Below are 54495 nucleotides of genomic sequence, written 5' to 3'. Positions count from 1 at the left end.
ACCTCTTGTTTCTTAAGATTGTCTTGTATCCTTATTTCCAATTGTTTTAGATTCTCAAATTGGGCTAATTCTTCCTTACATTGATTGATAGCTACTGCAAGTTCTTCTAATCGAACCTTATCTTTTTCATGCTCTTGATATTCTGCTTGCTTCTTCTTCGCCTCTTCCGACACAACATTAAATCGATTCTTCTGCTCTATTATCTCTCTTGCTAGATTCTCAGTTTCAACTCTACTCTTGTGGTATGCATCTGCAACAGGCTTTACCTGATATAACGCTTTCTTTGCATTTTGTAAATTTATTTGGCTTAATTTAATCTGATCCGATTGTTTTCTTAATTCTACTAGGAGGAGCCTTCTTTGCTCTAATTCCTGCCTCTTTTTCTCTTGCTCCTCTACGAGAGTAATCTTGGTAGTAAGCTCAACAAGCTTACTTGATAACTCTTTATTCTCCACCTCTAAGGTTTCATATTGTATTTTGTCTTCCTCTAAGTCAAGTTCTAGTAACTCTAATAAGTCATTGATTCTATGAATATCCGGCTTACGCTTCCACTCTTCTAAAACTTCATTTTCCCTAGAGAGTAAAATTCCAGAAAGGTACTGAACCATACTTCGCTCCAGCTGGTCACATTCCCCTTTTAATTCGGAAGCCATGGATTTTAACTTCTTTTGCACCGCTTCATAATTCCCCGTTTGAAATACCTTACGGAAAATGACACCTCGTTCTTCACTGCTTGCCGTAAGAAGTTTCATAAACTCACCCTGTGCAATCATAGCAATCTGCTTAAACTGCTTATAATCAATGGATAAGATCTCCATGATTTCATTCGTAACTGGTTGATAGCCTGCTACCACGGAACCATCCCATTTTATCAGAGTTGCATTTGGCTTTTCCTCCGTAAATCCATCTCCACGTTTTTTCGCCCTTTGGTATAATGGATTTCTCTCAACCTCATATCGTCTACCTTTATGTGAAAACACTAGCTTAACATAGGTCTTATCATCACCAGTGGCATAATCACTGCGCATAGAATCGGTGGTCCGATTTTCTCCACTTGCACAGCCAAATAATGCAAATGCAATTGCATCAAATATTGTCGTTTTACCAGCTCCAGTATCACCACTGATTAAAAAAAGCCCTGACTCCCCAATCTTTTCAAATGGCACAATAACTTCACCCTTAAATGGCCCAAAGCCACTAATCGCTAACTCAAGCGGTTTCATAAATCACCCTCCTTTCCTTACGCCACACAAAATAATTTTTCTATATTCACTATTTCTAAGGCGACCTCTTTGTCGCCTTAGAAATTCTCTTAACACTACTCAAACAGTAGTCTTTTCATGATATCATTCTGTTCTTCGGACATAGGAACATTATTCTGATTCTTATAAAACTCTTCAAATAAGCTAAGAGGGTCTTTTCTAATAACATCCTCAGCTACCAATTTTGCTGTATCATTTGGCTTTGTCTTACTGTTATCAAAATCAATTCGCATTACATTTGGGTAAATGCTTCGAATCCGCCCGATTGCATCATAGATTTCCTCTTCATCAGTTAAGGTCGCATGAATATAGTCCATCGTATTACCATTTCGATAATTCTTGGGATTTAAAACTTCATCAATTGGCCCTTTTAACTGACGCATATCCCTTAATGGTAACAAAGGAATATACTCCTGTTTAATCTCCTCTTTGGAATTAATCGTTACCATTGTTAAAGATTTTTTCTGATTCGTTTCAGAAAAGGAGTATTTTAGAGGAGAACCAGCATAACGAACTGTATCTCTTCCAATTCGCTGTGGTCCATGAAGATGTCCTAGTGCAACATAGTCAAAATCATCAAATACACTAGCATCAACATTATCAAGTCCTCCAACTGATATGTTTTCAGAATCACAACATTCAGGCGAAGTATCTCCTGCTGTCACAAATTGATGTGCTACAAGAATATTTCTCTCTGCTTTATTAATCTTCGCTGCCCCTAGAATCGCCTTCACTGCATCATGATAAGACTCAATTCCCTCGTGATACACGGAAGCAATGGCTGGCTTTACAAATGGCAGCAGATAAATATTGACTGGACCATGTCCATCTTTTAATGTAAAGTGCGCTATCTCCCCTTGATAAGTACCCGCTATATAAACTTCATTATTTCTTAAAATACGGCTTGCAAAATTAAGTCGATCCGCAGAATCATGATTTCCACTAATCATAAATACTGGAATATTACGTTTATGTAAGCCTGATAAGAAATCATCCAACAAATTAACACCTTCAACCGTCGGTAGATTCTTATCGTAAACATCACCAGCAATTAGTAATGCATCTGGTTTTTCCTCATCTGCAAGCTCTAAAATCTTTTGTAAGATATAAGTCTGGTCTTCTATCATCGAAAACTCATTTACTCTTTTTCCAATATGCAAGTCCGATAAATGCATAAATTTCATACCGACACCTCCATTAATCTTTTCCACTCTATCATAACACAAAAGTACAGGGAATGATAAGAACAAATATTCTGGAAAGTGATGAATATGGTACAAGAATGAGAAAAGGCACCATGTATGAATCACTCCCTATCTACTTGAAAGAAAGCAGTTTCTACATTGTACCTTTATATACCTTACAGGATGAATAAAATCAGAAAAATCTAGGCCTTTAGCATGTAGCCTTCACTGCATCTGCTTATAATAAAAAATCGCTGCCTGCGTCCGATCTCTAACATCAAGCTTCAACAACAAATTACTTAAATAATTCCTGACCGTTCCCTCGCTTAAGAACATAGCATCTGAGATTTCTTTGTTACTAAGTCCTTCCGCGACCATAGTTAGGAGTTCATACTCCTTCTTTGTTAGCTGATACACCTCATAAGGAAATTCCTTTTTCTTTTGCATTAAGTCTGGTAACTTGGTTACAACATCTGAACCAAATACACTCTGTCCGATAGAAACCGCTTTTAACGCAGGTTGTATACTATCATAGTCTTGCTTTAACAAATATCCTTTTGCACCAATCTTTAATGCCTTTACGATATATTCATCATCTGAAAATGTTGTTAAAAATAATATTTTAGCATTTTTATGTTTCGCTAAAATTTTTTCTGCCGCCTCAATACCGCTCATTGTTGCCATACGAATATCCATTAAAAGTACATCAGGAATATATTTCTCATATAGAGTGATGGCTTCACTCCCATCATTACCGACGGCATCTACTTTAATCTCAGAATCCATTTCTAAGATAACCTTTAAAGAAGAACATACCAAACGGTCATCATCAACTATTACAATTCTCATTCTTAGCCTCCATGCTACGACTATCTTTTAGGAGCATCTAATGACTCAAGTTTGGCGTAGCACAAACTTGGTGAATGAAAGATTAAAATCTTTCACTCTTTCTCCTCGCACGTTTTTGGTATTATTACAAATATACGAAATCCTTTTTCTGAAGTAATCGTAATATTTCCTCCTAATGCATTCACTCTGTCTTTCATGTTCATTAATCCGATTCCTTCACCTGATATCTTTTTAATTCCAGTTCCATTGTCTTTTATCAGTAGCTGATACATCCCTGGATGCTCCCGTAGTACTACTTCCACTTTTGTGGCATTGCTATGCTTTATCATATTAGAAAATGCTTCTTTTAAAATCGTTAAGAAACAATACTTTACATTCCGATTTGCCACATTTCCCATATCATAATCTAATTCCACTTTACAAAAAGTAAAATCGTTCACCAACTGTTCTACACTCGTTTTCAAATCAATCGCACCATCGTGCAAATCATGAACACTTAGTCTTATGGAATTCATAGCATCCGATAATGTATCTTTTAATCCACAAAGTAACTCTTTACTTTCCTCATTTTTATTTACCGCAATGGCTGCACCTACCATTAGGATAGAACGAGATAACATATGACCGACATTATCATGTATTTCTCTAGCAATTCGATTTCTTTCTTTTAATGTAGCTAAATAGATCTCGGTATCCTGCTGACTTATAAGTTCTAGATTTCTGGCTTCTAACTCCATCTTAGATTCTTTGGTTGTGTCTTGTAGTTTAAATAATCGTTCCTTCAATTGGCTTTGCTTCATCGTTCGTACCGCAAATGTTACAGCAATAATATGTAACATGATAAAAAATAAACACTTAAAAATTGAATCAAACTGCGTGATTTGATATCCAGCAGTAATTATGACTGCGATACTTAGCGCCTTCTTACGAAACCAAACTGCTTCATATAATAGTAACGGTAAAAATGCGAAGAATTGCGGCATAAAAAGGCAGAGTAGAAAATAGCAAATATAACTAACATAAAACAAAAATTCTTTTTCCATTACATAATTAAATTCACTGATTGCCATTGCAACCAGTAAGGCTATCACTGCATACTTTATATTTGTATTTAAATCTAGAAAAAAGCTGCAACATATTAGTATAAGTAAACGATCATAGATGGAATTCAAACAGGTTCTCCCTTCATGGATCACAGCTATGGCCATGATTCCTTTCGTTTTAGAAACTCAAATCATAATTACCATGATTTTACCATATTCTTTACCTATTGTTAAACATTTTTCTTATTTTTCCCATTATTAAAAAGGCCGCCTGTCAAAAAAACATGCGACCTATTGTGATTTGGGACAAGTTTTTGTTATAATGTGAAGTAAAGATAATATATAAAGGAGCTGATATTATGTTATGTAAAATGGTGATTCTCTTAGATGTTTCGCTCTGCATGAAATCCGATGTTCGGACGAAGTTCACGCAGAGGAATCAATAGTTCGTCCGCATTGGGTTTCTGATTTAAGTTTATTAAAAATTTTAATTAAAAAAGGAGAAACCCATGAAATTTTATACTAACAATAGCTACTCGCAAATGCAGGCTTGCTCAGGCGGCCAGATAACACCAGAATATCCATATAAATTGTATCTTGACTTAACGCAGGATTGCAACCTAGCCTGTAAAATGTGTCGCGACAAGGTTCAAATCACAGGTAAAACAATGCCTTTTAACTTGTTTTGCAGACTTGTTGATGAAACCGCACCTTATGTAAGAAGCTATTCTTTATTTAACTGGGGTGAACCCCTCATTTTAAAGGACTTCCGCGAATATGTCCGTTATGCTTGTTCTAAGAAGAGGGCGGACTGCACAGTTGATATTTCAACAAACGGCATGCTTCTCACAGATAACATGATAAACTTCCTACGAGAAATGGAAGTCTCTGTAGTCGTTTCTTTTGACGGCGCGGATAAAAACACGTTTGAGAACATCAGGCGTGGGGCAAATTTTGAATTTGTTTGCGAGAAATTGAAAGCCCTTTCTGAGGCATATTCTAATATGCCTTTATTAAAATCCCCCGAAATTTATACGTCGGTTCAAAAAGACAATCAAAATCAGTTATTGGCGATAGCAGAGCTTGCGTATTCTTTGGGAATAAAGCGCATGGGATACGGTCTTGTAACCGCCCCCGCTGAATACGCAGCGGAAGCAAATGATGATTTACGGCGTGAAATTGAAAATACCGCCGATTTTATTGACAGCCACGGAATGCTTAATAGTCTATATCCAACAAAAGTCGGCGATTATTTATGGTGGGGGAATAAATATCTTCACAAGGATAATTTTCTTGTTGACACAAGTTGCAACGCGCCTTTTGTTAGCGCGTCTATAGCATATAACGGTGATGTGTACTTATGCTGCAACGGCGGCGATGTGACGGGGAATGTTTGCGATAAAAGCTTCAAGGAAGTATGGCAAAGTGCTAAATACAACGAATTGCGGGAAGCGGTTAATTCAAATTCCGATATGCCGAAAAGCTGTAGAACTTGTGCGTGGTTTAACAGGTAAGATGAAATCTTTGTACATAATAGGCATTATCGTCAATAAGTAATGAATTTTACGCTTCTTTTGAAACGGCGGCGCGTCATGGTGACGTGCCGCCGTTATAAAAAACGTTGCCATAATTTAATAATATCCATTACTATTTAAAGCCTTATTTCTTATATTAGATAAACGATCTAAAGCTCCTATTAATGTTTCATCTTTCTTTGCAAAGTGAAGTCTAATTAGATGATTCACTTCTTCTTTAAAAAAGCTGGAACCTGGCACTGCTCCCACACCTACTTCTCTAGCTAACCATTCGCAAAATCTTACGTCGTCTTTTACATTAAATTCAGAAACATCCACTAAAACATAGTAAGCACCTTGTGGATCTGTGTAGTTTAGTTTTAAATCTGCCAGTCCACCAACAAACAGTTCTTTTTTCTGTGCATAATGTTTTTGAAGCTCTTTATAATATTCTTCTCCAAAATTAAGCCCTACAACCGCTGCTTCCATTAACGGCGCTGCTGCTCCAACCGTTAAAAAGTCATGGACTTTTTTTACCCTTTCTATCACTACAGGATTTGCGATTACATATCCTAAACGCCATCCAGTAATCGAATATGTTTTGGATAGTGAACTACATATGATCGTTCTTTCCCTCATACCAGGCAAGGTTGCCATATAAATATGTTTATTTGGTTCGTATATGATATGCTCATATACTTCGTCTGTAATAACATAAGTATCATATTTTATTGCAAGGTCTGCGATAATTTTTAGTTCATCATAAGTAAATACCTTTCCACAAGGATTTGATGGATTACATAAAATTAACGCCTTAACACCCTTTTTAAATGCATCCTCTAACTCATTTGCATCGAAGGAAAATGTAGGAGGTTTTAGTGGTACATAGATAGGTTCAGCACCCGAAAGTATGACATCCGCACCGTAATTTTCATAAAAAGGTGAGAATATAATCACTTTATCCCCAGGATTTGTTACGGTCATCATCGCTGCCATCATCGCTTCTGTACTTCCGCAGGTAACAACAATCTCAGTATCTGGATTAATCTTCATTCCAGAAAATTGTTCCTGTTTCTTTGCAAGGGCATACCTAAAATTCTCAGCTCCCCAAGTAAGTGCATATTGATGAGGGCCTTCTCCTGCTAAGTTAGCAAGTCTATCTGTTATCTCTTTTGGTGGATTAAAATCTGGGAATCCCTGAGATAAGTTAATAGCATCGTATTGATTCGATACTCTAGTCATTCTACGGATTACGGAATCCGAGAAATTGGCAGTTCGTTCGCTTAATGGTTTCATTATTTACTCCTCCCATGCAGCTAAATAAGAGCCCTTATAGGTATCTGCATAAACTTCTTTTACTGCATCTGATTGATATGCTTTCACAACCTTTTTTAATACTTCATTATTTGCATCTTCACTTCTTGCTGCAATCAGGTTCACATAATTCTTCCCTACATAGATATTTGGACTATCTTGGAATATTGCTTCTTTTCCTGGATTTAACCCGTTATCTAAGGCATAATTACAATTAATAACAGCAATCGCAACGTCTGGTAGCAAAGCATATACATTTGCTGCATCTACTTCTACAAATTCAAACTTGAAAGGGTTTGCAATAATATCCTTTATTTCTGGACTGTCGCCTGCATCTTTGTTTAACTCGATAAGAGCTGCTGCTTCAAGAACTTTTAAAGCTCTTCCTTCGTTTGTTGCATCATTTGGAACTGCGATTTTATCCCCTTCTTTTACTTCACTTAGATTTGCAATCTTCTTGGAATAAATGTTCATAGCGGAGATAAATGTATCGCCGATTGCTTCAATCTTGTAGCTATTGTTAGCTATCTCCTTATCCAAGTAAGCATGATGTTGGAATGCATTTAAATCAATCTCACCACCATCTAGAGCAGCATTCGGAGTATTATAGTCCGAAAATGACACTAACTGAACCTCGATTCCCTCTTTCTTAAGTTCTTCAATGACAGGAACCCACATTTCATTCGACTCACCAACAACACCGACCTTAACTACTTTGTTGTCCTTAGTGGCATCCTTTTTTCCGCATCCAGTTACCGCAAAAGCCAAAGTAAATCCTAACACTAAAATACCTAATTTTTTTAATTTTCTCATAATTTTTCCCCTTTTCTATTCTTTTTTAAGTTCAAATAACTCTTTTACTTTTATTTAATTAAAATTTGCTACTTCTGTTATAGTTCATCCAATAACAACTATGTCCGTGTTAGAATAAATCCTTCCCATTTCAAAGAATGCTCTTAACTTCTCTTAATGTCCCTGATTAAATGGATACGCTAACATTCTTACACTCTCTATACTACAAGGTTTCTAAATAATCATATCGTAAAACTGCTTATAGCAAATTCTCATATTCTATCTTACTTACCATAAATGTGTCTTATCTTAAGATAGCGTCAGCGCATACTCATAATTTTCTTTCATCGTCCTACAAGAGGCATCGAATTTTTCCTTTTCCTTAGGTGTCAAATTTAATTCGATGATTCCTTCTACACCATGGATTCCAAGTACTGTAGGAACTGATGCATATACATCCTGCTGGCCGTACTCGCCATTTAAGAGAGTAGATACTGGTAATACCTTCTTCTCATCTGAGAAAATAGCTCTAGTGACCTCAGCCAGTGCTGCACCAATTCCAAATTCCGTTGAACCTTTTCCACTTAAGATATGCCATCCCCCTAACTTAGCTTCTTTAGAAAGCTTAGAAAGATCAATCTGTCCATATTTTTCAGGTTTCTCCTTGATTAGTTCCAAGATTGGTTTGCCCGCTATGGTTACCGATGACCATGCAACCATCTGGCTTTCCCCGTGTTCACCAAGAACGTATCCATAAATTGATTTTTGATCGATTCCAACAGCATCTGCAATCGCTCTTTTTAGTCTGGCAGAATCTAATACCGTACTTGTTGAGATAATTTTATTTGATGGATACTGAAGTAAATGCTGCAAATAATGTGCTATTACATCTGCAGGATTTGAAATACTAACGATGATACCATCAAAACCTGAATTCTTGATATGCCCAGCCACCTCTTTTATAATAGCTGCTGTATTTGTAAGGGTACTCATTCTTGTTTCGCCCTTACTTTTATCAGGGTTGGTCCCTACTGCAATTACCATGAGATCTGCATCTGTTGCATCACTATAGTCACCCGATTTCACCTTAACCCTGTGTGGCAGATATACTGTTGCATCATAGATATCCAGTGCTTGTGCATTTGCCTTCTCTTTATCAATATCAATAAAGACAATTTCTTCTGCAAGCCCTTGCTCTGCCAGTGCATACCCAGCATGAGACCCTACGTGTCCTGCACCGATAATAATGACTTTTCTTGGTTTTGCCATAACTTTTCTCTCCTAATGTGTACATTTTCTTGATACCACGTTACCAACGATCTGGATAATGCTTACAAGTAGAACTAAAACAACCACGGATGCATAAGTTACATCCGTTTGATTACGTTGATAACCAAATCTAATTGCAAAATCGCCAAGGCCCCCTGCGCCAATAGCGCCAGCCATTGCGGTTAAACTGATTAAGTTAATCGCAGTTATCGTAGTTGCTCTTACTAAGGAAGGAATACATTCCCTTAATAGTACTCGAAAAATGATTTCAATCGGACCACTTCCCATCGCTTGTGCAGCTTCAATCAGTCCTGGATTCATTTCTGCTAGAGCGGTTTCTACTTGCCTTGAGAAGAATGGTGCGGTACCAAAAACTAATGGAACGATTGCCCCTTTCACTCCAATTGCTGTTCCAGATATCAATCTAGTCAGTGGAATTAGACCTGCCAGTAAAATAATAAAAGGTATGGAGCGAAAGAAATTGACCAACTTATCAAGAACCTGATAAATTACTAGGTTTTCAAGTATTCCATTCTTTTTGGTTACAGTTAAGATAATTCCTAACAACAATCCAATGATAAAAATCATGATTCCTGCTTTTAAAACCATCTGTAACGTTTCGGCAATACTTTTATAAAAGTCAGGAAGCTTCGACATGACATTCGGTAGATATTTTTCAAGAAGCTCTTGCATCAAGTATCACCTCCACTCCAACATTTTTATCTTGTAAATACTTTATAGCACCATCAATATCTTCCTTCTTTCCACTTACGATAGAAACCAAACCACCGATTGGATTTTCACCGATTAACTCAATGTTTCCAAAAATGATATTAATGTTCAATGCAAATTCTCTTGATAACTGTGATACGAGAGCCTCTGATGTGCTTCTCTCTAAGTACTTAAATCGTAAAATACACTCCCCTTGTCTAAGTTCTGTAATCTTTGCTTTCTCATCTATGTAGTGATAGATTCTTGAAAGATTTGAAGTACTATCAACAAAATCCTTTGTTATCTTCTTTTGTGGGTTCGCAAATATCTCAAATACGTCCCCTTCTTCTACAACTTCGCCATTCTCCATTACAGCAACCCTATCACAGATTTCTTTTACCACCTGCATCTCATGGGTGATGATGACGATTGTGATACCGAGCTTTTGATTTACTTCTTTTAGCAGTTTTAGAATTGAAACTGTAGTTTGTGGATCTAGAGCACTGGTAGACTCATCACTCAGTAAAATATCCGGATCGTTCGCTAACGCTCTTGCTATCGCCACCCTCTGCTTTTGTCCACCAGAAAGTTTTGATGGATATTCTTTCGCTTTTTCCTCAAGACCAACTAGCTTTAATAGCTCATTGACTTTCTCTTCAATTTGTTTTTTTGATAATCCTTGATGCTTTAGAGAGTACGCAACATTCTCGAAAACTGTTCTGGATGCAAACAAATTAAAGTGTTGAAAGATCATTCCGATTTTTCTTCGCTGTTTTCTAAGTTCCTTACCTTTTAGTGCAGTGAGTTCGACATCACCGATGTAAACTTTACCTTCCGTTGGTTTCTCTAATAAATTGATACACCTTACTAGAGTAGACTTTCCTGCTCCAGAGAAACCAATGATGCCATAAACCTTACCATTTTCAATGGTTAAATTAACATTCTTAACAGCATCAACAAATCGATCACCAGAAGCAAATGTCTTACTAAGATTTTCAAATCGAATCATTTACAACCTCATTTCTGCGCTGCTCTTTGTTATGCATTCGGAAACAATGCTTAGTTTGTGAATGCAGCGCTGACACAAACTTTCTGATTGAAATACTATTCAATCTTTTAATCTTGAAAACATGCCTGCTTAGTAGGACGTGTTAACTCCTTTCCTACAAAAAAACAGGGTGCATTTGCTCATGCACCCTGTTTTCCTTGTTCTTTTATCAGATTTTGATAACACTAATCTTACAAAAAACCGGATTTTGAGCGCACTGAACTAGGCATGTAATTACACATACATCCACCATTGCAACACATCATCATATTCATAGTATTTATTGAATTTACAGTACGCATCGTATTTCTCCCTTCCGTTATTTTGTGTATCTTCCTTAGGTTATTTATTCTTTATTTTAATCTCATTACTTGATTACTAGCCTTTCCTTCTATGGCTTTCTTCCTTGGCCCTCATCTTGACCTTCTTCTTGGCTTCCTTCCTTTGCCCTCATCTTGACCTTCTTCTTGGCCTTCTTCTTTGTCTCTTCTTGACCTTTTTCCTGACCTTCTTCTTGGTCTTCTTCTTGACCTCTTCTTGGTCTTCTGGTCTTCTTCCATTTTACTTCAGCTATAAAAAACATTATTTAGATATTTAAAGATTACTACTTTATTACTTTTTATATTGCTCACTACTAATCTTAACAATCTACCTTCGTAAGTTTCTTTCCTGCTGTTGTTCTTATGTTGTTATTATAACAGTCAAAAAAAGAAAGTGTTAATACTCAAAACCAATAATCTGTTATAGGTTAAACCTATAACACCATGTCTTTATAATTAATTAATTCCTTGATATATAATTCGCCATTACTACTGATAATAGAGCCTTTTCGTTTAATATATCCAATTCTCATTGTTTCACTTTCAACTAAAGGAACAGCCTTATAATCATCCCCATTTAATTCCTCACAAATGATTCCGGAACATAAGGTATATCCATGTAAGCCTATCATTAAATTTAATATCGTAGCTCTATCATTTGCTTTAATAATACGTTTATAGTCATAAGTACTCTTAACCTCTTCTGCTAAATAGAAAGAGTTATTTTTACCTTGATCAAAAGCTAGACATGGGTACTCTTCTAATTCCTTCATGGAAATAATTTCTCTGTTTGCAAGCGGATGCCCTGACCAAAGATATACGTAAGTGTCACATTGAAATAGTTCTACAAATTCTAAACTATTCACTCTAAGAACCTTTGTCATCACCTGTTCATTAAAATCATTAAGATATAGAACTCCTAGTTCACTCTTAAAATTCTTTACATTTTCAATTACTTCATAGGTCTTCGTTTCATGAACTGCAAATTCATACTGTTCCATTCCCACCTTTTTTACCATCTCTACGAAAGCTTTCACTGCAAAGGTATAATGCTGCATAGATACACTGAATTTTTTCTTTGACTTTTTTTCAATGTACTTATCTTCCAATAACCGACATTGCTCTGACACTTGCTTTGCATAGGAAAGAAACTCCTCTCCTTCCGGAGTTATTACGATTCCTCGATTAGAACGAAGAAAAATATCAAATCCTATTTCTATTTCCAGTTCCTTTATCGTCCCCGAAAGGCTAGGTTGTGAGATGAAAAGCTTTTTTGCAGCTTCATTCATAGAACCGCAATCTGCTATCGTAATTACATATCTTAACTGCTGTAGTGTCATGTATCCTCCCAATAAGTTTTTTACTTTATTCTGCACTAATAATATATTATACCCTTTGAAGAGCTTATTTCAAACTATTTCCTTAGTTCATTTCTTTTTGACTCTAATCCATTTCCATTCTCAAATCCTAACTATCAAATGTGATAAATGTCACATGAATACTTGACGGAAAACACTACCAAATGCATTTGAATATTCCTATAATAATCTCATAACTAAAATAATTGGAGGATATTATATGATTGTTAAAGTTGAAAATCTCGTAAAAAGATATAAAGATCTCCTAGCTCTTGATCACTTGAACCTAAGTATAGAAAAAGGTGAAATCTTTGGACTACTAGGCCCGAATGGTTCTGGCAAATCAACTGCCATTGGATGTATCTTAGCTTTGTTAAACTTTGATAAAGGAAATATTGAGGTTTTTGGTAAACCTATGAGACCAGATAGCTACGATTTGAAACGTAAAATCGGGGTCGTTCTTCAAAATGTAGCTGTTTTTAACGAATTAACTGTCTATGACAATATCGATTACTTTTGTGGTTTATATATAAAAGATAAAAGCGAAAGAAAAAAACTTGTGAATGAAGCAATTGAATTTGTAGGTTTGGAGGATTTTACAAAGTTTTATCCTAAAAAATTATCTGGTGGTTTGTTACGTCGATTAAATATTGCTTGTGGCATAGCTCATAAGCCAGAGTTAATTATCTTGGATGAACCTACGGTAGCAGTAGACCCGCAGAGTAGAAACCGTATATTAGAGGGTATTGTGGATTTAAATAAGAAAGGTGCAACAATTATCTATACCACTCACTACATGGAGGAAGTCGAGCAAATCTGCAGTCGTGTTGCTATTATTGATAAAGGTAAAACGATAGCAATAGGTACGAAGGAGCAGCTAAAGGCTATGATAAAGACGGGAGAGACCATATGCATTGAGGTTTTAGAGTTAGATGAGAAGCATCTTGAGAATATTAAAGAGCTACCTCATGTTTATAAGGTTGATTATGACAGTCAACAACTATTAATCAGTTGTAGTGGAGGAAAGCATAACCTAATCCGAATTCTAAACTACCTACAATCGAATGAGGTAGCATTTGGCCGTGTCTATACAGAACTACCAACCCTAAATGACGTATTCCTTGAAATAACCGGCAAGGAACTTAGAGATTAAGGAGGCACCTATGTTTTTTCATCAGTATAAATACCGTATCAAATACTTTTTAAAGACTCCTACCATTCTTTTTTGGGCATTTTTCTTTCCTATTTTATTAGGAACATTATTTCGTGCTGCTTTTGGTGATATAATGTTAAATCTTGGTGTAATGGATAGTATCCCTGTCGCTGTTGTAATTGAAAAAGAGCTGCCACAAGAACATGCTCTCTTATCTGTGCTTCCAGCAGTCACCTATAAAGATGAAACTCCAATGTTTCAAGTTACAAAAACAACAAGGGAAGAAGCAGATCAAATGCTTAGGGAAGGAGCAGTAAATGGGATAATAAATCTATCTGATACTGTAGAATTATTTGTATCTGATAGTGAGTTACAAACCAACATTTTAAAACAATTTCTAGATCAATATAGTCGTATGAGTAAAGCAATAGAGGATATTGCAAGAAACGATCCACAATCTCTTCCGAAAGCAATATTACTATTACAATCCGATGCTCAAAATATTGTGAAAGTATCACTTAATGGAAAGAATACCAATGGCTTTATCCAATATTTTTATTCCTTAATTGCAATGTCATGTATGTTTGGAAGTTATTTAGGGCTGAGCAATAGTATGGATATTCAAGGTAACCAAAAACCAGTAGCTGCAAGAAGATGCATTACTCCAACCAATAAGCTAATATTAATCCTTGCAGACTCTTCCGCAGCAATAACCATTCACTTTCTAGAACTAACTGTTGTATGGATCTATCTTAGATTTGTTCTTGGTATACCGATTGGGGATCAGCCGTTCTTCTTTTTACTTACTGTATTTCTTGGTAGTGTAATTGGAATTGCTTACGGTCAATTTGTTGGATCTATTAGCAAAGGTCATGAGGCACTACGTGTTTCTATAGTTACCGGTATTGGCTTAATATTAAGTTTCCTCAGCGGTTTAATGGTTGATACTATAAAATATATCATAGAAGCAAATGTTCCGTTATTAAATCGTATCAATCCCGCTGCTTTGATAACAGACGCTTTTTATAGTCTTTCTGTATTTAGTGATTACTCTAGATTTACAAGTGATATAGTATCCTTACTAGTCATTGCAGCAATCTTTATTTTCGCAAGCTTTTTGTTACTTAGGAGGGAACGATATGATAGTATTTAAAACATTTTTTAAACTATTAGCTAAAAATAAATGGAGTTTTATTATCAATCTAGTAATCTTTTTAGGTCTTAGCTCTATTGCTGTACGAAATGGTTCTCCAGAGGAGCAGATTAAATTTAAAGACATTAAACTTAAACTTGCTGTCATTGACCGTGACCATTCAGCGACTAGTATAGAACTTAAGAAGTATATTGGTGAACTCCATATATTGACCGAATTAGAAGATGATCCTGAAGTTTTTCAAGATGAACTTTACTTTAATTCTGTTCATGAAATCATCATTATACCAGCTGGATTTGAAGAAAATCTTATTGCTGGGAAAGATATGCCACTAGAAACGTTAGAAGCACCTGATGCCAGTGTTACAGCTTTATCTAGCATACAACTCGACCAAATCATAAGATTTTTAAAGACCTATCTTGCCCTTGGCTATACACCATCGGACGCTATGATAAAAACGAAAGATATTATGCAGTCCAATGCGTCAGTTACTATGCAGTTGGATAAAAATAGTTTAGAGGAAGTCCCAAGATATAATTACTATTTTCAATATCTACCTTACCCCATGGTTGCAATCTTGATATCCTGCATTAGTTTAATTCTCATTCTCTTTAATGATAAAGATGTAAAAAACAGAACGATTTGTGCCTCTTTCTCTTTAAAAAAGCGTAATTTTGAATTATCTCTCGCTAACATCATTGTTTCTGTTATCATTTGGATTTTACTTATGTTGTTTCCTTTTATTCTAGTAGGAACTGACATGATACACTCTGGAGTATACAGATTTTATTTACTAAATAGCCTTTCCTTCCTCATCGTTAGTTTTAGCATATCCTATCTCATAGGTATATTTAGTAATTCCGTGGAAGCAATCTCTATCTTTAGTAACTCAGTATCTCTAGGACTCTGCTTTTTGGGTGGCGTATTTGTTCCTCAATCGGTTATGAGTAAACAAGTACTTTACATTTCAAAATTTTTACCTTCGTACTGGTACGTTGTAACGAATAAAATTATAGGAAAAAACACAAAACTTGTTGGAAGTGGATTAAAAGATGTTATGTTTGGTATTCTAATACAATTATGTTTTGCTATTACTATCTTTGGTATCTCGTTGGTAATTTCGAAGAGAAAGACACAAGCATGTTAGTAGGAATATTCAAACTAATATATTAGAAATAATAGCTTCTATAATGTTGGGGTATAAAAAACTTCACTACCTTAGCATTTATACCATGTCTTTTGGCTAGTGTATGTGTTGATTCTTTACCAGATAAATATTCTTCAGAAATTTGAGCTTTTAATTCAGGGCTATATTTTTGCCTAGACACAAAAATCCTCCTTAAGTAGATTTTGGTTATTTACCTTGTCTACTTAAGGAGGATCATATCATTCATTCACTAGGAGGTTCAAATATTAATTAATAATTATATCAAACACTTTTTTGTTTCTTTCCATAAAAAAACATTCCAATTGCTGTTGCACATACAATAAAGTAACCTAGAATACTAAATCTATCTGGTATCTGTCCAAATAAAATAAATCCTAAGATTGCAGAGAAGATTACCTGAGAATAATCATAAACAGAAATCTCCTTTGCAGGTGCATAAGAGTAAGCAGCTGTGATTGCAAACTGGCCTCCAGCTGCAGCTAACCCTGCTAATAATAATACACCGATTTGCCAAAGTTCCATAGGTGCATATTGAAAGATTAGAAATGGTAAGGTAACAAGACAAGAGAAGGCAGAAAAGACGAATACAATTAAGGACCCCTTTTCTCCACGCTGTCCGAGATAACGCACTGCAGTATAAGCAGCTCCTGCACCAAATCCACCTAGTAAACCGATTAAGGAAGGTACTAACTCCATGTTCGAAAATGTAGGTTTTATAATAAATAAACTTCCTACAAAGGCTGCCACCACCGCAAGCCCCTGAACTAGATTTACCTTTTCCTTTAAAAATATCATACTAAGTATGATAACAAAAAATGGAGACATCTTATTTAGCATAGATGCATCTGATAGTAATAAGTGATCTACTGCATAAAAATTACACAAAACTCCTATGGTTCCAAAAAAAGAACGTATCATCAGATATTTAAAATTCCCTTGTTTACATCTCAAACTTTCTTTATTCTTTTTTATAACAATATAAGCGAAAATTAACGCAACAACATTTCGAAAAAAACTTTTTTGAATGGAGGGTAAATCTCCTGATAGTCTTACAAATGTATTCATAAGGGCAAAGCAAAATGCTGAGCATAGAATACAAAGTATTCCTTTGTATTTTGTTTTCATGATTCCTCCATCTTTTAAAACTTCTAAGCAAAATTAAGATAATTGTTTTAACTCATCGATTTCTTTTAGTAACTCTTGCTTTGTATCAGAGAACAATAAGCTTTGATTATGCTTTACATAATGCTCACTTCCATGTTCACCGATGAAATTCATACTATAAAAATTACCTGTAAGCTCTGTTAAGAAAACGACTAATTCCTGGCTTTCTTCAAAGGTATCCTCTAAGAAAATAAAGGAATTCTCTAAAGAATTAGATGTTGTAGTAATTTTGTTTTGATAATCTTCCACCATCGTATCAAATTCCGTTTTGATATAGGAGAAGGCATGATCATTTTCTCTCAAACGATTTAATAGTATCTGCTCTTTGAAATAATATAATTTTAAAATTAACTTACTATAAGCCATACTTTGTGTGCGATCCAATAATCCTGCAGATTTTTTATCCGCAAGTTCCTTCTCTTTTTGAGTAATAATATCAGTCATGATAACTTCAGGTTCCATATAAGCATTGGAAAAATACTCCTTTGCTTCCTTTAGGGTAGCATGAAGTCTTTTTAGATATTCACCCATCTGATAGGTTTCATAAAAGTCACATGAAAGTCGGTCAAGTAATAACGAAAGAACACTTAATCTTTCATCAAAACCAGCGGTACGCAATTGTCTCTTTAAATGATTTTCTGCTTTACCCTCTAAGATATCTTGTACTTGATAATCTTTTTGATACTTCAAGTACAATTCATAATAGTTTGCAAAGTCTTTTGCAATCTTAGGATGCTGAAGATATCCTTTTACTACTTCTTCTGTAACAGGTAAATGAAGTTCTTCATAAGCATACAAAATTTGAGATAAATCCTCCCAGCCTCTTGCTGTCACAAACTGCTTTCCATCTACCGACATCTCAATGATATAAAAATTATTTTTCTTAATCTCTAAATAAGATAATATCGAGCCATGGAGTTTTTGTATATAAGCATACTCTTTCCAAACACCATAATCCTCTCTAAGCTCAATTCGTTTTACTCTATCAAGAGTTACAATATCAAATTCACGAACAGAGCGATTATATTCCGGTGGATTACCTGCTCCAACTACAATCCAGCCTTCTGGAATACTGTGATTTCCAAAGGTCTTATTCTGAAGAAATTGTAGCATCGTTGGTGCCAGCGTTTCTGATACACAATTGATCTCATCTAAGAATAAGATTCCTTCCTTAAGACCTGTATTTTCCATCTTTTCAAATACAGCAGCAATAATTTCGCTCATTGTATATTCTGTTACAGTATACTCAGTACCCTGAAAACTTCGCTGTTCAATCTTTGGAAGTCCGATTGCACTTTGTCTTGTGTGGTGAGTAATGGTATAAGAAACCAACCCTATCTCACATTCTCTTGCTATCTGCTCCATAATAGCTGTTTTACCAATCCCCGGAGGCCCCATAAGTAAAATGGGACGTTGATGTTTTACCGGTATCATATATGCCCCGAATTCATCTTTCTTTAAATACGCTTGTATTGTATTCCTAATTTCAATTTTGCATTCTTTTATATTCATCGTAACTAATCACCCATCTTTTCAATTTGTTCTTCTTCTAATACAACCTTCATTGCCCAAACAGGTACTTTGTCTTCCTCATACTGATTACGAACAAAAATAAAGGCAGTTTCGTATTCTGGTTGTTTGCTAGTAAAAGTACCATATCCATCTGTAAAATACAGTAGTCCTTTTAAACGTTTTAATTCCCCCATTTGTTTTAATTCTTTGATATATTCAAACACAGGTCTAAAATCTGTATTACCAAATCCTTTCACCTGAAAATGTTCCATATATTGATTTAATTCCATAAGATTCGTAAGAATCTTGTGTTCCCTAATTTCATCATCGCACTGAATCAAATGAATTCGAAATTTATCATGAAATGTCTCTGTGCTTTTAAGAATCTTTATTGTTTCTTTTAAAAAACGATAGATCAAATCACTAGCACATGATCCAGAAGTATCAATTGCTATTACAATCTCCTCAACACGCATTTCATCCTTATATTCTAATGGTTCAATGAAAGGAACATTCCCATAATGTTCTATACCATAAGTGTAAAAACCATAGTCAAATGAATCCTCATCTACTTGAAGACGCTCCTTATATACTGCAAATTTTCGAAGAAACGTCTGATAATCATAAATTTCACGATTCGCTGCACCAATCCCTTTTAATAAGCTTTCTGTTGACTTTGGATTATTTGCCTGATAAGTCTCAAGGTCTGTCTTAAGCTTTTCACTGATATCCTTCCAACGATTTTCCTGCGCTTTTCTATTGTTGGCTTCATGTTCATGATGAGCATTTTCATCCATGGAATCATCATATGACTTATATTCTTGATTTTTGTCTTCTTGGTTTATATCTTCTTGTGATTTATCTTCTTGAGTTTTATTTCCTTCTGTATTATCATCTTGAGTTCTATCTTCTTGACTATTTTCTTCTCCCGTCTTGTCTTCCCTAGTCTCGTTATTTCCCTCTTGATTATTCCCTTTATCCTTATTCCCTTTTTCTTTTTCTGTTTCTTGTTTATCTCTATCTTGTTTATCTCTATCTTGTTTTTCTTCCCCTGTTTGATTCTCTCTTGATTGTTCTTTTGAATTCTTCTCTTTGTCTGCTTGCTCATTTTTATTTGAAGGGTCATGTTTCTCTTCTTGATTAGAATCCTCACTATCCTTCACTTTATTTTTTGAGATACCAAAGTTCCAAAACTGATGGTCACATACTAAAAATTCAGCACTATATTGAACAAGCTCTCGCTCAGTTAACCAATTTATCTGAAGTAAATGATAGATACCTTCCGCTGTGAATACCTTAAGTTCCTTGGATAAACGTTCATAAAGTTCTTCTCGTCGGGATGAAACAAGCCGTTTCGTCGCCTTATTATCCAGGCCATCTATAATATATTCCACTGCGATATCACATGCTAAATTCCATTTTTCTTCGTCTCGTTCTTCTCTCAAATACATATGACGAAAAATACTATGAAGTAACATGTGAAGATAGGAACGGTTTACATATACACTATCATAAACGTATTTTTCTATTACAAATCTTGGATTATAATAAATAGTACTTCCATCCGTTCCCATATAAAAAGAGGACATCCGTAGCTCATAATTTAATTCACTGAGTGGAACATCTAAAAATCGCATTGATAAGTACAGCTCATTGGAACTATTTTTTAAGATTCTCTCTCCAAGCTGCCTTAGTCTTTGCTTAACCTCATGCTCCATTCTTACCTCCATTTCTTCCTGCCTATAAATCAAAGGTCATACTTTTTTTAAGGTAATTCCGTTGTTTATAGCTTAAAAAATAACTAACAAGTTCTAGTTTTTGTTGCCTTCTTGCATATTCCATTAAATTATCCAGTTGCTCTAAGGATATAATGTTTTCTTCTATTAAGCAAAGGATCTCATTACGCATTTCATCTTCAACTAATAGTTTCATCAATACATCAAAATGTTCTCTAATAAAGTTTCCGTAATTTTCTTTTGCAGTATTCGTCAGTTGATACGGGTACATGATTCGATAAAGTGCGATAAACAAAGTTGTATCTAACATATCAACCGCCATACCGACATGAAAAATTGAATCATATTTTTTGTAATCAATATCATGATCAGTCATACACTCACGGTAATGTACTCCAGAACCATAGGTTTCCTGGCGAATAATTCTTGCAGAGTTATTCTCAACATAGTCGTATAAAAACTTTGGGAAAATTATCTTCGCAGTTTTCCCTTTCTCATAAGCATTCTGCGCATAGTGAAGTGTAACTGTCAGCTCTGAACTAAATTCAGATAAAATATTTCTTACTACTGCAATCTTTCCATTTCTTAAGTTTATTTCGATCGATTTTAATAAGTAACAGTTCTTAAAAGCTCCATCACCAATGCTATTAATTGCATCAGAAGCAACCATGCTTTCTAGTTTTCTGCAATCATAGAAAGCATGGTTACCTATTGTTGTTATACTATCAGGTATTATTATCTTTTGTACACTTCTACAATTATGAAAAGCATAATCAGCAATTTCTGTAACTGGCAGTCCATCTATAGCACTTGGGATTTCAATCTTGCTCGATGTTCCATTATATTTTTGAACGATGATCTCGTTATTTTCTTTTCTATATTCAATATCTTGTCTCATATATTTTCCTTATCTATGCGCTATAATATGCGCTTATCAAGTTTATGTACACCCCCAGACACAAACTTGCTGAGTTTAAAAATTTATATATTATTTTCTTACTTAAAAGCCTGTATAGTAGGCTGAACTTTTATGCCGAGGATGGCGTAGGCATAATATTCATTTAGAAAAACTAATTATTATCTTTAACATTTCCCACTTGTTCCCTACAAAACAAATTTCTTAATGCCATCCATGTTACTAGTATAAATCTATTTACAAAAATCTGTTCTGTTACTTACGATTATAATGAAATAAGTCAGATATTTCAACACCAACCTATAGTAAATTCTATATATTTATCGAGCATAACTCGTTTGATTCAGTCGTATGCATAATGCATCTAATATATTTTAATCAATTAAAATTACATTGTGCGAATTTTTTCTAGTCATATATAAAAACAGGGCGATCACACAATACCAAGATTGTTGTGACCGCCCTATTATGTTGTAATCGTAAAAACGGATATTTGCCTATAGGCAAATTTTCCGCTTACGCTACTTACTCATGACCTCGTTGCCACTAAGTAGCATTTCAGGCAAGTTCCTTCCCTGATGAGGTCAAATTATGATTTTAAATCCCGAATTAATTATAAGTGTATCTTATCTAAATAAAATATTATTTACGATTGTTTCAAGAGCTTCCTGACGACCACTTTGCATTACTGGCTCGCTATGAGTTAATACATACTGCTCTAACTCTTCAAGAGATGTAGTTCCATCCACAATTGCCTTACCAATACCTGTCTTATAGCTTGCATAACGATCTTCTACAAATTTTCCGATTCTGCCATCTTCGATAATCTCAGAAGCTTTAATTAAACCAAGAGCGAAAGTATCCATTCCTGCAATATAGCCATACGCAATATCATCAAATTCGAAAGAGCCACGTCTTACCTTTGCATCAAAGTTAAGCCCGCCATTCGTGAAACCACCTGCCTTTAATACTTCAAGCATTGCAAGAGTTGCGCTATGAACATCAGTTGGGAATTGATCCGTATCCCATCCAAGGTTTGGATCACCCTGGTTTGCATCTACGGAACCAAATGCACCATTTACTCTAGCCATTGCAAGTTCATGCTCGAAAGTATGACCTGCAAGAGTAGCATGGTTTGCTTCAATGTTCATCTTGAAATCTTTTTCTAAGCCATATTTACGAAGGAAAGCAAGTACGGTTGCTGTATCAAAATCATATTGATGCTTGGTTGGCTCCTTTGGCTTTGGCTCAATATAGAAATCGCCATCAAAACCATTTGCACGGCCATATTCCACAGCCATCTTCATAAGTCTAGCCATATTATCAAGCTCAAGTCCTAAATCTGTATTAAGAAGTGTTTCATAACCTTCACGACCACCCCAGAATACATAGCCTTTACCACCTAATTTAATTGTTGCATCTAATGCATTCTTAATCTTAGCAGCTGCGTATGCAAATACTTCTGCGTTGCAAGAAGTGGAAGCACCGTGCATAAATCTTGGATGACTAAAGTTATTCGCAGTACCCCATAATAACTTGATACCAGTCTGATCCATCTTCTCTTTGATGTAATCAACGATCTCAAAAAGGTTTTTCTTGGATTCTTCAAAAGTCTCACCTTCTGGAGCAATATCTGCATCATGGAAACAGAAGAATTCAATACCTAATTTAGTCATTAATTCGAAACCAGCATCAACTTTTGCCTTAGCAAGTTCCATAGGATCTGTGATATTTCCGTAGGTTCTATCCATAGTTGTTACACCGAATGGATCAGCGCCACCTGCACAAAGAGTATGCCACCAAGATAATGCAAAACGACAGTGCTCTTTCATTGTTTTACCCGCTACAACTTTATTTGCATCATAATATTTAAAAGCAAATGGATTAGTTGAATTTGGGCCTTCGTATTTTACTTCTGGAACATTTGGAAAGTAATTTTTCATTGGATTCCCCTTTCAAAACCTATTTGTTTATTCACTGAACTAACTACGATTATATGATAACATTTGTAGCGCAAATAGTCAATAAGCTTTCCAAGGATTATCAAAATTTTACCTTCCTTTTTAATATCTTATCACCACCCCTTCCTGATGACCTTTCTCCATCTTGTGTCTGGCTTTTCGGTTTGTTACGGTATCGAAAACAATTGAAAAATCATAATCTTCCGGATACATTTGCGTTGATGCTACATGAAGCTTAATGCGTTTATAATTAATAAGCTTTTTCTTTTTTGCAATTTGAATCCCGACTTCTCCCTTTTCATTACATATCTGATACACTATGCCTATTTTTTTCTCAGGATATACAATTACACAATCTCCAAGACGAAAACTTGTAGCTTTTTGTGGGAGCTCTTTTTTCCTACTCTCAATTTTCTTTTCGATACGAGGTTTTATCACTGTGTTTCCACTGTTTTCTGTGTTTTCACTGTTTTCTGTGCTTTCACTGTTTTCTGTATTTTCGCTGTTTTCTGTATTTTCTTTCCCCTCGTTTATCTGGCTATTCTCAAAAAATAACTCACTTTCGCCATTGTGATTATATTTTTCCTTATCCTGTGTACCATAAGCATTTTGATGAGCAGTCAAAAGCATGTGTTTTGGTAAGCCTAATCGTTTTGCAATATACAATGCACAGCTCTCCCCAGCCTCACCAACTTCTAATCGATAAAGTGGCTTTAAGCTTTCTCTGTCAAATGCCATTTTCGCATTCATAATACCCTCTGACTGTGCTGCGTAATCTTTTACTTGTGGATAATGGGTTGTGGCAAGGAATAAACACTGCTTTTTTTTAAGCTCTTCCAGTATCGAAATCGCGATCCCCATTCCCTCTGCCGGGTCTGTTCCAGATCCTAACTCATCTAGAAGAACCAAACTATCTTTCGTTACTTCTTTTATTATCGAAATGATATTCGTAATATGGGCTGAGAATGTTGATAGGTTCTCTGTGATACTCTGACCATCTCCAATATCACAAAGAATCGCATCGTTCATACATAAATCAGCTTCATCACATGGCACATGAAGACCGCTTTGAGCCATCATAGATAATAATCCAACTGTTTTTAATGCTACCGTTTTTCCACCTGTATTAGGACCAGTTATAATTACTCCTCGGATACCATCTGCAAATTCAAAATTAAGCGGAACACAATCCTCCCTTTTTAAAAGCGGATGTCTACCATTGATTATCTTAATCTTTCGATCTGTATTCAAGCTTGCTGGAACCGCCTTCATAAAAGCAGATAGCTTAGCTTTAGCGAATATTTCGTCAAGAATACCCATTGTCTCATAGTTTCTCATAAGCTCGAACTCACTCTCTATTACAAGGGAGGTTAACGTATATAATATCACTGCTTCCTCTTTCGCTTCTGCTGATTTTAGGGCGGATAGTTCCTCACTATAACGAACCGCAATCACTGGTTCAATAAAGTAGGTTGCACCACTGGAGGATACATCATGGACGGTTCCTGAAATCTGATGCTTATACTCTTTTTTTACCGGAAGTACAAAATGCCCATTTCTTAAGGACACAAACCCTTCACTAAAGCACTCTTTTCTGCTCCTTAGTAGCGCCTCCAGTTTTGATTTCATTGCTCCACTTACGGATTCCATCTTTCGCCTAATGTCTTTTAACTCTTTCGATGCTGAGCTATCGATCTGATTATTTCTGATAGCACCATCAAGGATTCCTTGTAAATCCTCTAGTGATGTGAAAGAATCCGCATAAAAAGCCAAATCTACTTTAAGACATTGTACCTTGGTTAGATAACTTTTTAATCGTCTACTAGCAGCGATAAACTGTGATACTAAGGTTAGTTGTTCTGGTGACAACATCCCGCCTTTTTTGGCAAGCGATAGTATCATCTCTATTTCTTTTCGTTCTGACATCGGAGGATTTCCTTGTACATCATATATCATCCTTGCTTCTGTTGTCTCTTTGGTTCGATTTATAACTTCTACCTCACTAAGACTAGGTTCCATCTTAATCAGATTCTTCTTTGCTTCTTCCGATACTGCATATTCGCATAACATTTCTAATATTTTCTGAAATTCTAACGTCTGTCTTGTATTCATTTTTAAACTCCTATCTCTGCATTGAAATTTTCCTATCACCACGTCAATTTTAAGGCCTAACATCGAGAAAAAAGCACAAAAAAAGCCGTGGTATCCTGTTTTTAAAGATACTCACGACTATAATCAAGCCTCCACAAAGAAAGTCTTTCTGGCATACGATACTATGCTGCCTAAAATTACAAACAATAGATTCGTATCACTAAAAAGCTTCTTCTAAGAAACTGCTAGTTCAAACTACTTAGAAATAGTATAAAGAATAAAAAGATGTATCTTACGGTCTACCAAGTCTAAATGGCGTTCAAGTAAAAACAGGTTTTTGGTACAAAAAAGAAAGCTGATAAACTTTGCTTTCAGCGAATTACCTTCTTTGCATCTTTAATTTTTCGTGCTAGTTAGCACAAACCTCACTTTTACTTAATACACGTAACAAAAAACATCTTCCTCTCTGATTTAAATTATTTACCTTTTTAAAATAACATAAATTCCGTATTCTGTCAACGGAAGCTGGAAAACCATAATAATAAAAGCTGTAGAATCCATAATCTCATGATTGTTTCATTGTATATTTTAAACAATCGAGTTATAATAGCTTTGGCACAAATATTTTGATAAGAGGAGGTCTATAATGAAACGAAAAAACTATTGGTATCCAGTAGACAATGCTGGTAAGATTTTTCCTGCTGTTTCAAAGGATAGCAGAAGCAGTGTTTTTCGTCTGTCCTTTTATCTTACACAAAACATTCAGCCAACTCTTTTAGAACAAGCTGTTAATGAAGTACTACCCCGTTTTGAAACATTTGCCGTAGAATTAAAGAGTGGTCTTTTTTGGAATTATTTGTCTCCAAATAAACATCAATTTCGTGTGAAGCCAGAGCCTTCTATTATGTGCAAATATGTACCTGCATCAAAAAATTATGGCTATCTGTTCAATGTATATTATTATGAAAATAAGATAACATTAGAAACTTTCCATAGCTTAAGTGACGGAACTGGAGCAATGGAATTCTTAAAATCCATTACCTATCGTTACTGTTGTTTATGTGGCTATCAGATGGAACACGAAGGTCTTATCCGTAGCCATATTCCTTTTTCTTCAAAGGAAAATCAAGACATGTTTTGTAACGAGTATGACAAATCTAAGAAAAAGAACTTAAAAGAAGAGCCTGCCTATCACCTAAACGGTGAGAAATTTGCAGATCACTTCTCCCTTTGCATACGTGCACAAGTGGATACGGAACAGCTATTAACACTCACAAGAAGTCTTAATGTCACAATTGGAGAATATGTAACAGCTTTACTTGCTTACAGTATCTACACCCAAAATGTAGATTGTAGAAAGAGTAAAAAACCAATAAAGTTGTTTGTCCCAGTTAATCTTCGCAAATATTTTCCTTCGAATACCTTACGTAATTTTTCTCTCTATATAAAAGCAACCTATGATCCGAGACTTGATTGGACTTTTGAATCCATGTTATCTGAGACGAAACGGCAATTCTTAGAACAGCTTAATAAAGAGGATCTTCATGGAAGAATTAATTCAAATGTTTGGATAGAAAAGAGCATTTTTATCAAAATCTTACCTTTGGCTCTTAAGAATCTAGCGTTTAAGCTTGGATATTATTACCTTGCTGAAAATATCAGTACTTATGCTATATCTAATCTTGGGCCCGTTTCTTTACCAGAAGACATGAAAGCATTTATAAAGGATGTGGAATTCTCCATAGGGGGTACTAATATGGCAATCTCCTCCATTCATAGTCATACGAATATCATGCTAAATACCGAGTGGAAAGACCTTGGCTACATCTCGCATTTTATAAAGTGTCTGGTGGATTCTGGTCTTAAAGTAAACATTGATACAAACTATAGGGAGGGATTAGATGAGATATTGTAAATACTGTAACCTTCATTATAACACGCCCTTAGACCATTGCTTGTTTTGTAATAATGAGTTAACGAAAACCAATCTAGAAAATTCACAACAAAGGATGGAGCAGACCTATCTTTATCCTGAATTTCAGAAAAGAAAGAATTCAAAGCGGTTTTTACTTCGCTTATATACCTTTCTTGGTTTGATTGCGATAATAACCTGTGTTTATCTTGATCTTTCCAATCATTTAGAGAAAGGATTAAGTTGGTCTCGCTATGTAATTAGTCCCATCGCTTATTTACTATTCTTTATGTCAATAATAACGAGTTCTAAAAAATCGATACAAAAAATCATTTATCTCTCCTATCTGACACTGTTGTTTTTAGTATATCTAGGTTCGATAGGGGATAGCTCTGTATGGTCAATAGAATTTGTTATGCCGCTTGGTCTTATTTCCATAAATATAACAATGCTATTCTTTTTATTAATAAAGAAAAGACGTCATCACGATTATGCCATCTATAGTATGCTTACCTCAATTATTGGTATGCTTCCAATAATTTTACTATTCACTCATCGTCTAACTTATACATGGCCGACGATAACTTGCTTTTTATATAGTTTGACAACCTTTCTTGGAATTCTTTTCTTTACTCCTGAAGCAACCAAAGAGGAGTTAAAAAGAAGGTTACATTTGTGAATGCTCCCGCCACTTAAATCAGCAAGAGGATGGGAGTATTCTTGTCCTAACCATTTCTATACGGTAAACCCTCCTCCTATAAAATATCCAAAGCTAAATAATGCTCCGTTCCAAATGATAATTCCAAGTGTTGAAGCAACAATATATTGAGTAAGGTTCATACGAAGTGCACCCGCTGGTATTCCGATTAAGGTTCGTACAACCGGAAGTAGTTTACTTATAAACACTGCATATGCACCCTTACTTTCAATTTTTTTGTTAAGCTGTTCCATCTTAGCCTTTAACTTCGGGCTTTTACCTGTAAAAAAACGAATCAACTTTTCACCACCAAATCTTCCAAGGTAATAGAGTAAAATGCTCCCTAATACACCCGCAACCACTGTCACTAGAAAAGCTACTATAAAATCACAATGACTAGCAGACCAAGCACCTGCAAATGGTAATATTACCCCTGCTGGAAATCCTGGTAAATTTAAGTATTCCAATAGCACTACGAAAAAGACAATCCATAATCCGTAATTCTCAATTGCAAGAAATATTGCTTGTGTTTCCATAAGTACCTTTCCCTCTTCTTCCCAAAAGCTTCTTTTAGTTATTCAATATTTTCAATTCTAGTAGTAGAAACATAAGTATTTACATATAACATATAGAAAAAAGTACTTTTTTGTATGTAATCCTATTCTTCTACTCATATTCCTTTTGTATTATAAATACAAGCATTTGATTTACTATCCATATTATATAGAGAAATACGAAAATACTTCGTTAGAAAAAGCGAAAGAATTTCTTACGAATGAAGAATTTTTAATTAACGAGGTTAGAAATGTCTTTCCTAAAACGAAAAAAAGCACACTTTGAAAACTTTACCTTGTAAGGAATAAAAAAAACAGGCACAACTAATAGTCATGCCTGGCGCTTAACACATAAAAGCAATAGTCAAAACGGATTTTCTAATTGCCACTACGTTACATTCCATTCTTATCAAAATTATTACCCTGTACGTGATTATAATATTTTCCATAATATTTTTTGTTATATCCTAAGCCATAAATATTGACTTTATTAAGAACAGCTCCTAAAACTTTGCTTTTTCCTGTATTTAATTGTTTTAAAACTCTTTGTGCAAATCTGTAACTAATTTTGTTAGATTCTAAAACCAGAATAGTTCCATCACATATATCTGCTACATTAGCACTATCAATGACAACTCCAAGAGGTGGAGTATCTATAATAATGTAATCATATTCTTCTCTCTGATTTTTAATTAAGTTTTTAAATTCATCACTGCCTAACATCTCAGAAGGGTTCGGTGGTAATATTCCCGTAAAAATTATATCCAGATTTTCTTTGGATTTATCTATTACTTCTTCCAAACAATTCATTCCTGATAAATATTGTGATAAGCCATTAACCGCATTATCAATTTTTAATCTACTTATAATTACTGATTTACGTAAATCAGCATCTATAAATAATACCTTTTTACCGCTTTCTGCAAAAGCAGTAGCTAAGCGAAAGGAAACAACTGTCTTTCCTTCATTTGGCAGACTACTTGTTATACATATTGTTTTTACTTCTTTTCCACAAAATTGTATATTGGTCCGTAATGATTTATATGCCTCATTACTAGTAAATTCCAAGGTACCTTTTTCAATACTGCTATGTTCACTAAGTATATTATCTTCTTTTCTCTTTTTCCAAAAAGGTTTTTTATTCTTTCTCTTTTTATTAGAATATTTCATTTCCAAAGGTATTGTTCCTAATACTGTTAGGTCTAGATATTTTTCAATCTGCTCCGCATTCTTAATAGAATCATCTATCATGTGTATAAATATTATAACAAAGGCACTGATAAATGCTCCTACTAAGCCACTTAATACTATATTTTTCTTTACATGAGGACTTGTTGGTACAGTAGGGATATTTCCTTTCTCAACAATATTAACCTTCTCCATTTCAAGTATGGATACCATTCTCTCCGATGATGCTTCTGCAATAGAATCAGCCAGTTGTTTCGCTAATACAGGATCTTGATTTTGAACAGTTATTTCTAATATACGTGTATTATCAGGAACCTTTACGTAAATATTAGATACAAGTTCGTTGTGAGTCATATTTAAATTCAATTTACTAATAACCTGCTCCGTTACCGGACTACTTAATACCAGCACTTTAAAATCCTGGGTAAGTTGAGATCCGGTTTGTAAATCACTACTTGTAATAATATCTTTATTCTGTCGATTAATAATATAAAGCTTTGTACTAGATGTATAAACAGGAGTCATAACAAACTTACTTATTAACCCTGCCACTACAGCACATACAATACTAGTTAATACGATAATCCATATCTTATGCAATAATAAAATGAATAACTCACCAATATTGATTTCAATATCTTTATTATTGTTTTGCATATACTTGCTCCTCTTCCTCGTCACATAGATACTTATTACTTAATAATTGAGATGTATTCTTAACTAGCAATTGATTTACAAGTTCTATTCCATACTTTTTTCTTAAATAGTTTACCCCCTTTATCATTCTTGGTTCTCTATTATGATCAGAATGGGAATCTGTAGCAACAAAATGGATGTATCCATAGTCCATTAATTTTTTGCAATATCTACTTCTTTTATTGATAAAACCACCAAGAATGCTTGTAATATTCATTTGTATATAAACACCAAGCTTGATTAATTCCTCTATTCTATCGAAATTCTTATATAATGCTTCATATCTCTCGGTATGAGCAAGGATGGGTAAATATCCATTCATAAGTAGTCGATGTAATCCAGTCCTAATATTTCGAAAGCTTTCAAAGACAGGAAATTCCACAAGAACATATCTGGTACCTGCCATTGTTAACGCCTTACTCTCTTTTAAATGTTCTATTATATCTTCGCTATAATACAATTCATTTCCTAAGTCTATTTTAAAATTAGGATCTATCTTTTTCGCCTCTTCTCTAACAAGCTCAAGCTTTTTCTGAAGTTCTTGTATATCCGGATTTATATACCCAACTCCATAATGTGGCGTTGCTATTATATGAATAATTCCTTCTTCGTGTGCTATTTTCAACATATTTCGTGTTTGTTTTAAATTTTCCGATCCGTCATCAACAGACGGAAGTATATGACTATGGATATCAGTCCATTGATTCAATAAAATCTCCCCTCTACAATAACTGATTAATTTGAAGAAGGCTGCCAAACAGCCCTTACCGCTTAAAAAGCTTATATCATTCAAGAATACTAATACTCTTATACCACTCCACAAAACGACTTAACCCAATTTCAATGGAGGTACTTGGTATAAAATGAAAGTCTTCCTCTAAGTCGCAGATATCCGCGTATGTTTGATACACATCACCAGGCTGCATAGGTAAATATTCTTTCATGGCTTTCTTACCTAGATAATTTTCTAATATTTCTATATAATCCATTAACTTAACAGGTTTGTTATTACCGATGTTGTAAATTTTATATTTTATCTTATTCTCGTCTTGTTCAGGTGGATTACATAATATATGCTCAATTCCTTTTACAATATCATCGATATACGTAAAATCTCTATACATATCACCATTGTTGAATATTTTTATTGGCTTACCTTCCATTATGGATTTAGTAAAAGAGAAATAAGCCATGTCTGGTCTGCCATATGGTCCATATACAGTAAAGAAACGAAGTCCTGTCGTTGGTATTCCATAAAGATGGCTGTAAGTATACGCCATCAATTCATTCGATTTCTTTGTAGCTGCATAGAGACTAACAGGTGTATCTGTTTTATCATATATTGAAAAAGGTACTTTTTGATTGGCTCCATATACAGAACTAGAAGATGCATAAATAAGATGTTCCACGTTATAATGTCTGCATGCCTCTAAAATATTGAAAAAACCTATGATATTAGAATTTATATATGTTTCAGGATTTTCGATACTATAGCGGACACCTGCTTGAGCGGCCAGATTTACCACTATTTGCGGCTTGAATTCTATAAATAATTTGTCAATGGCTTGCTTATCAGCAAGATCGCCTTTTATGAATGTAAAATTATTATATTTTTCTAAGATAGTAAGCCTTGCATACTTAAACTTTGTATCATAATAATCATTTATATTATCATAACCAACAACAGTTGCACCCTGATCGAGAAGCGTCTTTGCAAGATGAAATCCAATAAACCCTGCTGCTCCTGTAACTAAATATAATTTTGTTAAATCTAGCTTATAAATAACCGACCTCATAATTCTTCCTTTTTTAATTTATTTTTTTACCTCATCAGGGAAGTCCCCCTCTTCTGTAAGCGGGGTAAGGACTTGCCATTTCAGCAGGAGTTTAAGCTCCTGCTGAAATGCCACGTAGTGGCAATGAGGTTATGAGCAAGTAACGTAAGCGGATTGGGAATATCCGCTTTGACTTATTAAATAGAGTGGCAAAAGCCATAAAACTTTTAAATATAGCCGTACATTGGGTTTGACACTCTACTTATCATTTATCTTCCAATAGAGTAATACTCCACGCCTGCTGTTTTCATCTTCTCAGGCTCATATATATTACGTCCATCATACACTAAAGGTGTCCTCATGTATTTCTTATATGTATCTGGCGTAACTTCTTTAATTTCTTTCCATTCAGTAAAGATAAAACATACATCGGCTCCTTCTAATGCTTCTTCTGGTGTATGTGTATATATAATTTCATCAGGATATCTTTTTTTGAAGTTACTCATAGCTACAGGGTCATATGCATAGATATTTGCACCTTGCTCAAGAAGAAGTGCTATATTATCAAGGGATGGTGCTTCTCTTAAATCATCTGTACCAGGTTTAAAGGAAAGTCCTAATACTGCAACTTTAAGTCCCTGAAAAGTAATTAGACGTTTATTGGCTTTCTTAAATAATTTTGTTTTTTGATCTCGATTGACTTCTACTGCAGCTCCTACGGTTTTTAAATCATAGCAATATTGCTTTGCAAGATATTTTAGAGCTTTGGTATCCTTCGGAAAACAGCTTCCTCCATAGCCTATACCTGCATTTAAGAAACTAGAGCCAATTCTAGTATCAAAAGACATCCCCTTTGCTACCTCTTCAATATCTGCCCCTACCAATTCGCATAAATTTGCAATATCATTCATATAGGAGATTTTTAAGGCAAGAAAATTATTACTAGCATATTTTATCATTTCTGCACTTCTTCTACTTACAGATACAATAGGTAGACCAAAAGGTTCATAAATTTCTAGGAGTTTGTCTTCCGCCTCTTTACTTTCTGTTCCTATTATGATTCTTGAAGCTTTTAAAGTATCCCTAACAGCACTACCCTGTGCTAGAAATTCTGGGTTACTTGTAACTTCAATTTTTACATCATGGATAAGAAAGTCTTTTATAAACTGCTCCACTTTATCATTGGTACCAACAGGAACGGTGGACTTAACAACTACAAGACAATCTTGTTCAACCGACTCTGCAATTTGTCGTGCTACTGTAGCTATATAGGAAAGATTCGCAGATCCATCTGGTAGTTCAGGTGTTCCAACTCCAATGAAAATTACATCTGCATTTTTATAAGCTGCCACATAGTCAGTAGTATAGTCCAATCGACCTTCTTCATAATTCTTTATCATCAGTTCTTCTAAATCAGCTTCATATATTGGAGAAATTCCGGATTTCATCAATTCAACCTTCTCCTTATCAGTATCAACACAGATGACCTTATGTCCTTTTTCAGCAAAACATACACCTGCTACTAATCCTACGTAACCGGTACCCGCAACAGCTATATTCAATTTATCTCCTCTCTCTTTTGAAGAAATATCTTAATCTTTTAATATCTTCTCATTTATTTTTAAAAATTTAATCTTACTTAATATCTTTCTGACAAGTTTTATTCCTATTAAATCACTACGCATAGTCCGATTGGATAAGATAATTCCAAAGTACACTAACATACATATAAATATAGAGATAAATTCCCAAATTACAGCGTTGCTTACCTTTTGCAATACTATAGCTATACACCCCATCAATAAGGATGCTATAATAGTTGGTGCTACATTTTTAAGTATTCTTAAAAATGATATTCTTAATGCTACCCAAAGAAGAACCAAACCTACAAATACATATTCTAGTTTTACTAAGGAACGAGTTATATACAGTGCTCTAAAACTTATTTGCGAAGTAATAACTAAAGCAGGAACAAGGACAACTAAATGCAAAAATTGTGTTAGAAGTGCTAAATGAGGTTTTCCCTTACTTCGAAAAACTTCACTAATGTTTTGTCCAAATATCACATTGATTGCGCTAATTAATGCCCAAAGTCCAATAAAATCTTTTGCTTCTGTCCATTGAGAACCAAGCAGAATTTTAGTTGCTAAGCCACGGTATAGGAATAATCCAACTCCCATAGGCATAACAAACATGGATATCATCCTTTGAAATGTAAAAAGTGTCTTTTCATATTCTTTTTGGTTATCTTTTAACCGTGATAAAGCAGCAAATAAAACGGTTGCAGTGGAACCTGTAATGATAGCCATATAACTATCTACAGTAGTCATTGATATTTTATATAATCCAAGATAATAATCGCTTAAATAATATCCTACTATAAAAGTCCCTGTATAGGATACTAACCACATAGTTATAATATCTAAAAATGTCCACATACTAAACGAGAACATTTCCTTAAAATGTTTGATATTAAAGTAAAATCTTGGCTTCCATTCAGACCTTATGGTAAGCCCGATTGCATTAATTATATTCGATGTTAGGGTACCAATTAGTAAAGCCCAATAATTTTTATAAATCATTGCCATAGGTATGGTAACTAAAAATGGTACTCCAGAGCTTATAATCCGAACAAAAAAAAGTGTTTTAAAATCGAAATTTCTACGATATCTTGCTATTTGGATACCTGAAAAAGTACTCAGTAGTATACTTAGGCTAGCTAAACTTATTGCAAAACCTAGCTCTGGACTTCCTAGCATTCTAGCAATTTGGTTTCTTGTAATAAATATTAGTACGTATATAAAAATTGAAAGCACGAAATTAGACCAAAAGGCTACTGTTGTACTATTATCTAACTCCTCTTTGTTTTTAAATTCATGTTGAACTAAAAAATTTTGAAATCCTGCATCTGCAAATATCTCAGCTAAACTTGTTATCATTGTTATCGTAGCTACTATTCCAAACGCTTCTGGTGTGAGAATTCTTGCCAGAATCATATTGGTAATAGGAGATAGTATTTTTACTAAAATTTCTGTAATTGTTGACCACTTTGTAGCTTTCACTACTTTAGAATTAAAATTTTCACTCATTGATTATCCTATCACCCGCCTTCCTTTTGCATTCTATTTATTAAACTCGCACCACAGATGCAAATTACATTTATCATTTGGGTTAATTCATCGTTATAAGTTATCTTTATAAAGTCAGTTATTAATCTAACAATAATTGCAACAAATAAGAAAGCGCATAGCTTTCGTAAACTCCCATTCGTTCTTTTTAAATTCAATCCAAGAGTGATACAGCTTAAAACTGGTAGAATATAATAAAGGAATATACCAACCACTCCTAATCCCGCTAGTATTTCGATATAATTACTATGAGCATAGGTTTCAGAAAATAAATCATAATAATGATAGGCATAATATGCATAATTTCCAAAACCAACTCCTGTAAAAGGATGCTTTTTAAACATGTCTATTCCATATTTCATCATATTTATTCTGGTATAGGAACTTGCATCCATAGTATAAGAGGAGTTAAATACCCCAAATACTCCCTCAATTCTAAAACCAATTAATTCATATAATATAGGAATATTAAAAATTGCCCAGTATAATATAAATGATAATATGATTATTGTTGGAATTATTTTAATGAATAGAAATCTTCTTTTTTTAGCAAGTATAATGTATCCAAAAAAATACATAATAAGCATAAGAATAGCTGCCCTGGATTTTGTAAATAAAAGAATAAAACTTAATAACAAAATCCATACTAAATAAATTTTACGTTTTGATTTGTCGTAAAAATACAACCATACAAAGGCTAATAAAGCGCATAAATTACCCATGGCATTGGGATGGTGTCCGATAGAATACCCTATTCTACCTTTATCTGAAGACGCTGAAAAAGAGCCGGTTAAAGCATCTACCCATTCAGATGGTTGTGTTTTTAAGATCAAAAAGGCTATCATAATAATACTTGCTATAGCAATTCCAAATAAAACCTTTTCTATCTTCTCTATACTTACTAAATATAGCGTCATTAGGGAACAAATTACTATCATCTGACCTACGCTTACAGCTGCAGCCATTGTTTTATCTATTGCTGGCGACCAAAGAACGGAAAGACAGCACCACAAAAAAAACATTCCATATACAACTACATATTGAGTTGCAAATATTTTATTCAATTTTTTGATAGCGATTATTCCCATGTAGGATATAAAAATTAATTGAACACCATATAAAAATGGGACAATTGATCGTAAAGCAATAAATGCAACTGTTAAACAAAAAATTAGTAAATTGCATATATCTTTAGGAATTCGTATTATGAATTTTCTATTTTGAAACATTGAATTATAATTGAGATTATTCATTTTATATTCCTTTACTCAAATTTCCCACCTTTCTCCTATTTTCGAATTAACCTTAACATCCTTCCAGTATTAATTCCAAATGCGCTTTCTCCATTTGCCATTTGTGGGAACCCCAGACTTTGACCCAGCATATTTGTCTCAATTAACACTACGTTTAAATCGTCATCGATAGTAAAATCCCAAGAAACCATTTTAACTTGTGGTGTATTTAAATGGCAAAAATATGCCATTTCTAATACTTTAGGTATATTGGGTATAAAATAATCTCGAAAAGCCACTTTACTATTGGGATGGTGACTATATTTCGTTCCAATTTCAGCATAAGCATATGGTTTTAAATACCCGTCTGGTGATATACCTATAAAAAGTCCACCGGCACCTATATTATCAACTTTATTCCCATCACAGCCTAAACGAAGGGCTAAAGGAAGATAATATAAATTGTTATCTAAAATGTATGTAATCACTCTTATTGTATTTAATGATTCTCCATATAGTGCTTTCAATTCTTTACAATTTATAATATGTTCTTGAACAATAAAATTTACTTTGTACGATTCTAAAATATCCTTACAGGACTTTTTAGTAAATTCATCTATGCCATTAACAAACTTACAAATCATAATACCATTACCTGAATGTGTTCCAATCGTAGGTTTAACAACTACATAATCGGTATTGCTAATTAAGTTGCAGGCTTCCTTATAATTTATATTCTTTCTTTTGCTTCCTATATTAGTATAAAAGGTCCCATAACTATTACCAATTAATGTTTTAGGAATTCGAAGTCCTCTCACTGACTTATATAATGGTTCTAAAAGGTTTTTATCTTCTAGTGCCATACTAATGCTACGAGGGTTTAATAAAGGTTCTAATTTCGTTGAAAATAGAATTTCTGGGAAATAATTTTTATCAAACTTTCCGGTATAACTTTGATAAAAACGATGCCACTTTGTAGAATAAAATTTTCCATAATATTTCTTAAAATTTCTTTGAATTAAATTCATCTGTTTCTTTGATAAATTTACCTTTTCCCATAATTTTTTATATCTCCAGATAAATTTATATTCTCCTACTTTTAAGCCTATTTTAAGGCTTCTATCGATTAAATGATTTAACAAAGCTCGCTGTTTTTTTAAAATACCCATATGAAAACCCTTTCAAATTATATCTATCCACTTTTTGCAAATCTTTGATACATCATATTTTTTTCTTACTTTAACCGCTTCTGTAGAAAGTAAATTAGCAAACTCCTTATCTTCGATAATTTTTAGCATTGCACCACTAAGTGCTTTTACATCTCCTACTGGAATTAATATACCATTTTTATTATTCTCTATTACCATAGCCGCGCCACCAACAGGACAATCGGTACATATAGATGGTATTCCCATTGCCAATGCTTCTAACATTGAGTTAGATATGCCCTCAAAATCAGAAGAGGAGACATAAATGGAAGCATTCTTAATACGTTCCATTAAGTTGTCTACGTAACCAGGGAATTTTACTTTCTCTTCAAGATTTAATTTTTTTCTCAGTAATTTTAACTCTCTTAACATATGACCACGACCATAAATAATTAATTTATAATCCTTGTGTATTTGGGACACCTCATAAAAGGCAGAAATCAACATGCTGAAATTCTTTTCTTCTGATAAACGTCCTGCTGCAACAATGACTTTTTTACGTGATCCTTCATAAACATTTGGCAGGTTAGGAGATATGGGATTTGGTATAATAAAACTTTTCCTTTGTATTTTTGAAGGATAGCATTTTTTAGCAAATCTAGTTTGAAAAACAATACTATTTGCCAATGGATATAATATTTTTTTAAATATTCTAATGTATAAAGGTTTTTTTTCATTTACATTAATTAGCAAAGGGTGCGCACGTTCTGAAATAATTACTCTTTTTTTTAAATTTATGCAAGAAAGAATAGTGAAAAAATTAATATCAGTCAAAAATGATATTATGGTATCTGCATTTAGTTGCTTTATTATTTTTCTTATTTCATATATTCTTTTATATAAAATATAAAATTTATTATTATTCTTATAGGTTAACTGAACATAATTTACTTTACTATTTAATTCATAGGTCCGCTCTCTATTTCTAACTACTATCATAGTAACATCAAAACCTTTATCAGCTAAATAATTTGCAAGAGTCGTCATTACTCTTTCAGATCCACCACCCGTAAGGCTTGCATTCACAAATACGATTTTCTTTTTCATTTATTTTAAATCTATCCTTTTTAGTTTTTTCTTTCTATTGGAAGGTGAATAAAGCTTCCAAATATTACGTCATACTTATAGGGTTCATATTTTTCAAGACCACTACATTGATAAAATGTCATTTCACCAAAATATACTTTTCCATTGATGTTGTAAAAATCACACCTAACATGAATAAGATCCTTTGATAACTTTTTACATAACCGAATCATTTCATCAAAACCTTCGGGCTTATCTATTATCTTCTCACTATTTTTATAATAATTAATTACAGGTAAGCTCTTAAAGTTCATATCAAACATGTCTGAACTAGGATCCGAATCTCTATTAGAAATAATATCTACTGTTTTTGGTTGCCCATGATAACACATAAATTTATAATCTTTTAAATCTGCTCCTGATTCATCCACTATATATTCTTCTGCAACAATTCTAGGTTTTATATCCTTATAAACCCATTCTCTTGTATTTATATAATAGTTCCTTTTTAAATAACGGTTTAATTTTTTTCGAGCAGCTTCCCTATCAAATGTACGTTTATCTTTACAAATTATGACTCCTCCGGAATCGTGCGTGCATTTTAATACAAATTGATTTGGTAATTTATTAAAATCTATATCTTCAAATTTATTCCATACCCCTAACAAAGGAATTAAATATTCTTCCCCTATGGTCTTTGCAATATATTTTCTAACTTCATATTTATCCACCAATTTAGTGTATTTTGGATTTCTGTCATATAACTTTAGCCATTGAACTTTTTCATTGTATGTCTTAGGATTTTTAAGATTTAATCGTTTTCCCAATCTGAATTTAAATAGTATTTTAAGATATGCTTTATCTAACCATAATGTTCCATATAATACTCTTCCTAAAGCATATATTAAGTACAAACCTGGCTTTTTCATAAATCGTTTTAATAGATCCTTCATATTTTAATTCACCTTATCCTTATATTTTAATACATTTATATAATCTATTTCTTAATATTCTTTGTTTAATACCTCACTCCATCTATCGATAATGATATCTCTATCTAAATACTCGAGTATTTTTCTATTATTCCAGCTCATAGACTCTTGTAACTCTTTATCGCTAAGAATTTTAATCATTGCTCTAGCCAGCTCCTTTTTATCATTCCTAGAGACTACATATCCATTTACACCATCTATTATTAATTCTCTTGCAACTCCTGTCGGAAAATCAGTAGAAATAACAGGGAGTCCTGAAGCCATGGCCTCTACTAAAGCATTGGGAAATCCCTCATAATCTGACGTCATAACAAAAAGTTCCGCATCATTAACACTTTGCATTACGTTATTTTTTACTCCCATTAAAAATATATTATTTTCTAAATGCAGAGAGCGAATTTTATGCGTTATATTATCATATTCCGGACCCTGTCCATATATCTCAACAATATAATCAGAATAATCTCTCTTTATTTCATGAAATGCTTCAATTAATAAATTATAATTTTTTTGAGTACTTAATCTGCCTACTGCAACAATTAATTTTCTTCTTTTTTCAGGTACTGTCTGCGCGATACATTCAAAATTAATGGGATTTGGTATAATTTTTATATTTGTCTTTCTATTCAATTTTTTAAAGTATTTTCTTACTCTTTCACTTTGGCATACCAAACAATCTGCTTTCGGATAAATGAATTCGCAGATTTTTTTAATCATATATCCTCTTTTCAATGGGTCACTGCGCTCTGATATCACTACTGGTACATTCCTTATAAACAACAGGCGTGTTATAACAGCTAACAAATTAGAATACGTTAAAAATGATAATACTACATCCGGTTTATATGTCTTTAAACAGTATAAGTAGTAAAAAAAGCTCTTTATCCCACTAATAATCAGCTTAACTATACGAATTAATTTATACTTTGATTGAATTGACCCCTTTGCTCCTACTATCTTTACCCTTGGATCAAGCCTGTAAGCGCTGTTAGAGTCCTTCAACGATACTATTAAAACTTCATTTCCCCTCTTAACATATTCATTGGCTATTGTTGCCATAACTCGTTCGGCACCGCCCATTACCATACCAGTAATTAAAAATAAATATTTCTTTTTTTTATTTGGATTCATCCTATTCCTAATCCTCTTCGCTTTATTTTTTAACTACTTTATAGAATACCAACTTTCTTTAATGAAATTATCTATTAAATTAACTATTGCCATGGGGTCTGTATTCTCCCAGGGAACTATATCTGCTGTACCTTCATAATATGCCTTGATAGCATCACCTAAATCATCCATATTAGAAACGGATAGTAAGTATTTATTTGAAGCAAAGGCCTCATTAATTTGTATTTGATGATCATTTATATGCTCACCATATTTCTCTAATCTGGCTACCGCTATTACCTTCTTTTTCGCGTTTAAGGCTTTCATAATAGAGCCCGAGGCTCCATGACTTATTACAATATGAGCCTCATTGATTTTAACTTGAAATTCTTCTTCTGATATAAAATCTTTGTATGGGTAATGTTTTGGTTTATATGCGGAAGTACCTATTTGAGCAAACATATCCTCCTTAATGATTCCTTTCTCACATAATTCATCTAGTTTTACAAATAGGCGGTTAAATTGGTAACTTCTAGAACCTACGCATATAAAAATCAATATAAGCACCCCCCGTAGATTGCTTTTTTATAAAACTTTTTCTGGGATTCCCATTGAACAATAAATAAGTCAGTATACTTTTCCATTCTTTTTCCTGCTTCAGTGGGCATATTAGCCCTACCAAATGTTTCGATGAAGATAAATTTTTTATGAAAGATAATAGATAATATATAAAAGGGATAGGCAATCATAGTACCAGTAGTAATAATAAAATCAGGGCGTTCTTTTAACCAAATAAATAATGTATATATGGAGTTATATAACATTTTTAATAGCATCCATTTATCTTTTAAATCAGTCTGCTTCATGAAATACTTTGCATTTTCGCTAAACTGGGTTTTCTCAGTAATAAAGAAGCCACTATACTTATCTATTAGTGGCTGCAACTTTTTAAGCTGTTCCCAATGTCCTCCTGAGGAAGATACGAGACATATTTTGGGCTTATGAGTATGTTTACCTTTAAATTCATTATATGGCTCTATTTTTTTCTTTACCTTTTCCAATTTTCTCTTCATTTTTTTACTATATGATAACTCCTTCCAATTATAACTCCATAGAACATTAATATTTTCCATAGGGATTTCCAAAATTCATAAAGTTTATCTACCTAGAACCTCTTCCAAATAATACAACTACTACTGTCTTTAACAATATCTTTAGATCCAACTTAAATGACCAGTTATCGATATATTCCAGATCCAGCTTAACCACTTCTTCAAAGTCCTGTATATCACTTCTTCCACTAACCTGCCATAACCCTGTCAATCCGCATTTAAGAGCTAGCCTCCGCTTATGCCTTCCTTCATACCTAAGGAACTCATCTTCTGTAGGCGGTCTGGTTCCTACTAAACTCATTTCTCCTTTTAAGATGTTAAAGAACTGTGGAAACTCATCAAGACTTGTTTTTCGCAGAAACTTACCTACTTTTGTTACTCTTGGATCGTCTTTCATTTTAAACATAAAGCCATTCATTTCATTTTGGTTCATCAATTCTTCCTTGCGCTTTTCTGCATCTATATACATGGAACGAAATTTATATATTTTAAATCGTCGTCCGTTTTTACCTACACGTACTTGTGAGAAGAAAATTGGTCCAGGTGATTCTAATTTAATTACTGGAGCTAGGAACACAATCAATACTAAAGTTAATATACATCCTACTATCCCTCCCACAATATCCATAATCCTTTTCAAATGTTTTTGGGATTCCTTTATTAAACGAGTGCTAAAACTTAGTGAATAGTACCCACTTATTTCGCGAACTATTTTCTCACGTACCTTTAATCCAAATGTATTAATACTTAAGTTAACCGTTATTCCCATATTTACAAACTCAAGTATTGTCTCATCTAAATCAATAGATAAAGAGGAGTCGCTAGGAAGATATATAAATACTTCATCCACTACCTCTTGTCTTGCTACTTCATACATATTAATTAAATTTGCCTTAACAGGTATTCCTTCAATCCATTGCCCCATTAATTTCCTATCTAATATGGTTAAGTAAGTAACTTGATACTCCCAATCATTCTCTTTTTTAATTCTATCTAAAACTTCTTTTGCCTTATCAGAAGTTGTTATTATCATAAGCTTATTACTGGAGCCACTCTTTTTATAAACAGATAGTAAAAAAAACTTAAAATACAATCTGGTTATATAATTAATTAATATATTGAGTGTAAAAAAATTAAAGAAAAAATATCTCGAATAGGTTGTTCCTTCCTGAAAAACAAACATTATGAAAGTAAGTGTTACCGCAAGCAAACAGTTTATTTTAATAATGGAAGTTAACTCCTCTAGGAATCCTCGCTTAAAAATTCTACTATAGGTATCATATGCATAATATATTGCTATATATAAAAGAAGGATGAATATAAATGCAATTCCATACATAATCCTACCCCAATATCTGGTTATTCCTCCATAACGTATCCATGTTGTTATAAAGAAAGATAATAAAATACAGCCTAAATCTACTACTAGCAAATATTTATTTGGGGTATTTTTTTTAATGAGTTGTTCCTCGTACATCTCTTCCTTTATAAATAAATGATTTTTCTTCGCTATGCATAGACAAATATTAAAAAAAAAAAGCACTACAGCTAGGAAAGATAAAAATACAGTAGAATCAAAAAACTCCTGTTCAAATGAACTTTCGCTGAAGTAAAAATAATTTCCGTTCATATCGGATACCTTTTGTATATCTCCTTGTAGCTTATATACTAGCTTTAATCCACAAGTTTTATATATTTGCTTCGTTATATTTAAGACTATTTCTCTTGAATTTATTGGCATGTTTTTAATATCATGTTCTTTTTCCAAGCTCATAATTGCAGCTATATCTTTCATTTTATCTTCTAGCTGGTTTAAAGTTTCTGATCCTAATTGCACGTTTGCACTTTCAAGGTAACTTTTTAAATATTCATAATAGGTTTCTCTTATCATAGTTGATTGAAAATTTGATGTAAAAGTAGTATTAATAAGTATATTTAAAATAGCATTTTCCGTTTCATTCAGATTATCATCCTCTATATGTACTTCATAGGAATATGCTTCTGTTTTTTTATCAGCATTATTTAAAAAACTGATTTTTTCAGTTATTACTATACAAAAAATAATCAGTAGTACAGATATTGTTATGCTAAAAAGCATATTATGTTTATTCAACAAAAACACCTCTTTTTTGATTCAATTTGTATATTATATTGCTGAATTGTCGAAAATGTTACTCTTAACAGTAAATGAATGAGATAAAGTTATACTTACTTTATCTCAATCCAGCTTCCGATTTCTTCTTCAATTTCTATTGGATTCATCGTTACGAATCCAGAGTCACACATAAATGTTAATTCACCAAAATATATTTTAGAATTCAATATATATAAATCAACTCTAACATGCACAAAATCTTTCGATAAAATTTCTGCACACTTTAGTAATTGATCTAATTCCTTAGGTTTTTCTACAACTAAATTGGGATCTATATCTTTCATAGAAATATTCTGAAAAGGATTCCATTCCAAATCATACATATTACTTCGGTAATTCGTAAATCTGTCAACATGTGCTATAATAAATTTAGGCTTCCCATGAAAACAAAATATTTTATAATCCACCGGTGAGTAACCTCTTCCATCATCAAGGAATTCTTCTATAATAATCCTTGGTCTTATGACTCCATAAAACCATTCCCCATAGCATGGAAGATACTTTTCTTTTAACCTCCGCTTTAATGTTCTAATTGTTTTCGAATTATTTAATTCGTTTTTATTCTTACAAATAATATTCATTCCGCTTCCATGTGTAACTTTAATTACAAATTGCCCGGGTAAATCTTTAAATGGAATATCATCTGGGTTATACCCTTCCCAAAGTAACTTTGTAAGTATATTTTCATAACCGCATTTTTTTACAAATTGCCTTACTTCATATTTATCTGCACATATTGGTAGCAGTTTATTTTTATAATTAAGCTTAAGCCACTGAAGTTTTTCAGTATACGTCTTTGGGTTTTCTAAATTTAACTTTCTATGGGTTCTCAATCGATATAAGATTTTAAGATCTAATTCTGGGTTAATTCTATATAATAGGTTCATTGGTGCTAAAATAAATTTCTTTACACTCTTATTCATTCTATATATCTCCTTAATAAAAAAATAGCCTATTTACTTAAGCTCTCATTAATCATCTTTTTAAGAATCCTCTTATTTAGGTAAAGGTAATTTAATCCAGCTGCTTATTTTTTTCTCCATTTCTTTGGGAGAAATGGTTCCAAACCCAGCTTCATCAGCGAAAGTTAATTCACCAAAATATATTTTAGAATTCACTATATATAAATCTACTCTTACATGTATAAATTCTTTTGATAGTATTCTGGCATATTCTAATAATTTATCTAGTTCTTTTGGTTTTTCTACATGTAGATTATGATCAACATATCTGGCAGTAATGGGAAATGGCTTCCATTCTATATCATACATTTTCCTTCGATGATTTATGAATCTATCAACATGTGCTGCAATATATTTTGGTTCTCCATGAAAACAAAATATCTTATAATCTTTAGGCACTTTACCTGTTCCGTCATCAAGATATTCTTCTATAATTATTCTTGGTTTAATAACTCCATAAAACCATTCACCATAGCATGGAAGATACTTTTGTTTTAACCACCGTTTCAATTTTTTTATTGTTTTTGGAATACTTAAAAGATTTTTATTTTTACATATAATATTCCATCCACATCCATGTGTTACTTTTATTACAAATTTCTGTGGTAGGTTATCAAATGGTATATCATTAGGGTCATACCCTTCCCATAATAATTTTTTAAGTGTACTTTCGAGGCCACATTTTTTTACATATTGTCTTACTCTATATTTATCTGCACAAATTGGTAAAAGTTTATTTTTATAATTGAGTTTAAGCCACTGTAGTTTTTCGGAATATGTCTTTGGGTTATTTAAATTTAACTTTCTACCAGTCTTCAAGCGATATATAATCTTTAAACATAATTCAGGTTTAATTCTATATAATAAGTTCATAGGTGCTAAAATAACTTCCTTAAACCTCATATTCATTTTACATATCTCCTTTAGATGATTAAAATAAAAAGTAACTATTGTGTTACTTATTCTTTACTCAATATATGTTAGGATTATATATAATAGTATTTGTACTTTTAATATTGTTTCATAGGCAGCTTCCATTTGTCCGCCAGACCAGAAGTTCGATTGCGCCATGCTGAGCGCACATAAAAAAGCCAGGCATGACTAATAGCTATGCCTGGCATGAAACACATTAAACCCTGATGAGGTTAAAATACATATCCCATATAATGTGTTGAATTGATCAATTTTTCCCAAGTAGAATAATTTACTACTCCTGTTTCTTTTAGTTTATTATCTTTTTGAAACTTCTTTATGACTGTTTCGGTGCTCTTTCCATAAGTGCCATCGACAGTCACCTTATATCCGAGGCGATTTAATCGTTGTTGAAGATTCTTAACATCAATTCCACTCATAACAGAACCATTTTTATATTTTAATTCTCGAAATGGGCTCTTTCCTTGATACGATAAGAATTCTAGTCCAAGATATTGAAAATGCATGGTATCTGCAGAAATTTCAAAGTCACCTCCCCAGAACCAACCGTAGCTTGCAAATATCTCAATCACTTCATCTGGAATGCAATATGGATTCGATTTATTTCTTAAATCATTTCCTTTTCCTAGGTAATAGTCATTGTCATAATCTCCTGGATTTATATCAATTGCAGCACCAAACGAATGAATGGATAGCAAAGTGGATTTATTAAGTCCTACCCCTCCTATCTTTCGATAACTATATCCTATCATTGTCTTTATTGGAAACTTCATTGGTAAATCATAAATTTCTTTATAGATGCTAGAAACTCCATTTGCAAGCTTCTTATGGATTGTTAGCTTCATTGTTGAGGAATACTTTTTCCCTGCTGAATCCATCTTCCATACCGGAACGGTTATTACCGTCATATTCTTAGCTGCTTCCGCTGCAGATCGGAATCCAACAGGCGCATCATATATAGTATATGCTTTATAATTTGTATTCATAAGGAACTGATAACGTGCGTTGTTGCTTTCGGTTGGAATTTTAGCTTTGTAAGCAATTGGAGTAGGAGTCGGAATTGCCGTTGGTTTTGGTGTTGGCTTAGGGATAACTGTTGGTTTAGGTGTTGGTTCTGGCTTCTTCGTTGGTGTCGGTGTAGCAGTTGGAATCGGTGTTGGTATTTCTTCATCAAAATACTCTTTCCCATTCACTATCTCAAGGATTCTACCTGATTCCTTTCCAATATCCCTTCTCTCATCCACCTCCATTAAGATAGAAAGATAATAATGGCCATTTTCTCCTTTCGCTAAAACGATTTGTCCATTTCCAAGCATTTTGCAATTTCCTGAAAATACTGAAACAATGTTCATGTTCTCAGGTACTGTCACACTTTTAGCATCTATCAAACTCTGATTAACACAAGCTTTTCTTACAGTCATACCATTGCTATTTTCATATGTGATAAAATGATTATTTTCTGATAAAACCTCATTCATAAAATCTTCATTCAATAATTCGTAAACAATGGAATAGATATCATATAGCATTGTCTTCTGACTTTTATTGTAATCTCCATTTACGTTAGAGTAATTCGTATTTATTAATCCAATATTTCGTGCAACAGAATTCATCATAGCAATAAATGTGGTGTCATTACCAGCAATATGATCAACGATAGCTAATCTAGCATCTTCACTTCCTGTGAAATAAAAACATAGAAGTAAATCATAGAGAGAAATCTTATCTCCTTCTTTGAATCCGAAGATATTATCTCCCTTGAGTGAAGCAGCACGCTTACTTACTGTTACAATCTCTGTAAGTGGAGCCTCCCTTAATGTAGTTAAGATAAACATCAAGTCATTAAACTTCCCAAAATAGGAGCGGCTGGATAAAAAGGAACCACCTAATAATTCACTCGCTGTCATATCTACTAACATCGCCTTATTCTCTGTTGAGATTGTTGCTTTCTTTGACATATTTAAATAGTCTATCTTCTCACCGAACTGATTTAATGTCTCTGCATCTATATTAAGCTCGTCTTGATTTATATCGTCTTGTGCGCTCTCCTCTTGTAGTTCGTTTGTGGCGCCTTCCGTAGTCTTAGCTAGTACTATCCCTGGAGCTATATTACTCCCAAGAAGTGCTACAATTAATAAGAGACTTAGCCATTTGATACATTTTGTACTTGTGTTTTGCATATCTTCTCTCTTAGTAATAACCTCTCTTGTACTTTTTTTGTTCATTGAATACTTACTTCCTCCCTACTTGCGAGCAAACAGCATATTGCTCATCTTATCTTATTAAGTCTAGGTTCAATCTTTGTTAAAAATATGGCAGCTTCATAACGATTCTGTAACATAAAAAATTTAAAACGACATAGTTTTATAATAAATGCTTGTTTCAGTTTGGTAGGATTTATATCTTGCAAACAAGTAAGGTATGACCATTAGTCATACAATAACTTGTACCAAAATATACTATACAAGAAATAATAGTAACAGAAATTTTCCTATCGTGGGAGGTAATGTCATGGGATTATTTAAAAAATCAAAAAAGGTGAATGCCCTTAATACAGAAAATGAGACAAAAAAACTAGAAACTGATGTAAAAAAAATAGATTTCTGGATTTGTCCTAAATGTGCGACTCGAAATTTAAACTCAAGTCGAAGTTGTAAAGATTGTGGTTATTATCGATAAGGAACCCCAAAATACGATTCATAAATTCTCCTTGTCATTTATTACAGAAAAGTCGAGATATAGATTGATAAGCTCCCCTTGTTTAGACAGTTTAAATAATAAAAACTATTTACTACAAGGAGGATATCATATTCTTTTGTCCCGACTTTTTGCGTTATTAATATTTTGAATTATAGTGCTACTGTCTTCTGCTCTAATATACCAATTAATGCGTTGCCACTGCTGGTATGTGAACGTATCACGTCAACTTGATTCTTTTTACATTGCCTCCTTTTCTCATTATTACAGTAGCTATATTCTTATGCATTGAGAATCCACAGGCACTAAGTCCGGTTTCTAATACCTTCTTCCATTCAGATTCAGAAAGACGGTAGGTAGTATGGTCCTCTAATACAATTGACAATTCGCTGCTTGCTGCTATTAATGAAACCTGATAATTTTCTTTTTTTGATTGATTTAATTCTTTTTGAACCTCATAGAAAGGCGCATTTGTGCTATCAGGAAGCATAGTTTGAATATTCTTGCGTCTAAGGATCCCTATTTCTTCTAATGTATTAACAAATCGATAAATTGTTGCTAAACCAATCTCAAGATTACATTGCCTTGCTTTAAAAAATAGCTCTTTGCAACTCGTACACTCTTCGTTAAGAACAATATGAAGCAGCATAATTCTTGTTTTAGTAATCCTGTATCCGCTATCCTTAAGTTTTTTCAGTATATGATCTTCTAAGCTCTCAGTCACAATAAACTCCTATCACTTACCTGTATCTCTTTTAAGTTTCTATTCCTCTTAATGGCAACTACCACCACACTTGGAGCAATCACATCCACAGGAGCCAACCTTTCCCTTTTTTCTATCGTTATAAATGCTTCGGCATACAACCACGATAACCGCAACAACTACTAGTAAAACAAGAAATGTTCCCATATTTTCCTCCATTCCGGCGCGCTAACACCTTACAATTTCAATTGAACTTTGTTTGAAAGCATATACTTAAGCGTAATTTCTTTACGTACAGTTCATGCTATTTACACATTAAATAACTTTATTTTGCTAAAACTTTTTCATTTGGTCGAATCAATAGGTATATAAAAATTGCTGATATAAGTAATGCAATTACAGTAAACAGACCAAAGGTACCCAAGCTAATCCATGATCCGAATTGATAGATAACAAATGCTATAATATAAGCAAATCCAGTCTGGTAAAGAACCGCAAACCAGAACCATTTTGCATTATTCATCTCTCTTCTGATTGCTCCCATCGCTGCAAAACAAGGTGCACATAGAAGATTAAATACTAAAAAGGCGTATGCTGCAATTGGTGTCATACTGCTTGCAAGTGTTCCCCAAATTTCAACACCATCTTCTGCAACTTCTCCAAAACCATACAATACACCGAAGGTACCAACTACGTTTTCCTTCGCTATAAGTCCGGTAATGGTTGCAACTGTTGACTTCCATTCTCCAAATCCTAGCGGAGTAAAGATTGGAGCTATAATCTTTCCAAATGCAGCCAAGACACTATCATTCATATCCTCAACCATTCCAAACACTCCGTCTTTAAATCCGAAACTCTGGGCAAACCAAATTACAGTAGTAGAAAGTAAAATAATAGTACCTGCTTTTTTAATAAAGGAAGATCCTCTCTCCCACATACTACGAAGGATATTTCCTACCGTTGGCATATGATATGGAGGTAATTCCATAACAAACGGAGAAGGATCCCCTGCAAACATTTTCGTCTTCTTTAATATGATACCTGATGTAACAATCGCTGCAATACCAATAAAATAAGCACTTGGAGCTACCCACCAAGTTCCATTAAACAAAGCACCGGCAATCAAAGCAATAATTGGTAACTTCGCACTACAAGGGATAAATGTGGTCGTAATAATTGTCATCTTTCGGTCTCTGTCATTTTCAATTGTACGGGAGGCCATAATTCCAGGAACTCCACATCCACTACCAATCAGCATTGGAATAAAGGATTTACCGGATAATCCGAATTTACGGAAAATTCGGTCCATAAGGAAAGCAACTCGAGCCATATAACCACAACTCTCAAGAAATGCTAGGAATAGAAATAGTAATAGCATCTGAGGCACAAAACCAAGTACGGCTCCTACACCGCCTATCATGCCATCAAGAATCAAGCCTTGTAGCCAATCTGCACAATCAATTGCAGTTAATCCCTGCTCTACTAACACTGGTATTCCAGGTACAAAGGATCCAAAGAAGGAGAATCCTTCTCCAAATATTCCATCGTTCACCAAATCTGTCACCATGCCACCTATCGTTGTGACAGACACGAAATATACTAGAAACATCACTGCTGCAAAGATTGGAAGTGCCAAGATACGATTGGTCACTATACGGTCAATCTTATCCGAAGTAGTTAGTTTTTCTTTCCTCTGCTTTTGGTAACATTTCTTCGTAATATTTGTAAGGAACACATAACGTTCATTCGTAATAATACTCTCGGTATCCTCATCATAAAATTCTTCAAGCTGTGAAATTTCCGAGTTTACAACTGGCAGATTTTTAAATTGATTCTCAATCTTATCATCCTTTTCCAGTAATTTAATTGCAACAAAGCGCTTTTGTTCGATTGGAACCTCAATTGGCATTCTCTCTTCAATTTTCTCGATTGCCTCTTCTACCTCTGAAGAAAAACGAGGTGATTTTTCGACTAATTGCTTACTCTGCGCTAACTCCACTGCTTTTTTCGCTAAGTCAGTAATACCTTTTCCTTTTAATGCTGATATTTCAACAACATCACAGCCTAATTCTTCTTTCAGTTTATCGATATGTATCTTATCCCCGCTTTTTTCAACCACATCCATCATGTTGATTGCCATAATTACAGGAATCGATAATTCTAAAAGTTGAGTAGTTAGGTATAAGTTACGTTCTAGATTCGTACCGTCGATAATATTGATAATGGCATCTGGCTTTTCTCCCATCAAATAATTTCTCGCAACAACTTCTTCTAATGTGTATGGTGATAGTGAGTAAATGCCCGGTAAATCAGTTAGAATTACATCCTTAAATCCTTTTAATTTACCTTCTTTCTTTTCTACGGTAACACCCGGCCAGTTTCCAACAAATTGATTAGATCCAGTTAAAGCATTAAATAAAGTTGTTTTCCCACAGTTTGGATTTCCTGTTAGTGCTATTTTTATTGACATTTAGAGCCTCCCTGTTTATTTCCATTCTTATTCTTTTATTTTATATCCTTGTTATAACGAGACTCAGTCTAGCCTTTGATATCATGTAATTCGTTCAGGATATAATTAGCATGTTTCACGTCTCTAATTGTGATTAGTTATTACTAACCTATAAGTAAAAAAATTACTCTACCTCTATCATGTCAGCATCTGCTTTACGTAAAGATAAAGAATATCCTCTTACAGTTAATTCTATTGGATCCCCAAGTGGCGCTACCTTATTTACATGAATATCTGTTCCCTTGGTTATCCCCATATCCATTATACGACGTTTTATAGGACCGGTACCATTGATTTTAACGACTGTTGTTGTTTGCCCACATGGAATTTCTCTAAGTGTCTTCATGTTTCTACCCTTCTTTCTCTTGATCCATTTCTATTACTTTTAACAAATTATCCCTGAATCTGAATCATAATTTTACTAGCCAATTCCTTATTTAACGCAACTCTCGATTCTTTGATATTGACAATGATATTACCGCCAAGTTCAGAAACTATTGTTACTAAGCTACCTGTAACGAAACCAAGACTCTCTAAAAATCTTTTTGTTTCTTCTTTACCGCTTATATTTTGTATAACGCTCACTTCACCTTTTTTCGCCATGGATAATGGCATAACCCTCACGTCCTTCCCAATTAGTCCTTCCTTCTTTCTGACAGTTAGTATATACTAACCAATGTTTGATGTCAATAACTTAAATGAGAATATTTCTCATTTACTAATTTTATATTTTTATAAACCACTTCATATCCGTCGATTGTTAAAAAACTATTGGTATGCGCCAAATGAATGTAATCCAAAAGTAGTACTTCCTAATTTGATATTATGTTTATATTATGTTATACTGGACGATATACTGGATGATATAATTTTACAAATTGTCACTTAGAAATGAGGTTTTTATGAAAATAAATGAATCATCTGAAAATTACTTAGAAACAATATTAATCTTAAGTAAATCCTTACCGGTCGTGCGTTCCATTGACATTGCGAATGAGTTAAATTATAAGAAATCCAGCGTCAGTGTTGCTATGAAACACCTAAGAGAGAATGGATATATTACTGTTACGGATGCTGGTTTTATTTATCTCACTAATTCTGGTAAAGAAATTGCAGAGATGATATATGAACGCCATAATCTTCTTACTTCTTGGCTTGTAAGCCTTGGGGTTGATAATGAAACCGCTGTCGAAGATGCCTGTAAGATGGAACATGTAATTAGCAAAACAAGCTTTGAAGCAATAAAAAAATGCCTGCAAAAATCATAAATGATTATTTGACTGGCATTTTTTCTATTTTATTAAACTACTTTTCTTTCGTAACTTGAACACTATAATTACCAGATGAGCCTGATGTTCCTTTATAAACTTTTATATAGTAGGTTCCTTTCGGTAATGCATTTGTAAAAGTTCCTGTTCTTTCTTTCGTATTATTTGTTATTTTAAGATTGTTAAATATGAAATTAACAGAATCGCTTTCCATTTCAAAGCGCATGGTATTATTGGTATTTCCGCTAACATTTATTGCAATCTTGGTACTTTCTTTCAATGTAAACTTAAACCACTCTGCAGTAGTGTCCTTGCTGTCTGCTAAAATAACTCCACTCTTCGCTTTTCCACCTAAGCTTAACGCAGTTGCATCCGCTTTTTTTGCAGCTCCATTATCTTTTACTTTTTGAAAGGAATAAGAGATAGAATAGATACCAACACTTGATCTTACCTTAATATAGTAAGTTCCCTTTTTAACACCATAGTACATGGTATCCTTCCTCTGGACATTAACATATTCTTCTTTTTCTAATTCTTTCTTCTTAGAGTCTAAGATACTCATATATGCTATACTACCATAAGGACTGTCTGTCTCCATTTTCACACTTATGTAACCCGTTTCTTCAATAGTTATCTTATATAATGTTTCTTTTAGATCGGAGCTAAGATAGCCTACCACTGTTTCTCCTTTTTTTAATGTTTGGTCCTTATTTAGCACCTCACTATAAGTCACATGAAAGGAAATCTCCTGTGGTTCATTTCTACGTGATAATTCATATGTAACAGTATAAGTACCGTCTTTTGGTATCTCAATTGTTTTTTGTGTTTCCTTATCCCCGTAAAAACGAGTTACAGAGCCCACTTTTGTTTTCTTCTGCACATCTGAAAAAATAGTTAACGTTACCATACTATACTTCGTATCTTGTGTATCAGCAACATTAATGATTAGAGCACCTCTAGATAATTTTAATTCTTCGGAATATGTGTTTTCTTCTTCTGGAAATGTTATGGTATTAACTACTGCGTCTTCTTTTGATGTAGTATAGGCATTGATCACTGATTCCTCAGCATAAACTTTTCCTGACGGGATGATTAACATCAAACTTAAAATAATTAGTAG

General features: G+C 33.6%; 49 protein-coding genes. 8 read left to right on the top strand and 41 right to left on the bottom strand.

Annotated elements, in window-relative coordinates; translation table 11 throughout:
* The 4 genes from RTP52_RS02100 to RTP52_RS02085 form a co-directional block, all read right to left on the bottom strand.
* Positions 1–1223: AAA family ATPase (locus RTP52_RS02100; RefSeq protein WP_312368926.1), on the bottom strand; the 1223-nt coding region annotated here is incomplete at its 3' end.
* Positions 1224–1318: 95 nt separating this feature from the next.
* Positions 1319–2446 (bottom strand): exonuclease SbcCD subunit D, encoded by a 1128-nt coding sequence (locus RTP52_RS02095; RefSeq protein WP_312368925.1) that lies wholly within the window; start codon positions 2444–2446, stop codon positions 1319–1321.
* 225 nt (positions 2447–2671) lie between these two features.
* The gene (locus tag RTP52_RS02090) at positions 2672–3295 is read right to left on the bottom strand and encodes a response regulator transcription factor (RefSeq protein WP_312368923.1); all 624 of its coding nucleotides are present in this window, start codon (positions 3293–3295) and stop codon (positions 2672–2674) included.
* A gap of 92 nt (positions 3296–3387) precedes the next feature.
* A complete protein-coding gene (locus RTP52_RS02085; protein ID WP_312104023.1) occupies positions 3388–4467 on the bottom strand; it encodes a sensor histidine kinase in 1080 nt (359 codons plus the stop codon).
* A 380-nt stretch (positions 4468–4847) separates the two neighbouring features.
* Between RTP52_RS02085 and RTP52_RS02080 the strand changes: the two genes are divergently transcribed.
* On the top strand, positions 4848–5852 hold the full coding sequence (locus tag RTP52_RS02080; protein WP_312368920.1) for a radical SAM protein: 1005 nt from the start codon (positions 4848–4850) through the stop codon (positions 5850–5852).
* Positions 5853–5969: 117 nt separating this feature from the next.
* Here the strand turns inward: RTP52_RS02080 and RTP52_RS02075 are convergent, their stop codons facing one another.
* The 7 genes from RTP52_RS02075 to RTP52_RS02045 all read right to left on the bottom strand — a co-directional run bounded on the left by RTP52_RS02075 (position 5970) and on the right by RTP52_RS02045 (position 12646).
* Positions 5970–7148 (bottom strand): pyridoxal phosphate-dependent aminotransferase, encoded by a 1179-nt coding sequence (locus tag RTP52_RS02075; protein WP_312368918.1) that lies wholly within the window; start codon positions 7146–7148, stop codon positions 5970–5972.
* Positions 7149–7151: 3 nt separating this feature from the next.
* Entirely contained in the window at positions 7152–7979 is an 828-nt protein-coding gene (locus RTP52_RS02070) for a MetQ/NlpA family ABC transporter substrate-binding protein (protein WP_312368916.1), read from the bottom strand.
* Positions 7980–8267: 288 nt separating this feature from the next.
* Positions 8268–9227 carry an L-lactate dehydrogenase gene (locus RTP52_RS02065; RefSeq protein WP_312368915.1) on the bottom strand — a complete coding sequence of 320 codons (960 nt, stop codon included), beginning with the start codon at positions 9225–9227 and terminating at the stop codon, positions 8268–8270.
* A 12-nt stretch (positions 9228–9239) separates the two neighbouring features.
* Positions 9240–9920, bottom strand: a complete 681-nt coding sequence (locus RTP52_RS02060) for a methionine ABC transporter permease (protein WP_312369149.1) — start codon at positions 9918–9920, stop codon at positions 9240–9242.
* On the bottom strand, positions 9904–10947 hold the full coding sequence (locus RTP52_RS02055; protein WP_312368914.1) for a methionine ABC transporter ATP-binding protein: 1044 nt from the start codon (positions 10945–10947) through the stop codon (positions 9904–9906). The genes RTP52_RS02060 and RTP52_RS02055 overlap by 17 nt, the downstream gene beginning before the upstream one ends.
* A 430-nt stretch (positions 10948–11377) precedes the next feature.
* Entirely contained in the window at positions 11378–11569 is a 192-nt protein-coding gene (locus RTP52_RS02050) for a hypothetical protein (protein ID WP_312368912.1), read from the bottom strand.
* Between the two features lie 171 nt (positions 11570–11740).
* Positions 11741–12646, bottom strand: coding sequence for a LysR family transcriptional regulator (locus RTP52_RS02045; RefSeq protein WP_312368909.1), 906 nt, complete (start codon positions 12644–12646; stop codon positions 11741–11743).
* 238 nt (positions 12647–12884) lie between these two features.
* Here RTP52_RS02045 and RTP52_RS02040 point away from each other — a divergent pair, with 238 nt between their 5' ends.
* From RTP52_RS02040 to RTP52_RS02030, 3 genes are read left to right on the top strand one after another with little or no spacing between them, the layout of a single operon-like run.
* Positions 12885–13817 (top strand): ABC transporter ATP-binding protein, encoded by a 933-nt coding sequence (locus RTP52_RS02040; protein ID WP_312368907.1) that lies wholly within the window; start codon positions 12885–12887, stop codon positions 13815–13817.
* Positions 13818–13827: 10 nt separating this feature from the next.
* Positions 13828–14970 carry an ABC transporter permease gene (locus RTP52_RS02035; protein WP_312368905.1) on the top strand — a complete coding sequence of 381 codons (1143 nt, stop codon included), beginning with the start codon at positions 13828–13830 and terminating at the stop codon, positions 14968–14970.
* A complete protein-coding gene (locus RTP52_RS02030; protein ID WP_312368903.1) occupies positions 14957–16117 on the top strand; it encodes an ABC transporter permease in 1161 nt (386 codons plus the stop codon). The genes RTP52_RS02035 and RTP52_RS02030 overlap by 14 nt, the downstream gene beginning before the upstream one ends.
* A 22-nt stretch (positions 16118–16139) precedes the next feature.
* On the opposite strand, the gene RTP52_RS02025 is transcribed toward RTP52_RS02030, so the two are convergent.
* From RTP52_RS02025 to RTP52_RS01995, 7 genes are all read right to left on the bottom strand, one after another.
* Positions 16140–16298, bottom strand: a complete 159-nt coding sequence (locus RTP52_RS02025; RefSeq protein ID WP_312368901.1) for a transposase — start codon at positions 16296–16298, stop codon at positions 16140–16142.
* Positions 16299–16399: 101 nt separating this feature from the next.
* Complete coding sequence (locus tag RTP52_RS02020) at positions 16400–17263, bottom strand: DMT family transporter (RefSeq protein WP_312368899.1); 864 nt, start codon at positions 17261–17263, stop codon at positions 16400–16402.
* Between the two features lie 33 nt (positions 17264–17296).
* Entirely contained in the window at positions 17297–18814 is a 1518-nt protein-coding gene (locus RTP52_RS02015) for an ATP-binding protein (protein WP_312368897.1), read from the bottom strand.
* A gap of 5 nt (positions 18815–18819) precedes the next feature.
* The gene (locus RTP52_RS02010) at positions 18820–20532 is read right to left on the bottom strand and encodes a VWA-like domain-containing protein (RefSeq protein WP_312368895.1); all 1713 of its coding nucleotides are present in this window, start codon (positions 20530–20532) and stop codon (positions 18820–18822) included.
* Positions 20533–20554: 22 nt separating this feature from the next.
* Complete coding sequence (locus tag RTP52_RS02005) at positions 20555–21448, bottom strand: leucine-rich repeat domain-containing protein (protein ID WP_312368893.1); 894 nt, start codon at positions 21446–21448, stop codon at positions 20555–20557.
* A 644-nt stretch (positions 21449–22092) separates the two neighbouring features.
* Complete coding sequence (xylA, locus tag RTP52_RS02000) at positions 22093–23409, bottom strand: xylose isomerase (protein WP_312368892.1); 1317 nt, start codon at positions 23407–23409, stop codon at positions 22093–22095.
* Between the two features lie 120 nt (positions 23410–23529).
* Positions 23530–25539, bottom strand: a complete 2010-nt coding sequence (locus RTP52_RS01995) for an endonuclease MutS2 (protein WP_312368890.1) — start codon at positions 25537–25539, stop codon at positions 23530–23532.
* Positions 25540–26164: 625 nt separating this feature from the next.
* On the opposite strand from RTP52_RS01995, the gene RTP52_RS01990 reads away from it, so the two are divergent.
* A complete protein-coding gene (locus tag RTP52_RS01990; protein ID WP_312368888.1) occupies positions 26165–27433 on the top strand; it encodes a hypothetical protein in 1269 nt (422 codons plus the stop codon).
* Complete coding sequence (locus RTP52_RS01985) at positions 27420–28109, top strand: DUF6320 domain-containing protein (protein ID WP_312368886.1); 690 nt, start codon at positions 27420–27422, stop codon at positions 28107–28109. The genes RTP52_RS01990 and RTP52_RS01985 overlap by 14 nt, the downstream gene beginning before the upstream one ends.
* A 56-nt stretch (positions 28110–28165) precedes the next feature.
* Here the strand turns inward: RTP52_RS01985 and RTP52_RS01980 are convergent, their stop codons facing one another.
* The 17 genes from RTP52_RS01980 to RTP52_RS01900 all read right to left on the bottom strand — a co-directional run bounded on the left by RTP52_RS01980 (position 28166) and on the right by RTP52_RS01900 (position 48423).
* Positions 28166–28663, bottom strand: coding sequence for a DedA family protein (locus RTP52_RS01980; RefSeq protein ID WP_312368884.1), 498 nt, complete (start codon positions 28661–28663; stop codon positions 28166–28168).
* 411 nt (positions 28664–29074) lie between these two features.
* Positions 29075–30526 (bottom strand): polysaccharide biosynthesis tyrosine autokinase, encoded by a 1452-nt coding sequence (locus tag RTP52_RS01975; protein ID WP_312368882.1) that lies wholly within the window; start codon positions 30524–30526, stop codon positions 29075–29077.
* A complete protein-coding gene (locus RTP52_RS01970; protein ID WP_312106352.1) occupies positions 30513–31274 on the bottom strand; it encodes a CpsB/CapC family capsule biosynthesis tyrosine phosphatase in 762 nt (253 codons plus the stop codon). Before RTP52_RS01970 ends, RTP52_RS01975 begins: the two co-directional genes overlap by 14 nt.
* Before the next feature lie 76 nt (positions 31275–31350).
* Positions 31351–32361 (bottom strand): NAD-dependent epimerase, encoded by a 1011-nt coding sequence (locus RTP52_RS01965; protein ID WP_312106353.1) that lies wholly within the window; start codon positions 32359–32361, stop codon positions 31351–31353.
* Positions 32362–32609: 248 nt separating this feature from the next.
* Complete coding sequence (locus tag RTP52_RS01960) at positions 32610–33902, bottom strand: UDP-glucose dehydrogenase family protein (RefSeq protein ID WP_312368880.1); 1293 nt, start codon at positions 33900–33902, stop codon at positions 32610–32612.
* A 30-nt stretch (positions 33903–33932) separates the two neighbouring features.
* Positions 33933–35429 carry an oligosaccharide flippase family protein gene (locus RTP52_RS01955; protein WP_312106355.1) on the bottom strand — a complete coding sequence of 499 codons (1497 nt, stop codon included), beginning with the start codon at positions 35427–35429 and terminating at the stop codon, positions 33933–33935.
* A gap of 11 nt (positions 35430–35440) precedes the next feature.
* Positions 35441–36721, bottom strand: a complete 1281-nt coding sequence (locus RTP52_RS01950; protein ID WP_312368879.1) for an O-antigen ligase family protein — start codon at positions 36719–36721, stop codon at positions 35441–35443.
* A 35-nt stretch (positions 36722–36756) separates the two neighbouring features.
* Positions 36757–37869, bottom strand: coding sequence for a sugar-transfer associated ATP-grasp domain-containing protein (locus tag RTP52_RS01945; protein ID WP_312368878.1), 1113 nt, complete (start codon positions 37867–37869; stop codon positions 36757–36759).
* A gap of 12 nt (positions 37870–37881) precedes the next feature.
* Positions 37882–38955, bottom strand: a complete 1074-nt coding sequence (locus RTP52_RS01940; RefSeq protein ID WP_312368877.1) for a glycosyltransferase — start codon at positions 38953–38955, stop codon at positions 37882–37884.
* 20 nt (positions 38956–38975) lie between these two features.
* Positions 38976–39887, bottom strand: coding sequence for an ATP-grasp fold amidoligase family protein (locus RTP52_RS01935; protein WP_312368875.1), 912 nt, complete (start codon positions 39885–39887; stop codon positions 38976–38978).
* A gap of 51 nt (positions 39888–39938) precedes the next feature.
* Positions 39939–41057, bottom strand: coding sequence for a glycosyltransferase (locus RTP52_RS01930; protein ID WP_312368873.1), 1119 nt, complete (start codon positions 41055–41057; stop codon positions 39939–39941).
* Between the two features lie 33 nt (positions 41058–41090).
* A complete protein-coding gene (gene pssE, locus RTP52_RS01925) occupies positions 41091–41594 on the bottom strand; it encodes a PssE/Cps14G family polysaccharide biosynthesis glycosyltransferase (RefSeq protein ID WP_312368871.1) in 504 nt (167 codons plus the stop codon).
* The gene (pssD, locus tag RTP52_RS01920) at positions 41591–42169 is read right to left on the bottom strand and encodes a PssD/Cps14F family polysaccharide biosynthesis glycosyltransferase (RefSeq protein ID WP_331660700.1); all 579 of its coding nucleotides are present in this window, start codon (positions 42167–42169) and stop codon (positions 41591–41593) included. The genes pssE and pssD overlap by 4 nt, the downstream gene beginning before the upstream one ends.
* Positions 42170–42197: 28 nt before the next feature.
* Entirely contained in the window at positions 42198–44261 is a 2064-nt protein-coding gene (locus tag RTP52_RS01915) for a sugar transferase (protein ID WP_312368869.1), read from the bottom strand.
* A 95-nt stretch (positions 44262–44356) separates the two neighbouring features.
* Positions 44357–45226: an ATP-grasp fold amidoligase family protein gene (locus tag RTP52_RS01910; RefSeq protein ID WP_312368867.1), complete on the bottom strand. Its 870-nt coding sequence runs from the start codon at positions 45224–45226 to the stop codon at positions 44357–44359.
* A gap of 72 nt (positions 45227–45298) precedes the next feature.
* A complete protein-coding gene (locus RTP52_RS01905) occupies positions 45299–46174 on the bottom strand; it encodes an ATP-grasp fold amidoligase family protein (RefSeq protein ID WP_312368866.1) in 876 nt (291 codons plus the stop codon).
* Positions 46175–46410: 236 nt separating this feature from the next.
* A complete protein-coding gene (locus tag RTP52_RS01900; protein ID WP_312368865.1) occupies positions 46411–48423 on the bottom strand; it encodes a peptidoglycan-binding protein in 2013 nt (670 codons plus the stop codon).
* A 286-nt stretch (positions 48424–48709) separates the two neighbouring features.
* On the opposite strand from RTP52_RS01900, the gene RTP52_RS01895 reads away from it, so the two are divergent.
* Complete coding sequence (locus tag RTP52_RS01895; RefSeq protein ID WP_312368864.1) at positions 48710–48877, top strand: hypothetical protein; 168 nt, start codon at positions 48710–48712, stop codon at positions 48875–48877.
* A gap of 238 nt (positions 48878–49115) precedes the next feature.
* Here the strand turns inward: RTP52_RS01895 and RTP52_RS01890 are convergent, their stop codons facing one another.
* From RTP52_RS01890 to RTP52_RS01870, 5 genes are all read right to left on the bottom strand, one after another.
* Entirely contained in the window at positions 49116–49619 is a 504-nt protein-coding gene (locus RTP52_RS01890) for a transcriptional repressor (protein ID WP_312368863.1), read from the bottom strand.
* Between the two features lie 48 nt (positions 49620–49667).
* Positions 49668–49805, bottom strand: coding sequence for a FeoB-associated Cys-rich membrane protein (locus tag RTP52_RS01885; RefSeq protein ID WP_312368862.1), 138 nt, complete (start codon positions 49803–49805; stop codon positions 49668–49670).
* Between the two features lie 118 nt (positions 49806–49923).
* On the bottom strand, positions 49924–52068 hold the full coding sequence (gene feoB, locus RTP52_RS01880; RefSeq protein ID WP_312368861.1) for a ferrous iron transport protein B: 2145 nt from the start codon (positions 52066–52068) through the stop codon (positions 49924–49926).
* Positions 52069–52231: 163 nt separating this feature from the next.
* Positions 52232–52453: a FeoA family protein gene (locus RTP52_RS01875; RefSeq protein ID WP_312368860.1), complete on the bottom strand. Its 222-nt coding sequence runs from the start codon at positions 52451–52453 to the stop codon at positions 52232–52234.
* Positions 52454–52500: 47 nt separating this feature from the next.
* Positions 52501–52722: a FeoA family protein gene (locus tag RTP52_RS01870; protein WP_312103342.1), complete on the bottom strand. Its 222-nt coding sequence runs from the start codon at positions 52720–52722 to the stop codon at positions 52501–52503.
* 287 nt (positions 52723–53009) lie between these two features.
* Here RTP52_RS01870 and RTP52_RS01865 point away from each other — a divergent pair, with 287 nt between their 5' ends.
* Positions 53010–53375, top strand: coding sequence for a metal-dependent transcriptional regulator (locus tag RTP52_RS01865; protein ID WP_312368858.1), 366 nt, complete (start codon positions 53010–53012; stop codon positions 53373–53375).
* A 37-nt stretch (positions 53376–53412) separates the two neighbouring features.
* On the opposite strand, the gene RTP52_RS01860 is transcribed toward RTP52_RS01865, so the two are convergent.
* Positions 53413–54495, bottom strand: a 1083-nt coding sequence (locus RTP52_RS01860; protein ID WP_312368856.1) for a pre-peptidase C-terminal domain-containing protein, incomplete at its 5' end; no start/stop codon positions are given.

The sequence above is a fragment of the Lachnoclostridium sp. genome (assembly GCF_031997925.1).
Lineage (GTDB): Bacteria > Bacillota > Clostridia > Lachnospirales > Lachnospiraceae > Lachnoclostridium.
Note: the sequence above shows the minus strand (reverse complement) of the source record. Positions and strands in the feature narration are given on the sequence as shown.

What these genes read in the sequence shown, in the direction of transcription:
- RTP52_RS02095 (WP_312368925.1), bottom strand. Translation starts at nt 2,446, where the DNA reads ATGAAATTTATGCATTTATCGGACTTGCATATTGGAAAAAGAGTAAAT.
- RTP52_RS02090 (WP_312368923.1), bottom strand. Translation starts at nt 3,295, where the DNA reads ATGAGAATTGTAATAGTTGATGATGACCGTTTGGTATGTTCTTCTTTA.
- RTP52_RS02080 (WP_312368920.1), top strand. Translation starts at nt 4,848, where the DNA reads ATGAAATTTTATACTAACAATAGCTACTCGCAAATGCAGGCTTGCTCA.
- RTP52_RS02075 (WP_312368918.1), bottom strand. Translation starts at nt 7,148, where the DNA reads ATGAAACCATTAAGCGAACGAACTGCCAATTTCTCGGATTCCGTAATC.
- RTP52_RS02070 (WP_312368916.1), bottom strand. Translation starts at nt 7,979, where the DNA reads ATGAGAAAATTAAAAAAATTAGGTATTTTAGTGTTAGGATTTACTTTG.
- RTP52_RS02065 (WP_312368915.1), bottom strand. Translation starts at nt 9,227, where the DNA reads ATGGCAAAACCAAGAAAAGTCATTATTATCGGTGCAGGACACGTAGGG.
- RTP52_RS02060 (WP_312369149.1), bottom strand. Translation starts at nt 9,920, where the DNA reads ATGCAAGAGCTTCTTGAAAAATATCTACCGAATGTCATGTCGAAGCTT.
- RTP52_RS02055 (WP_312368914.1), bottom strand. Translation starts at nt 10,947, where the DNA reads ATGATTCGATTTGAAAATCTTAGTAAGACATTTGCTTCTGGTGATCGA.
- RTP52_RS02050 (WP_312368912.1), bottom strand. Translation starts at nt 11,569, where the DNA reads ATGTTTTTTATAGCTGAAGTAAAATGGAAGAAGACCAGAAGACCAAGA.
- RTP52_RS02045 (WP_312368909.1), bottom strand. Translation starts at nt 12,646, where the DNA reads ATGACACTACAGCAGTTAAGATATGTAATTACGATAGCAGATTGCGGT.
- RTP52_RS02040 (WP_312368907.1), top strand. Translation starts at nt 12,885, where the DNA reads ATGATTGTTAAAGTTGAAAATCTCGTAAAAAGATATAAAGATCTCCTA.
- RTP52_RS02035 (WP_312368905.1), top strand. Translation starts at nt 13,828, where the DNA reads ATGTTTTTTCATCAGTATAAATACCGTATCAAATACTTTTTAAAGACT.
- RTP52_RS02030 (WP_312368903.1), top strand. Translation starts at nt 14,957, where the DNA reads ATGATAGTATTTAAAACATTTTTTAAACTATTAGCTAAAAATAAATGG.
- RTP52_RS02020 (WP_312368899.1), bottom strand. Translation starts at nt 17,263, where the DNA reads ATGAAAACAAAATACAAAGGAATACTTTGTATTCTATGCTCAGCATTT.
- RTP52_RS02015 (WP_312368897.1), bottom strand. Translation starts at nt 18,814, where the DNA reads ATGAATATAAAAGAATGCAAAATTGAAATTAGGAATACAATACAAGCG.
- RTP52_RS02010 (WP_312368895.1), bottom strand. Translation starts at nt 20,532, where the DNA reads ATGGAGCATGAGGTTAAGCAAAGACTAAGGCAGCTTGGAGAGAGAATC.
- RTP52_RS02005 (WP_312368893.1), bottom strand. Translation starts at nt 21,448, where the DNA reads ATGAGACAAGATATTGAATATAGAAAAGAAAATAACGAGATCATCGTT.
- xylA (WP_312368892.1), bottom strand. Translation starts at nt 23,409, where the DNA reads ATGAAAAATTACTTTCCAAATGTTCCAGAAGTAAAATACGAAGGCCCA.
- RTP52_RS01995 (WP_312368890.1), bottom strand. Translation starts at nt 25,539, where the DNA reads ATGAATACAAGACAGACGTTAGAATTTCAGAAAATATTAGAAATGTTA.
- RTP52_RS01990 (WP_312368888.1), top strand. Translation starts at nt 26,165, where the DNA reads ATGAAACGAAAAAACTATTGGTATCCAGTAGACAATGCTGGTAAGATT.
- RTP52_RS01985 (WP_312368886.1), top strand. Translation starts at nt 27,420, where the DNA reads ATGAGATATTGTAAATACTGTAACCTTCATTATAACACGCCCTTAGAC.
- RTP52_RS01980 (WP_312368884.1), bottom strand. Translation starts at nt 28,663, where the DNA reads ATGGAAACACAAGCAATATTTCTTGCAATTGAGAATTACGGATTATGG.
- RTP52_RS01975 (WP_312368882.1), bottom strand. Translation starts at nt 30,526, where the DNA reads ATGCAAAACAATAATAAAGATATTGAAATCAATATTGGTGAGTTATTC.
- RTP52_RS01965 (WP_312106353.1), bottom strand. Translation starts at nt 32,361, where the DNA reads ATGAGGTCGGTTATTTATAAGCTAGATTTAACAAAATTATATTTAGTT.
- RTP52_RS01955 (WP_312106355.1), bottom strand. Translation starts at nt 35,429, where the DNA reads ATGAGTGAAAATTTTAATTCTAAAGTAGTGAAAGCTACAAAGTGGTCA.
- RTP52_RS01950 (WP_312368879.1), bottom strand. Translation starts at nt 36,721, where the DNA reads ATGAATAATCTCAATTATAATTCAATGTTTCAAAATAGAAAATTCATA.
- RTP52_RS01945 (WP_312368878.1), bottom strand. Translation starts at nt 37,869, where the DNA reads ATGGGTATTTTAAAAAAACAGCGAGCTTTGTTAAATCATTTAATCGAT.
- RTP52_RS01940 (WP_312368877.1), bottom strand. Translation starts at nt 38,955, where the DNA reads ATGAAAAAGAAAATCGTATTTGTGAATGCAAGCCTTACGGGTGGTGGA.
- RTP52_RS01935 (WP_312368875.1), bottom strand. Translation starts at nt 39,887, where the DNA reads ATGAAGGATCTATTAAAACGATTTATGAAAAAGCCAGGTTTGTACTTA.
- RTP52_RS01930 (WP_312368873.1), bottom strand. Translation starts at nt 41,057, where the DNA reads ATGAATCCAAATAAAAAAAAGAAATATTTATTTTTAATTACTGGTATG.
- pssD (WP_331660700.1), bottom strand. Translation starts at nt 42,169, where the DNA reads ATGGAAAATATTAATGTTCTATGGAGTTATAATTGGAAGGAGTTATCA.
- RTP52_RS01910 (WP_312368867.1), bottom strand. Translation starts at nt 45,226, where the DNA reads ATGAATAAGAGTGTAAAGAAATTTATTTTAGCACCAATGAACCTATTA.
- RTP52_RS01905 (WP_312368866.1), bottom strand. Translation starts at nt 46,174, where the DNA reads ATGAATATGAGGTTTAAGGAAGTTATTTTAGCACCTATGAACTTATTA.
- RTP52_RS01900 (WP_312368865.1), bottom strand. Translation starts at nt 48,423, where the DNA reads ATGAACAAAAAAAGTACAAGAGAGGTTATTACTAAGAGAGAAGATATG.
- RTP52_RS01895 (WP_312368864.1), top strand. Translation starts at nt 48,710, where the DNA reads ATGGGATTATTTAAAAAATCAAAAAAGGTGAATGCCCTTAATACAGAA.
- RTP52_RS01885 (WP_312368862.1), bottom strand. Translation starts at nt 49,805, where the DNA reads ATGGGAACATTTCTTGTTTTACTAGTAGTTGTTGCGGTTATCGTGGTT.
- feoB (WP_312368861.1), bottom strand. Translation starts at nt 52,068, where the DNA reads ATGTCAATAAAAATAGCACTAACAGGAAATCCAAACTGTGGGAAAACA.
- RTP52_RS01875 (WP_312368860.1), bottom strand. Translation starts at nt 52,453, where the DNA reads ATGAAGACACTTAGAGAAATTCCATGTGGGCAAACAACAACAGTCGTT.
- RTP52_RS01870 (WP_312103342.1), bottom strand. Translation starts at nt 52,722, where the DNA reads ATGCCATTATCCATGGCGAAAAAAGGTGAAGTGAGCGTTATACAAAAT.
- RTP52_RS01865 (WP_312368858.1), top strand. Translation starts at nt 53,010, where the DNA reads ATGAAAATAAATGAATCATCTGAAAATTACTTAGAAACAATATTAATC.